The sequence below is a fragment of the Rhodococcus sp. NPDC003318 genome, from assembly GCF_042879035.1.
Lineage (GTDB): Bacteria > Actinomycetota > Actinomycetes > Mycobacteriales > Mycobacteriaceae > Rhodococcus_G.
Map to the genome: position 1 here is coordinate 1 of NZ_JBIAOU010000024.1, position 56,481 is coordinate 56,481.

Here is a 56,481-nt window from a genome sequence, read left to right on the forward strand (position 1 = left end):
GTCGCCGAATCCATCCCCCGCTCCTCCGCCAACACCGCCAACTCCACCAGCTCCCGCGGCCCGAACTGCTCCGCCGACGCCTTGTACCCGAGCTTCAGGACCACGGTGAACCTTTCTGTTGGCTCACGCCCACCATGTGTGCGCGTTTGTGTGCAGCTTCCGCACGAAATAGTGCAATCTAGTGTCGATCGCTGTCAACAGTTGCGCGTGCCGGGCGTATCTTGGTGACGCGGCTATCTTGGTGACGCTCCACCCGCCCATGACCACCGGCAGCCGAGAAGGGAAGATTCGTGTCCGCAGACGCTCGCCGCCGTGAGATCCTGCGCCGGCTCGCCTCGAGCGGGTACCTGGAGGCCAAGGCGCTGTCCGCGGAACTCGACGTGGACGCGTCGACCATCCGGCGCGACCTCGACGCCCTGGCCCGCGACGGCAGGGTGGAACGCACGCACGGTGGTGCACGCGTGGTGGACGGTGCGACGAAGGACGTGCCGTACGTGTTCAAGGTCGGGCTCAACGCTGCCGAGAAGTCCGCGATCGCGCGGGCCGCGGCCGGGTTGGTGCACGACGGCGCCAGCGTGATTCTCGACAGCGGATCGACGACCTACGAGGTGGCGGTGGCGCTGCAGCGCACGAGCGCGCTCACGGTGATCACGAACGACCTGCGGATCGCCAAGCTGGTGGCGGGTTTTCCCGAGGTGCGACTCCTGGTGGCCGGCGGCGAGCTGCTCAACTCGGTCTACACACTGACCGGAGACCACACGGTCGACTTCATCCGGAGCTTCTCGGCGGACTGGGCGTTCCTCGGCGCGGATGCGATCGACCCCGTCACCGGGGTCACCAACACGAACACGCTCGAGGTTCCCGTCAAGCGCGCGATGATGCGGTCGGCGGCACACGTGGCCGTCGTGGCGGATCACTCCAAGTTCGGACGCCGGGCCCTGGCGAAGGTCGCGGAGATCGAGGATGCGGACCGGATCATCACGGACGCGGGACTGAGCGCCGAGCTCGCCGAGCCGTACGGCGAAACCCTGACCATCGCCCCCGGCGCCTGTGCGTGAGTTCGGTGGTTCCAACTACCGAACTCACGCACAGGCGGAGCCTAGATCCGGGTGATGTCCAGTCCGCCCTCCTGGAACTGCGAGCGCAGACGCTTCTTGTCGAACTTGCCGACGCTGGTCTTGGGGACCTCGCCGATCACGGTCCAGTTCTCGGGCAGCTGCCACTTGGCGATCTTGTCGGACAGGAAGTCCCGCAGGGCGTCGACGGTGGTCCCGCTGCCCTCGCGGATCACCACGGCCACCAGCGGACGCTCGTCCCACTTCTCGTCGGGCACACCGATCACGGCGGCCTCGAGGACGTCCGGGTGACCCATGACCGCGTTCTCGAGGTCCACCGACGAGATCCACTCGCCGCCGGACTTGATGATGTCCTTGGTGCGGTCGGTGAGGGTGAGGTAGCCGTCCGGGGTGATCGATCCGACGTCACCGGTGCGGAGCCAGCCGTCGTCGAACTTCTCCGGCGCGTCGACGCCGTAGTAGGACCCGGTGATCCACGGCCCGCGGACCTCGAGCTCCCCGATGCTGGTGCCGTCGTGCGGGACGATCCGACCGGCGTCGTCGACGAGCCGTGCCTGCACCGACGCCGGGAACCGGCCCTGCGTGTACCGGTAGCGCCAGCGGTCGTCGCCCTGCGCGTCGGCAGGCGGACGCGCCACCGAACCGAGCGGGGAGGTCTCCGTCATTCCCCACGCGTGGAGGACCTGCACGCCGTGCTCGCTCTCGAAGGTGTGCATCAGCGCGGGCGGGACGGCCGAGCCACCGATCAGCACTTCCTTCATGAACGAGATGTCCTGCGGATGCTGATCGAGATGCAGGTGCAGGCCCTGCCAGATCGTCGGCACCGCCGCCGCGAACGTCGGGCGTTCCGCGGCGATCAGTTCCGCCAGCGGAGCGGGCTGGAGGAAACGGTCCGGCATGATCAGCGACGCACCGATCATGAACGCGGCGTACGGCAATCCCCACGACATGGCGTGGAACTGCGGCACCACCGCCAGCGCGCGGTCGCCCTGCTTCAGCGCGGGCCCCTCGGTGGAGCACACCTGCATCGAGTGGAGGTAGATCGAACGGTGCGAGTACGCAACACCTTTCGGGTCACCTGTCGTGCCCGACGTGTAGCACATCGCGGCGGCCGAACGCTCGTCGACCTCGGGCCAGTCGAACTCGGTGGGCTGGTCGGCGATCAGGGTCTCGTAGGCGTGGACCTCGACGCCCTCCGGCGCCTCGAGCCCTGCGGTCGAGTCGCCGGTGACGACGATGTGCTTGACGGTGGTCAGCTGCGGAAACTGCGGCGCGAGCAGCGGGATCAGCGTCGGGTCGACGATGATCACCCGGTCCTCCGCGTGGTTCGCCACGTGGACAAGCTGCTCCGGGAAGAGGCGGATGTTCAGGGTGTGCAGCACCGCGCCCATCGACGGCACGGCCAGGTACGCCTCGAGGTGTTCGGCGTTGTTCCACATGAACGTCGCCACTCGCTCGTCGCCGGTCACCCCGAGACCGCGCAGCGCGTGCGCCAGCGCCGCGCACCGTCGGCCGACCTCCGCGTAACTGCGGCGACGTGCCCCGGACTCGGTCCAGGTCACGACCTCCGCGCCACCGTGAACGGTGCTGCCGTGCCGCAGCAGTTGCGCGATGGACAGGGGGGCGTCTTGCATCGTGCTGAACATGAATCGCTCCTCGATTGATCGGTTCGCGCCCATTGTGACCTACTCCACACCGTTGTGGCGCACCGCTGTCGTTCGTGCCGGCCGATCCGTCTCCCACCTGCAGCGATTGCCGCTGCCGCGCGAACTCGGGACACCGTCTCGGCCCGTCCGGTTCGGATTCCGCATCGAAGACTCCACAATGGACACGGAAGGGGCGTGACGGCATGACCGGAGAACTCGAGCAGAACCGCGGTCGGCGGTGGTCCACGGTTCCGGCGCGAGCGCTGTCGGGGGTGCTCGCCGCGGCGGTGATCCTGGCCGTCGGCGAACTGGTGTCGGTGCCGATCGGATCGGCCGCATCCCCGTTCTTCGCGGTCGGGTCCACGACCGTCGATCGAAGCCCCACGTGGGCACGGGAATTCGCGATCACCACGTTCGGAACCAACGACAAGACCGCGTTGTTCATCGGCATGAGCATCCTGATCGTGGCGCTGGCCGCGATCGCAGGCGTCGTCGAGCGCACCCGGCGCCCCTACGGCAGCGCGATCCTGGTGACGCTCGGCGCGGTCGGGGTGTACGCGGCGGCCACCCGCCCCGGAGCGAGCGCCGTCAGCGTTCTCCCGACGATCGTCGGTGTCGGAGCCGGGGTGCTCGTCCTGCGGTTGCTGACCTGCCGGTCGCGCGGCCTCGACGAGGGGCGCGACGATCGTGACACCATGTCTCGCAGGCACTTTCTCGTTCTGGCCGGGTCCGCGGCCGGAGTGGCGGTGGCCGCGGGGGCGGTGGGACGTCACCTGACGGACACGGTCGCCGGGGCGGTGCGCAACCGCATGGCCTTCGTCGCGCCCGCCGGCGCACCGGGCAACGGTGCGCCCGCCGTCGGGCTCGGCACCGACGTCGCCGTGCCCGGCGCCACCCCGTTCATCACCGCCAACGACGACTTCTACCGCATCGACACCGCGCTGCAGGTACCGAAGCTCACCACCGACGGGTGGAGCCTGCGGATCCACGGGATGGTCGAGCGTGAGATGACCCTGACGTGGGCCGATCTGACGTCCCGCATCCCGATCGAACGCACCGTCACCCTCACCTGCGTCTCCAACCCGGTCGGCGGCAACCTCGCCGGCAACGCGACGTGGCTGGGCTACCCGATGAAGGACCTGCTCGACGAGGTTGGGGTGCACCCCGACGCCGACATGCTGCTCTCGTCCAGTTCTGACGGGTTCACCTCGGGCACACCGATCGCCGTCCTGCGTGACGGCCGGGACGCGATGCTCGCGGTCCTGATGAACGGGGAGCCGCTGCCGTTCGAGCACGGGTACCCCGTCCGCCAGGTGGTGCCGGGACTCTACGGATACGTCTCCGCCACCAAGTGGGTCGTCGACTGGGAGATCACCCGCTTCGACCGGGCCCAGGCCTACTGGACTCAGCGCGGCTGGGCCGAGCAGGGTCCGATCAAGACGGCCTCCCGGATCGACGTGCCGGCGTCGTTCGACAAGGTGGCCGCCGGGGCGGTGCTGGTCGCCGGGACCGCGTGGGCGCAGCATCGCGGCATCTCGCAGGTGGAGATCCGGGTCGACGACGGCCCCTGGGAGAAGGCCACTCTCGCCGAGGAGTACTCGATCGACACGTGGCGGCAGTGGACCTGGCGGTGGCAGGCCGAACCGGGCAGTCACACCCTGCGGGTGCGCGCCACCGACCACGACGGGAACGTCCAGACCGGCCAGTTCACGTCCGCGACGCCCGACGGCGCGACCGGCTGGCACGCCCGCTCCGTGATCGTCGTCTGAGCGGAGGTCACGCCAGGGCGAGTGCGATCAGTGCGACGAGCGGCGGCCCGGACTGGCTGATCGCGCCGACCACCCCGGACCCGCGGGGACGGCTCAGCGCCATCCGGTCCGACGCGGCGAGCGCCAGGCCCGCCAGGAACGCGAACGCGCAGGTGTAGATCACGAGCGTGCGCCCGGCGGTGTGCTGTCCCGCCCACCACAGGACGACACCGGCCACCGCCCCCGATCCGAGGAAGAGGTTGTAGAACCCGACGTTGAACGCCCACAACCGGGCCGCCGGAAGATCCTCCTCGGGGATGCGGAACAGGTCCCGGTGGATCGCCGGGCGCGTGAACAGCACGGTCTCCCACACGAAGACCAGCAGGTGGACCGCCGCGGTGACGAGGGCGGCGACCTGCGCGACGGCGTTCACGGCGCACCCGCCTCGCCGGCGAGCACGATCCCGTACCGGGCCGCCACCGCGCCGACGTCCCGCTCGCCGGTCACGCCGGCGAGATCGCCGAAGAAGCGGCTCATGCGGTCACCTGCGCTGATCAGGAGAAACCGCGCGGTCGGGGTGCACACCGTGAAGCCGTTCATCGTCCCGCCGTCGAAGGTGATCGAGTCGCCCGGTCCCAGTTCGGTCTCCGCGTCGAGGAACCGTACCCGAATCCGGCCGGCCAGTATGCAGTACGTCTTCGCCCACGGTTCGCTGTGCAGCGGTTGCGATTCGCCCGGACCGGCGTCGACGAGGAACAGTTCGTGATCGGTCCCGCTGTGCAGAAGGGTGACGATGGCGTCGGGAAGGGTGAGGGACCGTGTTTCCCCGGCGCGCGCGATGGTGGTCATACCTCGACGGTAGGGCGGGCGCCGCGCCGCGCCCATCCTCGAAATCGGGGATGGGCCGCACCGTCGTACGGGCGCATACTGGGACGATGACGTCGGGCACGGTCGAAGTCCGAGCAGAGCGGGTGCGCCGCGAACTCACCGCTCTGGTCGTCGACGGCTCCGACGTTTCCGAGATTCACCGTCGAGCCATCGACCTGGTCGGCGCGTCGGTGCGCAGCGAGCTGACCTGCTGGGCACTGATCGATCCCGAGACCCTCGCGATCGGGTCGATGACCAGTGGCTGCGACCGGATCCCGAGCAGCTACGAGGCGATCCTGGCCGAATCCGAATACGGCGGCAACGATTTCGGTACGTTCGCGGGGATCGCCCGCAGCGGTGACATCGTGCTGCGAGTGTCGGACCTGCCCCGGCGGGCGATCGGGCGAAGCCTGCGGTACTCGTCGGTGTGGCAGCCACTGGGCCTGAACCGGGAGATGCGCGTAGTGTTCGTGGTGAACGGATTCTGTTGGGGTGGAGCTGGTTTCGTACGGTCGGGACCGGAATTCGGGGACGGTGACGCCGAACTGCTGCGTGTGCTGTCACCGATTCTCGCGTCGGTTACGCGCACCGCGATGCGCGGGTCGGCGGCCGCGCACCTCGACGACGAGGGTCCCGCGGTCGTGGTGACCGACGGCGACGGCAACCCACTCGCCCTGACGGACGCCGCGAGGGCCTGGCAGAACCGCTTGGGAGCGGACGCCCCGGGGCGCCTGGAGGTACTGCTGCGCGCAGCGGCCGCGGGTGCCCGGTCGAGCCCCACCGGCGCGTTCCGCACGCTTGTCCGCGACGCCGGCGGCGGGTGGACCCTGGTGAGGTCGACCGGACTGTTCGGGGAGGACCCACCCCGCACGGCGGTCACGCTCGAAGCCGCCCGGGGTGAGGAGATCACGCGACTCCTGTTCGCCGCCTACGCATTCACTCCGCGCGAGCGGCAGGTGTGCCGGGACGTCCTCGCGGGCCACTCGACCACCGACATCGCGCACCGGCTGCAGATCACCGCGAACACCGTGCAGGACCACATCAGGTCCATCTACGCGAAGTCCGGGGTCCGCAGCCGCGCCGAGCTCGCCGCGCGGCTGCGCAGCGAGTGACGGTCAACGGTCACACCCCCTCACGCACCGGCACCCCCGTCCCGACCCGGGACGGGGGTGCCGTCACGGGTTCTGCCGTCTGCCGTGCGCTCACCCGCCGAGGCGGTACGCCCGCCGGGCGTTGTCTGCGCCGATCAGGTGGCCGATGCGTTCCGCATCACCGAAAGACCATGACCCGTCGTCGATTCCGGTGGCCAACACCGCCCCGAGAGCGCGACGGAAGAAGGTCGTGCTGATGGGGAACAGCTCGGGCAGACCGTATCCGTCGGTGGAGAACAACACCGAGCCGAAGGGGGCGAGTTCGAGCAGTTCGGACAGCACCTGCCCGCCGCGTCCGCCGACGTTCTGCATCGCGAGCCCGACGTCGACGAAGACGTGGTCGAACACCTGCGCCAGATACCCGGCGTTGCGGTGGAACGGGTAGGTGTGCAGCAGCATGATCGGGACTCCGCGACCCGCCGTGGCCCGCAGCAGCGGGGTCAGCAGCAGTGGATCGCAGTTCGCCAGGTCCGCGTCGGCGTCGCCGTAGCCGGTGTGGAACTGGATCGGCACACCGAGGTCGACGGCTGTCCAGATCAGGAACCGGGTCACGGTCTCGTCCGCCGACCGGACCGGGACACCGGGGTCGAGTGTCGCCGTCCACCGGGCCGCGGACGCCGCGATCTCGACTTCCGTCGGGCACTGCGGTGCGAGGTCGAGACCGACGCGGTACGCGGCGATCGACTTGAACGCGACCGCATCTCCGGCGGCGGCGAGGCGATCCCGGCAGGCATCGGCGAACCCGGACGGCGCGGTCGTGCCGATCACCTCCTCGGCGACCGACTCGAGCCGGACCACCTCACGTGCCGAGCCGCCGGCCAACCGTGCCAGCTCGGACGGTGTGGTCAACTCGTCCGCCGCGTGTCCCGTGTCGACGAGGAACGCGGCAATCCCGGTGGAGCGCAGCAGCCGTCGCGCGACCTCGTCGGCGCCGAGCGCGCGGCGGCGGGCGAGATACTTCTCGGGCTCGACGCCGACGGGCAGGTCGAGCAGCGGTGCGCACAGGCGGCGCACCGCGAATCCGACGCGGGTGTCGAACAGCGTCCCGTGCCACGGTCCGGGACCGTCCGCCTCGCAGAGCAGCGCCTCGAAGCCCTGCCGGTCCAGGGCCGTGGGCACGATTCCGTGACAGTGGTGGTCGACCAGACCGATCTCCGCCACCATCTCCGTCAGCGCGTCACCGGGCCGCGTCATGCCAGCATTGTGCGCCGCCGCGGCGCGTCAGGCGTACTGCTTGGCGAGCGGTGACGGAAACCGCAGCATCACCCGGACGCCGCCGAGCCACTCGGTGACGGCGTCCGCCTCCGCCTCGAGGGCCCGCCGCGCCTGCGACCCGACGTCCTCGAGCAGGTGCAGCACCACCCGGCCGGCCTCGTCCTGCCACCAGCCGCCGACGATGCGTCCGTCCCACCAGGCCGTCGGACCGGCGTTGCCGTTCGAGTCGAACAGCAGATCCCGGTGCGGGCCGAGGTACCAGTCGCGGTCACGCCACCCCATCGTCGTGGGGTCGAGTCCGGGCAGCAGCGCCGCCCACGGCGCGACCGGCGTGGCCGGTTCCTGGTCGTCGGCGAGGAGATAGCCGATGTCGCGGCCGAGATCGACCTCCACCAGGTCCAGTCCGGCCAGCGCCGTGCGCACGAGGGTGAGGGTGGAGCCGAGCCACCACTTGATGTCGGCCTCGGTGCCGGGCCCGAACGCGCGCAGCCACTCCCGCACCAGCCACGTCGCGCCGTCCACCTCGCCGATCGGGTCGATCGGTGACCCGAGCCACGATTGGGTTGTCGCCCAGCGGTTCCGCGACACCCGCCACGATCCGTCGTTGGTGGCGCGCACGATCCGGCCCTGCGCGGACAGCACCGTCAGCACCCGCGGGCCGACGGACACCTGCCCGCCCCAGCTCTTGCCCTCGCCGTAGGACATGGACCCGCTCAGCAGCGGGATCGCGTCCCGCAGCTCGGTGTACGACCTCGGTGCGGCGCCGTCGAGCGCCTCGAGGACGGCGTCGGCGGCACTGTCCAACCAGCGCGAACCGTCGTCGAACAAACCGGCCTTCTCCACGTCCCGGACGAGCCGGCGCCGCTCCTGGTCCGCGACCCGGCCGCTGGCACCCGCCTGCGCGTACGGCAGCGCCTCCCGGGGGAACACGAACAGCGTCCGCCGCATCGCGAGATGCTTGACCAGCGAACGCTCCTCGTACAGCGCCTTTTCCAGGTCGGCCACCGTCATGCCCGGAACCCGCGCCCGCGCCGAGAGGTAGATCGTGGACGGATCGGTGCCGTGCAGGCAGACGAGGCTGCGCGTCGCGTCGGCCGGGTCGGCGGCCGGGTTGTCCGGTGCCAGCCGATGGCGCAGTGCCAGACGGGTGCGGCGCTCGGCGACGTCGACGGTACGCACGGTGGCCACGACGTCAGACGCCCCGGCCGAGGACAACCCGGGCGCATCCGAATCCGGTCACCGCCACCTCCTCGTTCGTGGACGCGCCTCGGCCCGACGCTCCGGTCCCACCACCCTAGCGCCGGCTCAGCACGGCCGGGCCCGGCGCAGACGGCCGCGCTGTGTCATGGTGAGCCGTGTCCGATTCTCTGCTCGCCGCGCTCCTCGCGATCGGGGCTGCGCTCTGCATCGCCGTCGGAACCGTTGTCCGGCAACGCACGGCAGCGGTCGTGCCCGACGAGACCACCGGCGTCCTCGGACCGATCACGACCCTCGTGCTCAGCCCGGTCTGGTGGCTCGGCACCGTCGTGGGTGCCGCGGGTTACGCACTGCAGGCGGCCGCGCTGGGACTGGGTTCACTGTTGCTGGTGCAACCGCTGCTCGTGCTCTCCCTGCTGTTCGCGCTGCCGCTGGGTGCCCGGTTCGGCGGGCGGCGGATCGCCACCCGCGAATGGCTGTGGGCCGCGGCGTTGACGACGTCGGTGGCCGTCCTGGTGATCGTCGGCGATCCACGACCGGGTGAGCCGCGGGCCGTGACACAGCACTGGATCCTGATCGCGCTCGTCGGCCTGCCGCTCGTCGCGCTCTGCCTGTTCGAGGCGAACCGGCGTACCGGCACGGCGCGTGCCCTGCTGCTCGGCGTGGCGGCCGGGTCGCTCTTCGGGCTCGCCGCCGTGCTGACGAAGGGCGTCGTCCACCTGCTCGGCCGCGGGCCGCTCGCACTCGTGACGTCGCTGGAGCTCTACACACTGATCGTCGTCGCCGTGGTCGCGACGTCGCTGCAGCAGTCGGCTTTCCAGGCGGGTTCGCTACAGGCGTCGCTGCCGGCCAGCACCATCATGGAACCGGTCGTCGCGACGCTCCTCGGGTTCGTGGTGCTCGGGGAGTACCTCGACGCGGACCGCAAGGCCGCCGCGGTGCTCGTCGTCGCGGTCGGCACGATGATCACGGCGACGATCGCCCTGGCCCGCTCGTCCGTCACCGGACCCGACGTCACCGGGCCCGACGGCCCGCAGGCCACCGTGCCCGGTGGTGGGATGTCGCCCTCCCGGGCGGTGGACAGTCGCGACCCGACGGGGTGAACCGCCCCGCTGTGGTCGAGGGGCCGGACGGCGTCAGACGGTGACCGGCTCGCGGTCCCGATCGGCGGCCTCGAGTTCCCGCACCAGCGGCAGCACCTTGGCGCCGAAGTACTCGATCTCCTCCTGGAAGTGCAGGAACCCGGCGAGGATCAGGTCGACGCCGCGGCGGCGGTACTCGACGATGCGGTGCGCGATCTGCTCCGGCGTGCCGATCAGCTGCGTGCGGAAACCGTCGTTGTACTGGACGAGGTCCTCGAACGTCGAGTCCGACCACATGCCCTTCTTGTCGCCGGTCGACGACCCGGCCTGCTGCACGGCGCTGCGGAAGCCCTCGACCGCGGGCCGGTTCGCCTTCTCGACGATCTCCCGCAGGGTGTCGCGGGCTTCCTTCTCGGTGTCGCGGGCGATGATGAAGCCGTTGAGCCCGACCTTGACGTCGCGGTTGTTGGCCTGCGCGACGGTGCGCAACTCGTCGATCTGTGCGGTGATGCCGTCGTAGTCCTTGCCGTTGCTGAAGTACCAGTCGGCGTAGCGTCCGCCGTTGGCGATCGCGGCGGTCGAGTTGCCACCCTGGAACAGCTCGGGGTTGGGCCGCGCGGGGGTGTTGAGGGGCTTCGGCTTCAGGGTGAAGTCGTGGATCCGGTAGAAGTCGCCGCGGAAGTCGACGTCGTCCTCGGTCCAGATCTTGCGGAGCACCTGCAGGAACTCGGCGCTGCGCCGGTATCGCTCGTCGTGCTCGAGCCACGGCTCCCCGAGGTGGGTGAACTCGTCCTTGAACCAGCCGCTGACGACGTTGACGGCGAACCGGCCATTGGACAGGTGGTCGGCGGTGGCTCCGAGCTTGGCCAGCACAGCCGGCTGCCACAGCCCCGGATGCACGGCGGCGATCACCTTGAGCCGCTCGGTGGCGAGGAGCAGGGCGAGCGAGAAGCTGGTGGACTCGTGCTGGAACTCGGCGCCGTAGCTGGCCTCGTAGCGCACCTGGCTCAGGGCGTACTCGAAGCCGTTGTTCTCGGCGGTCCGGGCGAGCTTGACGTTGTACTCGTAATCCCAGCTGGTCCGCTGCTCGATGTCCGAGGTGACCAGCCCACCGCTGACGTTGGGCACCCAGTAGGCGAAGGTGGTCTGGTCGGCGATGCGTTCGGTTGACATGCCGACCGATTCAAGCTGCGACGGCACCCGAGCCCAAGGGTTGCGATCACGTGGATCGAAACCATTAACCGCCCGACGACGGTCCCTCTCGAACACACCGTGACGCGCCTTCCGGGGCGTTCCGCGCTACGGAACGGTCCATTGGTGTGACTCAGACCACCCAGCAGGCTCTAGGCGAAATCCCGGATCTCGCGACGCCGTCGCGACCACAGAAGGAGTACCCATGGAGGATCGTTCCGCGGCCGCGCGGCCGGCGAGTGATTCCGTCTCGCCGAAGGATTCACGCCGCGCGCTCGTGTCCAGCTTCCTCGGCTCGACCGTCGAGTACTACGACTTCCTGCTCTACGGCGCGGCCGCCGGCCTGGTGTTTCCGAAGCTGTTCTTCCCCGAGTCGATGGATCCCGGTCTCGGCGCCACGCTGTCGTTCGTGATCCTGCTCGCCGGGTACATCGCCCGCCCGGTCGGCGGCATTCTCTTCGGTCACTTCGGCGACCGGGTCGGCCGGAAGAACATGCTCTTCATCACCCTGATGATGATGGGGCTGGTCTCGGTGTGCATCGGTTTCATGCCGACCTACGAGACGATCGGGGTCGCGGCTCCGCTGATCCTGGTGGGGCTGCGCATCGTTCAGGGCCTCGCCGTCGGCGGCGAGTGGGCCGGTGCGACGTTGATGGCAGCCGAGCACGTCAAGGACGAGAACCGGGGCATCGCCGCGTCGATCGCCGTGACCGGCGGACCGACCGGGTCCGTGATCGCGACACTGGTGCTCGGCCTGTTCGCGGGCCTGCCGGACGACGCCTTCCTCAGCTGGGGCTGGCGGGTGCCGTTCCTGCTGTCGACGGCTCTGGTCGTCATCGGCCTGTACCTGCGTTACCGGGTCACCGAGTCCCCCGACTTCGCGAAGGCCCGCGCCGCGGGCGAGGTGCACACCGGTGTCCCGATCGTGCGTGTCGTCAAGCGGTACCCGCTGTCGACTCTCTACGGCATCCTCGCCGCCGCCGGTCCGCTGTTCATGCAGGCCCTCCTCGCGGTGTGGGTGGTCCCGTACGTGGCCGCGCAGGGTGTCGTCCCCCGGCAGGACGCGCTGTACATGCTCACCTTCTCCAGCTTCCTGCACATCTTCGCCATTCCGTTCTTCGCGTGGCTGTCCGACCGCTACGGGCGGCGTCCGGTGATGCTGGCCGGCGCGGTGATCTCCGTGCTGCTCGTCTTCCCCATGTTCATGCTGTTCAACTCCGACAGCTACTGGCTGGTGGCGTTGGGCTTCGTGGTCGGCAATCCGGTCATCCAGGCGTCCATGTACGGACCGATCGGAGCGTTCCTCGCCGAGAAGTTCGACACCCAGGACCGCTACACCGGTGTCTCGCTGACCTTCCAGCTCGGCTCCGTGATCGGTGCGGGCACCGCGCCGCTGATGGCGAACTGGCTGTTCCGGCTCGACAACGGCGGCGGAACCAGCAACATCGCGTGGTACTTCATCGGCCTCATCGCCGTGTCCGCGCTCGCGGTCTACCTGTCCAAGGAGACGCTGGCCCGTGGTGTGCGACGGGCGGGACGCCGCAGCGAGAGCGTCGACGACCTCGTCGCCCACGGCTGACGGCCGAGCGGCACTCCCGGTCCGGGTGGGGCATGTCCCCATCCGGGCCGTTCGTGTCATCGGGACATGTTCGGCCCGAACTGACGCAGCTGCGGGAGCGTGGTCACGACGTGCGCGGTGGCACGGTCGCTCAGACACGTGTAGCCGTAGGGGACGTCGCCGGGAAACCGGACGAAGTCGCCCTCGTCGATGGTCACCGGGTCGGTCACCGGGCCGGCCTCGAGCCGGCCGCTGATGACGTAGACGTGGTGGAGGGTGCCCGGCGGCTCGGTCGCGTCGGGTCCCGAGACGCGCGCCCCCCGCTCCAGCCGCAGGATGTGGTTGCGTACGTAGCCCGATCCGTAGACCTCGTCCAGGATCCGCTCGGACCGTCCCTCCGCGGAGGTCCACACGTCCTCGTGGCTGCGTTGGACGAACACCGGGGTCCCCCACTCTGTGAGCAGTCGCCGCGCGGGCATGTCCAGGGCCGCACCGAGCAGTGCGAGCGTCTCGACCGTGGGGTTGCCGACACCCTGTTCGACCTTGGACAGCGTCTGCTTGGACAGGCCGGCGCGGCGCGCCAACTCGGCCAGCGACAGGCCCCGTTCCTGCCGGTAGCGACGAACGTTGCGGGCCACGAGTTGATTGGTGTCCGACACCTTCACCGTCACTTATAAGTTACCGTCGTCATTCTTGACGTACCCCGACGGTCGCCGGGATGATTGTCACGTAAAAGTACCATTTCGTCCACTAAAGTTGTCGCCTCGCGGGCGACGCCACCGGTGGGCCACAGCAATCCCCCGAGGTGGCCGACATGACCATGACTGCAGCAGGCACGCGTGACGACCGGGCAGCCATCGACAAGGCCGTCAGCCTGCTCGCGTGTTTCGGCGAGGACGGCCTCACCGGCGTCGGTGTCAGCGAACTGGCCCGCCGCGCCTCCCTGAGCAAGTCGACCACCCACCGGGTCCTGGCGATGCTCGAACGCAACGCGGTCATCGAACGGATCGGTACGAGCTACCGGCTCGGCACCCGGCTGCACGAACTCGGCCGCACGGTGTACGCCCCGGGACAGGAGGAGCTGCGGGATCTGCTGATCCCGTTCCTCACCGACCTGTACGCGACGACGCAGGAGACCGTCCACCTGGCCGCTCTCCACGGCACGGACGTGGTGTACCTGGCGAAGTTGTACGGGCACCGGCAGCTGCCGTCGCCGGCGCGGATCGGTCATCGCATCCCGGCGCACTGCACGGCGGTGGGCAAGGTGATGCTCGCGTACCACCCGGAGGCCACCGAGGCGTCCCTGAGCGGTGCGTTGCGCCGATACACCGACCAGACCATCGTCGAGCCGGTCGCACTGGCAGCCGAACTCGCCACGATCCGGCGACTCGGCATCGCCGTGGAGAACGGCGAGGTGCAGCGCGGGCTCAGTTGCGTTGCGGTGCCGGTCATCGGGGCGTCCGGACGCCCGGTCGCGGCCCTGTCGGTCTCCGGGCCCACCGGTCGCCTCGACGTGCGCACCCACGCCGCCACCCTGCGCCGCGTGGCCAGCGACGCGGCGCGGGTGTTGCCGACGGGACGCAGGCAGACCGCGTCCCGCTGCCACGCCCTCGCCGGCTGACGCCGTCGACTCAGGTGCCCGGCACGTGGTCGAGGTCGATGTCCACCGCGGTGACCCAATCCGGCTCCGCCACCATCAGACTCAACTCCGCGTCGGCGATGTCGACGTCGACCACGTAGCGGAATCCTGCCGCCTCGGCGGCCGCGATCGTGGCGAGTGCACCGAGCGGTTCCCGGGCCGATCCGTTGCTCACCACCGGGTACACCACCTTGCGGCAGCGCGGATCCGCTTCCCGCACCGCCGGAACCACCACCCGAAGGGCCGCGGTGAGCTCGTCCGCCGTGGCGATGTCGGCGACCCGCACCTCGACGTCGTGCGTGGAAACCGGGTACGCGAGACGCAGTCGCCCGCGCACACATCGAACGAATTCGACTGTCACCGTGCGTTCCCCGTCTCGGCGCAGGACGATCCGCCCCCCGGAATCCGACCACGAGACGACCTCGCCGGACCAGGGCTCGGCGAAGAGCGGCAGCGGGAACGGTGACGGCGCGGTCATCGACCGGCCCCGTCCTCGACCAGCCTGCGGATCGTCTGCTTCTCCAACTTGCCCGACGCGTTGCGGGGCACCCGATCGACGATCTCCAGTCGTTGCGGAAGCTTGTACCGGGCGAGCTCGTTGGCCGCGAAGTCCCGTACGTCGTCCAGGGTGATCGAACTGGTGCGGTCCAGCGACACCACCGCGACGACGGCCTCGCCCCACTTCGCGTCGGGCACACCGACGACCGCGACGTCCGAGACGCCGGGCATGTGCGCGAGCACACGTTCGACCTCGGCGGGGTAGACGTTCTCGCCGCCGCTGATGACCATGTCCTTGAGCCGGTCGACGATGAACAGGTAACCGTCCTCGTCCAGGTAGCCGATGTCCCCCGAGTGGAACCAGCCCTCCTCGTCGAACGCCGCCGCGGTCGCCTCCGGGTTCTCCCAGTACCCGGGGGTGACGTTGGGTCCGCGCACCACGATCTCGCCGCTGGCACCCGGTTCCACGGGCTTCTTCGAGACCGTGTCGACCACCCGGATCTGCGTGTGGGGCATCGGAATACCGGCCGAGCCGAGCTTGTCGAGCGTGCGTTCGGCGGGCAGGTGGGTGGCGAACGGCGCGGTCTCCGTCAACCCCCACGCCTGCTGCAGCCAGATCCCGTGCTCGGAGAACTCCCGGATCAGCGACGGTGGCACGGGAGCGCCCGCCACGACGACCGACCGCAGGTGCGACAGGTCCGCGTCGAACACTCCGGGCACCCGCCGCAGCGCGGTCAGCATGGCCGGCACCACGAACATCGAATTGACCTGGTGTTCCACGAGATCGGCGAGGAACTCGGCGGGGTCGAACGTGCGACGGAGCACGACCGTGCCACCACGCACGATCGTCCGGAGGACGAAACTGTTCAGGGCACCGACGTGGAACAGCGGCGCGGACGCGTAGGTGACGTCCCCGCGGCGCGCATCGAGCCGCGAGTCCACGTTGACCGAGTTCCACCACAGGTTCCCGTGGGTGAGGACGACACCCTTGGGGGTGCCGGTGGTCCCGGAGGTGAACATCAGGATGGCGGGATCGTCGAAACGTCCGGCGGCGACCTGGTCGGTCGGCTGCGCGGAGGCGAGGACGCCCGACCACGGCTCCCAGCCGTCGGTGGTGCCGGTGAGCGGCACCGCGGGGTCGTCGTCGACCAGGAGGAACCGCGTGACCGCGACCGCGTCACGGACCGCGTCGACGGTGGATCGGTGCCCGGCTTCGCCGACGAGTGCGACGGAACCGCTGCGGTCGAGCACGGTCCGCAGTTCGGGGCCCGCGAGCCGGAAGTTCACCGGCACGAACACCGCACCGATTCGCAGGGTCGCGAGGAGGGTGGTCAGGAAGGCGGGGCTGTTGAGTCCCACGTACGCCACGCGGTCGCCCGGCCGCACACCGCCGTCGGCGAGAACCGCGGCGAGCCGTGCGATCCGGTCCTCGAGGTCGGCGTAGGTGAGGTCGACGCCCGGATACCGCAGTGCCACCGCGTCACCGTTCCAGCCGGCGTTGCGCTGCACGGCCGCGGCCGGGTTCACGTCGACGGCGAACCCGGAATTGGCGGGATGCCCGAATGTCATGTCGGCCTTTCCGTCTCAGAGGTGATCGCCGCCGGCGTCGGACGCGAACCCGCGCACGCCCATGCCGCCGTCGATGGAGATCGCCTCACCGGTGATCGGTCCGGCCTGCTCACGGGAGGCGAGCAGCACGTAGGGACCGGTGAAGTCCTTCGGGTCGGTGCTCGAGTCGTGGAGCGGAATCGGCGGAGGCGGGCTGTCCGGGCCGCGCTTGGCGAACGACGCCGAGATGGACCGCTCGCCGAGCGACAGCGAGTCCGGGCCACGCAGATCGGTGTTCATGCCACCGCAGGCGACGCCGTTGACGCGGACCTTCGGCGCGAGTTCGTACGCGAGTTCGCGCATCAGGCCGAGGCACGCGTGCTTGCTGGCCGTGTACACGGGACCACCGCCGTTGACGTGGAAGGACGCGTTGGACAGCGTCATGACGATGCTGCCGCGGGTCTTGACGAGCTCGCGCCACGCCGCCTCGGCAGCGAGGAAGTATCCCTTGACGTTGACCGCGAACACCTCGTCGAAGGTGTCGGCGAGTTCGCGCCCGGACAGGCGCGTCAGCTGCCGCTGGTAGTCCCACACACCCGCATTCGCGACCAGGGTGTCGAGCTTCCCGAACCGGGCGACGGTGTCGGCGACCGCGGCGTGCAGTTGCTCCGAGTCGCGGACGTCGGCGGCGACCGCGTGCATGCGGGACGGGTCCGCGGAGTCGGCGACGACCTTCTCCAGCTGGTCCAGGTTGCGGCCGAGGATGGTGACCGACGCTCCCTCGGCGAGGTACCGTTCGGCGACCGCCCGGCCGATGCCGGTGCCGCCGCCGGTGATCAGCGCGGAGTAGCCGTCGAGCCAGCCGGTCATCGGAGGTCTCCGAGGAAGTCGGCGACGAGGCGCTCGAACTCGGTGGCGCGTTCGAGCTGGACCCAGTGCCCGCACCTGCCGAAGACGTGCATCTGGACGTCCGGGATCTGCTTGAGCATGATCTGCGCCCCCTCGAGGGTGATCGTGCGGTCGTCGCGGCCCCACAGCAGCAGGGTGGGCGCCTTGATCCTGTGCAGGTCCTTCCACAGCGGGTCCATGCCGTGGCGCTTGGCGAAGGCGGCGTTGTAGTGGTGGTAGAAGGCGATGTGGCTCTCGTCGAGGGACGCCTCGTACCGGGCGCGGACGACGTCCTCGCCGAACTGCTTGTGGTCGAAGACCATTGTGCGGATGAACGAGGCCATCTTCTTCTCGCTCGGCCCGCCGCCGTTGAAGTACTTGAACATCTCCTTCTGGCCCTCGGTCGGGGTGGGGCCGAACGGCAGCCACCCGCCGCCCGGCGCCATCAGCACCAGGCCGGTCACCCGGTCACGCTGCGACTGCGCCATGGCGATGGCCGCGGCGCCGCCGAGGCTGTTGCCGAGCAGGTGGAAGGAGTCGACCCCGAGCTGGTCGAGCGCCTGGAAGAGGGCGTCGACGGTGATCTGTGTGATCGACCGCTCGTCGAGGTCGGCTTCGGTGGGCCGGTAGCTGCCGCCGAACCCGGGCTGATCGGGCAGCAGGATCCGGAAACGCTTCGACAGCGCCGCGAGGTTCTGGTGGTAGTTGCTCACCCCGGAAGCGCCGGGCCCGCCGCCGTGCAGCATCACGAGGACGGGTCCGTCCCCGGGGACCTCCGCGACGGCGATCTCGCCGAGGGAGGTCTGCACCCGGTGCTGCCGGAGTTCGATGTCGGTGGTGGTCGTCACTGGAAGTCCCATCGGTGTCGTGGTCAGAAGAAGGTGGAGATGTTCTTCGACTGCAGGATGTTCTGGTCGAGCAGGATGGTCCGCCGCGCGACCTGCAGCCCGGAGTCGGTGCGGCGCAGCACATCGGTGCGGCCTCCCGCGAAGATGTTCTCCTCGCGTTCGAGACGGTTGCGGTAGACCAGGAACGCCGAACGTACCACCAGGTCGTCGTCGGTGAATCCCGCGTGCTCATCGGGATCAATGTGTCGGACAACGACATTGGTGACGAGGTGACGGGTGCGCGACGGCGGGTCCTCGGCCCACGCCATACCCGAGTCGAACCGGCGGATGCGCCAGGCGAGGCTGTCCTTCGTCTCCTCGTAGAACGCGGCCTCCCCGCGTGCGGCGATCGACAGGGCCTGCTGGCGGCGCAGACGGTTGGTGCGCGTCGGCATCCAGTAGTCGAGGTCGTCGGCGAGCAGGTCCAGCCAGTCGGTGAACCGGCCGTCGTCGAGGAGCTCGGCCTCCTCGTAGTAGAACTGTTCGACCTCGAAATGGGTGTCCCGGTCCGCGCGTCGCCCGGCCCGCGGCTCGGTCTGCGGTGCTGATTCGGTGGTGGTACTCACGGTGTTCGATCCCTTCTACGGACTGGCTGCCGGCGTCGGTCAGCTCAGCCGCGCAGCAACTTTCGGAGGTCGGTGGCGGTGTCGGCCAGCCGCTGCGGGTCGACGACGAGGGAGCGGTCGATCATCCTGCGTGCCGCTCGGACGGCGTTCGAGTCGTCGACCGCGACGGCCCCGACGACCGTCCCGTTCCGCAGACCGAACGCGGAGAACGAACCCGCGCCCAGTTCACCTCGGACGACCGTGGTGTCGGCATCGGCCATGCGGCCCACGCCCTCGACGTGGCGGTGATGGCGATCGGTCCAGAACCACGGCGCACTCGACTCCGGTGCGGGCGCACCGAGCATGGTGGCCGCGGCGCGGCGGCCGTCGTACTGGGCGGCGTCCCAGTGCTCGGCGCGGGGCCGGAGCACGTCCCCGACGCGGATCCGGGTCGGATCTCCCACGGCGAGGACCGCGGGATTGGAGGTGACCTGCCCGGGATCGACGACGATCCCCCTGTCGACGACGAGCCCAGCCGACTCGGCGAGTGTCGTCTCGGGAACCATGCCCACACCGAGGATCACCGCGTCGAACGTTCGGGGCTCGGCCTCGCCGCCGATGACGGCGTCGATCCCCGCACCGGTGTCGGTGAAGGACTCGACTCCGGCCGTGATCGTGGTGATGCCGCGGCCGGTGTGCAGACCGTGCAGCCAGGCCGCGACGTCGTGTCCGACAGCGGCAGCGATCGGCACCGCGACGGGATCGACCAGCACGACCTCGCATCCGAGATCGACTGCCGTGGAAGCGACCTCGGCACCGATCAGGCCCGCGCCGACGACGAGGACGCGGGCGCCCGGCACCAGTGCCTCACGGAGCCGGTCGGCGTCGACGCTCGAGCGCAGCACGTGCACCCGAGGGCTGTCGGCGCCGGGGATCGGCGGACGGGCGGCGTGCCCGCCGGTCGCGAGCACCACCCGGTCCGCGGGCAGCACCGTCCCGTCGGCCAGTTCGACCCCGCCCTCGCCGGCCCGCAACGCGGCCGCCCTGGTGAGGGTGCGCAGACGAATCGTGTTGTCGTCGTACCACTCCGCGGGCTGCAGCGCGATCTGCTTGAGGTCCTTCGCGCCGGCCAGGTAGTCCTTCGACAGCGGCGGCCGATCGTAGGGAAACTCCCCGGCGTCGACGAGGGTCAGGTCACCGGTGAAGCCGCCCGCGCGCAGGGCCCCGACCGTGCTCACGCCCGCGATGCCACCGCCGACGACGACGATCCGGTCGACCCCGGCGGCCATCAGGGCGCCTCATTCGGGAAGAGGAAGACCTCGCCGTCGCGGACCTCGACCCGGTGCGGGCAGGCGTCCTTGGTGGCGGGCAGTCCGTCGACGGCACCGGTTTTCAGGCAGAACTTGCTCGAATGCAGGGGGCACTCCACGTGCCCGTCCTCGACCCACCCGTCCGCGAGGGAGGCGTCGGCGTGGGTGCAGGTGTCGTCGAGGGCCCACACGCTGCCGTCGTCGTCGCGGAGCAGTGCGATGTTGTCGGCAGTTCCCGTCACCGCCTTGTCGATCGCGATGCCCTCCCCTTCCGGGATGTCGTCGAGGGCGGCGACGCGAATACCTGTGGTCATGGCTTCTCCTCGTGCCAGGCGGGGGTGTTCATCAGATCGCGCCAGCGGGCGTAGAAGGCGCGCCCCGCGGCGTCGCTGTAGAGCTCGCTGGTGGTGCCGGGATGCCGGCCGTCCTCACGCTCGGATCCCATCCCCATCTGGTAGTTCAGGGCCACACCGTTGGTGATGAACCCGTGCGAGATGGCCTGCACCTCACTCCAGTTCTCTCCGTCGTCCTGCTCGAAGATGCCGCTGGGCCCGAAGGTGCGCAGGTTGTACAGGCGCTGCGCCTCCCGCACCTCCTCCGGCATCGACTTGTCGACGATGGTCCAGGCCCAGACCTCCATCTTGTCCGGCCCCTTGGGATGCCAGATCCGGATGGAGCCGTTGACCGGCAGGTACGAGAAGTTCGGGAACACGGTCGCATGGCCGTTGGTGAGCGGGCCCTCCACCCGGGCGTCACCGAGACGCTCGCGCAGCGCGTCGTAGTCCGTCCAGTCGTGCACCGTGCGGGCGTCGAAGCGGTTCTTCGGGTGCACCGGGAACCCGGCGCCGTGGCCGTTGGGGTCGACGTACTGTCTGCCGGTGCGGTGCACGATCTCGTCCTTGGGGGCCTTGCCGGTCGGGGACAGCACCATCAGCGCCGACGCGTGGCTCATGTTGACGTGGTACCAGTCGGTGGCGAACTGCTCCGCCGAGAGCTTCCAGTTCCCTTCGAGCACCCACTTGTGCACCCCGCCGACGACAACCGTGCCCTCGTCGTCGTGGTCGAGCATGGCGTCCATGTACCAGGCCATGTCGCCGAGCGATTCCCGCAGGGACACCGGCTCCGGATTCCAGGTACCGAAAATCAGGCCGTGACAGGTCTCGACGTGCGGGACCTCGACCAGACCCCAGTGCTTCGCGTCGAACGACTCGGGGTACCCGTCCTTGTTGGGGACGCTGATCAGCTTGCCCTCGAGGTCGTACGCCCATCCGTGGTAGGTGCACGTGAAGTTGCGGGTGGCGCCGAAATCGGCGCGACACACCCGCGCCCCGCGGTGCCGGCAGGAGTTGAGGAACGCCCGGATCCTCCGGCTCTTGTCCATCGTCACGATGACCGGGTCCTCACCCATGTAGGTGGTGAAGAAGTCGCCCGGCTTGTGGAACTGGTCGGTGTGCGCGAGGAACAGCCAGCTGGGCGCGAAGATGCGTCGCATCTCCTGCTGGTACAGCTGCTCGTCGGTGAAGATGGCGCGGTCGAGCAGGCCGCCGTCGGCGTCGACGAGCCCGGACACGTCGATGTTCCGGGTCATCGCGGCCGGGCGCCGCAACGCGCCGCGCGGCGCCGATGTCGCGGCCCCGCGCGGGAGTTCGCAGGCACCGCCGCACGCCCCGGCGCCAGGTCGGATGGTGGAAGTCATGCCGATCAGACAAGCCGATCGATCCGGGCCGTTCCAGGAGCCGTTCCGTACTACGGCACATCCAGGCGCGGCGTTCCGTACTACGGCACACGCACTGGGTCGGTCACCGCGGCGGAGGAAACATCGTCGCCATGCTCGCCGCAACCGCAGTCTCCCAGAGCGCAACCGACCCGCTGTCCGGCCTCGTCCTCGGAGACGTCCCCGAACCCGAAGCCCGGCCCGGCTGGTCCGTCGTCCGAGTCGTCGCGTCGTCGCTGAACATGCACGACCTGTGGACGCTCCGCGGCGTGGGGCACCCGCCCGAACGGCTGCCGATCATCCTCGGCTGCGACGCCGCCGGCTACGACGAGCACGGCAACGCGGTGATCGTCTACCCGGTGATCGCCGACGCCGACGCCGGAATGGGCGACGAAACCCTCGACCCGAACCGGGCACTGCTGTCCGAACAGCACAACGGCGCCTTCGCCGAATACCTCACCGTGCCCACTCGCAACCTGATCCCGAAGCCGGACTGGTTGACCTTCGACGAGGCCGCCTGCCTTCCCGTCGCGTGGACCACCGCCTACCGAATGCTGTTCACCCAGGCCAGGATCACCGCGGGTGACCGCGTTCTCGTGCAGGGCGCGGGCGGTGGCGTCGCGTCCGCCGCGATCAAGCTCGCCGCCGCGGCCGGTGCCGTGGTCTACGCGACCAGCCGCAGTGAAGCCAAACGAGCCGAGGCCGTCTCCTGGGGTGCCCGCGCCGCCGTCGGTACCGGCGAACGGCTCCCCGAACGTGTCGACGTCGTCATCGAGACCGTCGGGGAAGCGACGTGGGCGCACTCGATGAAGTGCCTGCGGCCCGGTGGCACCATCGTCATCGCCGGCGCCACCAGCGGCGCCAACCCTCCCGCAGACCTCAACCGGATCTTCTACCTGCAGCAGCGAATCCTGGGATCGACCGGCTGCACCCGCAGCGAGCTGGTCGCGATGCTCAAGATGATGGACGCCACCGGCCTGCGCCCGGTCATCGACCGCACCCTGCCGCTCGCCGAGATCCACAAGGCCTTCCAGCTGATGATCGACGGCACGCTCACCGGCAAACTCGTCGTCCATCCGAATCCGGAGCAGCAGTGAGGAATCCGCCCATGCCCGCCGCCCTCGTGGGGCTCTCTCATTCACCCCTGATCGGCAAGAACGACCCGGCCCCGGAGGTTCTCGCCCGGATCGACGCCGCCGTCGCGGGGGCTCGCGCATTCGTCCGCGACTTCGATCCCGAACTCGTCGTCCTGTACGCACCGGACCACTACAACGGCTTCTTCTACAAGGAGATGCCTCCGTTCTGCCTCGCCACCGAGGCCCACGCCGTCGGCGACTTCGGCTCCCAGGCCGGACCGCTGTCCGTCGACGCCGCCGCCGCGAAGGCGCTCGCCCAGGGTGTCCTCGACCGCGGTGTGGACCTGACCGTCTCCGCGCGCATGGTCGTCGACCACGGATTCGTCCAGCCCCTCGAGGTGCTGTTCGGCGGCATCGACCGGGTGCCGGTGGTGCCGGTCTTCGTCAACGGTGTCGCCACCCCGCTCGGCCCGGTCAGCCGGATCCGCGCGCTCGGCACCGCCGTCGGCGAAGCCGCTGCCGCACTGGACAAGCGGGTGCTGTTCCTCGCCTCCGGCGGCCTCTCCCACGACCCGCCGGTCCCCACCCTCGACGGCGCACCGCCGCGGGTGGCCGACGCCCTCATCGAAGGCCACCCGCCCACCCCGGAACAGCGCGCGAAGGGTGAGGAGCGGGTGATCCAGGCGGGACGCGACTACGCCGCCGGTTCGACCACGATGATCCCGATCAACCCCAACTGGGACAACCTCGTCCTCGACACCTTCGAGCGCGGCACCCTCACCGACATCGACGCCTGGACCGTCGAGTGGATGGGCGCCGAGGGCGGCGGCTCCTCGCACGAGGTGCGGACCTGGATCGCCGCCTACGCCTCCCTCGCCGCGACCGGTGCGTACACCATGAGTTCCCGCTTCTACGAACCCGTTCCGGAGTGGATCGCCGGCTTCTCGGTGACGACCGCGATTCCTCGGTGAGCTCTACGGCGTGCTCGCCGTCGCGGTGAGAGACCTTTCGCCCGGTCGGACCGGGCGAAAGGCCCTCGTGAACTGCCCTGGCCGTCAGGCGGGGACGCGGGCCCGCGGGGAGGAGGCGAACCCCTCGCTCGGGGCGAAGCGCGCCAGCAGGTCCTCGGCCGGTTCGCCGGCCGCCTCCGCGATGTAGGCGAGGACGTCGTCCTTGCCCTGCAGGGCGACGAGGGCGTCGGGTTCGGACAGGAACCGGAACAGCGCCGCCGCCACCGGCTCGCTCACCGTCGCTGCGGGAAAGAACAGGTCGGCGGACTCGGCGTACTTCGCGTCGCCGAGGAACAGGCGAGTGACCTCGGCGGCCGCGTGTCCGCGGGTGTGCCAGTGCTTCTCGAACTGCTCGGTCAGCCACTCCTGCGTGAACTCGCCGTCGTGGTCCCGGGCCGCCGCGACGAGTGCGGCGATCTGGACGACGGTGTTCTGGGCGCCCTGGCCGGCGATCGGGTCGAACGAGATCGCGGTGTCCCCGATGGCGGCGACGACATGCCCGCCGGGGGTGCGACCGACCGCGCGGCGTACCGTCGGGGTGACCGCACCGCGCAGCCACGAATGGGGATCGGCCTCGATCACCTGGAGCTGCTCGACCTCGGCGGCGTCCTTCGGGAAGTAGTCGCGGTACAGGTCGACCACCACCTGCCGGGCGGTGTGCGCGTCGGTGACGGACGCGAACCGCTCCACCCACGGCGACCCCGGCTTCGCGAACCCGAGGAAGCTCCACGACTGACCGGCGTCCTTGTGCAGGTACGGACCGAACCACGCCTCACCGAAATCGGTGTGCAGGTTGAACTGGTTGTGAGTGCCGCCACCACGGTATCCCCAGGTTTCGGGACCCTGGTCGAGTCCCTGCAGCGTCACCATCAGCAGGTGTCGCTGCGGCTCGGTGTAGACGGTCCGCTCGTCGTCGACCGGGAACAGGCCCGACAACCCACCCTTGCCGGTGGCGACGAGGGTCAGGTCGTGTTCGGCGGCGATCGCGTCGAGCCCGTCGACGTCGATCGCGCGGACCTCGAAACGTCCGCCCCCGTCGAGGAAGCGTCCCAGTCGGTCGTCGGCGCGCAGCCGGACATCCACACCCTTTGCGATGTACCGGAAGTCGGGATCGAATTCGAGAACCTCACCGTAGGTGTCGCCGACGCCGGTGTGCAGCCGGGCACTCATTCCCGTCGAGTACGGACCGTCGGCGTAGAGGTCCTCGATGATCTGCGAGTCCGACTCCTGCGACTTTCCGAAGTACACGGCGGTCCCCGTCGCGGGGACGTCGTTGCGCAGCGAGTCGCGGTCGCGGTCGCTGTACAGGGTGACGTCGAATCCGATGTTCCGGAGGCCGAGGGCGGCGGTCGTACCCGCCAGCCCCGCCCCCACGATTGCTGCTGTGCGTGCCATGTGAGTTCTCCTGGTGCAGTGTGTGAGCCGGCTCAGCCGACGTATGCGTTGAATCGTCCGGTGACGGTGGACAGTTCGCCACCGAGCCGGTACTTCGCCGCTCGGTGGTCCTCCGGCAGCCTGTCGCCCTGGCCGAACAGCTTGTGGCGCAACGTTCCGTCCCGGTATCCGGTCGGGTAGGCACCGCGTGCCTGCAACGCGGGCACGACGTGGGTGACGACGTCCTCGAAGGATCCGGGCGTGACGGCGTACGCGAGGTTGAAACCGTCCACGTCGGTCTCGTCCACCCATTCCTGCAGGGCGCTCGCGACGGTCTCCCCGGAGCCGACGAACCGCGGGCCGAGGCCACCGATGCCCGCCCACTCGGCGATGTCGCGGACCTTCCACTCCCGGCCGTCGTCGTCGGCCTCCTGGAAGGCCGCGACCGCGGACTGGATGGCGTTGGACTCGACGTTGCCGATCGGCTCGTCCAGGTCGTAGCGGGACAGGTCGATGCCCATCCATCCCGACGTGAAGACCAGTGCCCCTTCGACACTCGCGTACCGCTTGTACTCCTCGTGCTTCGCGGCGGCGGCCTCGTCGGTGGCGTCGGTGATGATCGTCGACAGCGCGTAGATGCGCGCCGAGTACGGGTCGCGGCCCGCGTCGACGAGGGACTGCCGGATCCGCGCGACGGTGTCCTTCAGGACCCGCTTGGAGGGTCCGCCGATGAAGATCGCCTCCGCGTTCTCCGCTGCGAACCGCACGCCCCGCGGCGACGCCCCGGCCTGGTAGATCACCGGCGACCGCTGCGGAGACGGCTCCGACAGGTGGATCCCGGGAACGGTGAAATGTTTTCCGCGGTGCCCGATGTGGTGCACCTTCTCCGGGTCGACGTACACCCCGGCCTCGGCGTCGCGGACGACCGCGTCCTCCTCCCACGAGCCCTCCCACAGCTTGTAGAGCACCTCGAGGTACTCGTCGGCGTGGTCGTAGCGGTCGTCGTGGCCGAGCTGGTCGTCGGCACCGAAATTCCGTGCCGCCGAGGGCAGGTACCCGGTGACGACGTTCCAGCCGATGCGGCCGCGGGTGAGGTGGTCGAGCGTCGAGAGCCGGCGGGCAAACGGGTAGGGATGTTCGAATCCGGTGCCGGTGGTGATGCCGAATCCGAGGTGCTCGGTGGCAGCGGCCATCGCGGAGACCAGCAGCAGGGGGTCCGCGACCGGGATCTGGGCCCCCTGCCGCAGCGCGGCCTCGTCGGTGCCGCCGTACACGTCGTAGGTGCCGAGGACGTCGGCGATGAACAGACCGTCGAACAGGCCCCGCTCGAGCAGCTGGGCCAGCTCGGTCCAGTACCGCAGGTCGGTGTAGCGGTGCGACTGGTCCTGCGGGTGGCGCCACAGTCCCGGCGACTGGTGCGCAACGCAGTTCATGTCGAACGCGTTGAAGCGGATCTGCCGCACAACCTCGCTCACGCCTGCACTCCCGGCCGGCGTCCGGCGTTCCAGGCGTACGGCAGCGCGTCCCCGTTGAGCAGGTGCGCGCCAACCGCCTGCTGCTTGTAGATCAGCGGGTTGTGCGCGGAGATGACACGGGCGTTGCGCCAGTGCCGGTCCAGTCCCAGGCCCGATGCGCTGATGGAGGCGCCTCCGACCTCGAACAGTTCGGACGTGGAGTCGAGCACCAGCCCGATGACCACGGACTGCGCCTTCGCGGCCGCGGCCTCGGCGCGGTCGAGCAGTTCCGGATCCTGGCCACCCGCGTCGAGGAGGGTGTCGAGCTCGTCCGCGACGGCGAGGACCGCGGCGCGGGCGCCGTACGCGGCGGACGCGAGCCGGCCGATCACCTGCTGCACCAGCGGATCGTGACGCGGCAGGTCGGCCGCGGCGTGGGTGAAGGTACGGGTACGGCCGCGCACCCAGTCGATGGTGTCCGACTCGGCGCGCGCGGCGATGCCTGCCAGTACCGCGAGCTGCACCAGCTGGAGGTACGACGTCGCGTACGTGCGCCCGGGTTCGCCGTATCCGGGACCGAGGATCCGGTCCTCCGGAACGACGACGTCGGTGAACGTGGTGGTGCCGGACGCCGTCAGCCGCTGACCGAAGCCGTCCCAGTCGTCGGACTGCGTGACGCCGTCCTGGTTTCCGTCGACGAGGACGGAGATCCGCTCGCCGTCGCGGTCGGCGGCGACGAGGATGTGGTCCGCGTACAGGCTGCCGGTGCTGTAGTACTTGACTCCGTTGAGGATCCAGTCGTCCCCGCGCCGGGTCAGGGCGGTGCGGTACCGGTCGGCGGATCCGACGCCCGGCTCGGTGATCGCGTTGCCGACCAGGGTGCCGGTGGCGGCGGCCTCGAGCCAGCGACGGGCGCGGTCGTCGCCGGCCAGGCGCTGATCCTCGACGAAGCTCCAGTGCACCCGAAGCGCCTGCGGCAGATTCGATTCCGCGGCGGCCAGGTCGATCAGGAGGTCGAACAGCTGCCGGACGGTGGCGCCGAAGCCGCCGTTGCCGACCGGCACCCGCAGCGCACCGAAGCGCGCGTCCCGGAGCCACCCGGATTCGTCGAAGGGCAACCGGCGGTCCCGCTCCCGCTCCACCGCACCCTCCGCGATGCGCGCGAAGATGGGTTCGAACTGCTCGCGAAGTTCGCTGGTCGTCGTCCCTTCGCTCACTGCGCTGTCGATCGTTGCACTGCTCACGTACCTGCTCCTTCGTCACCGGGGATGGATTCCACGATGCCGGGCGGGGCGGAGGAAGGCACCAATTACGATCGCCGAGAACGGAACCGGTGACGAGAGCGCCGTACCGCGCTCTCGTCACGGAACCTCAGAGCACGCCGTGTCGGGGCGGGTGGGTGCCGCTGAGGGTCCATCGGCCGATGTGCTGCAGCTTCCAGCGCGTCGCGTCGTGCAGGGTGTGGGTGCGTGCATCGCGCCAGTACCGGGACAGGTTCGCGGCTCCCGACGCGCTGCGGGTGCCGCCGAGTTCGAACAGCACGTTCGCGGCCTCGACCGCCGCGCGTGCCGCGGCGACCTTCGCGGTCGCGACGTCGATCGACGCGGCCGCGGTCGATTCAGCGGTCGGGTCGGCGCGGGCGGCGTCGACGGACCGCGCCGCGACGGACAGCAGTGCCTGCGCGGCCCGAACCGTCACCGTCGCCTCGCCGGCGACCTGCACCAGGAGCGGGTCGTCCACCGTCCGTTCGACATTCGCCTCGAAGTGGGGGCGCGCCTTGCCGGCCTGCACGACGCCCTCGCGCAGCGCCCCGGTCGCGATGCCGACGTCGATCGCGGCGTGCACGAGCTGCGCCTGGGCACCGTAGGTGGTGGGCCCGGCAAAGATGGCCGAGTACGGCACCACCGACGACGCGGGCACGGCGACGTGTTCGAGGGTGACGGTGCCACTGGCGGTGGTGCGTTGCCCCATCCCGTCCCAGTCGTCGACGACGGTGACGCCGTCGGCGTCGCGGGGAACGAATGCGATCGCCTTCCCGGTGGTGGCGTCGGGTTCCCCGGGTCCTTCGAAGAGGCTGGCACGCACCAGGATCCAGTCGGCGAACAGGGCTCCGGTGCTGTAGAACTTGCGGCCGGTGAGCCGGTAGTCGGCGCCCTCGCGGGTCAGCACGGTGGTGTCGACGTTGATCGGGTGCGGGCCGCGTTCGCTCTGCGCGTTCGCCAGCAGCATCCCGTCGAGCACCTTGTCGTAGAAGAACCGCTGCTGGCCGGGATCGGCCTGCGTCCTCAGCGCCTCGAGAAAGGTGAAGTGGGACTGAGGGATCTGGCCGATGCTCGGGTCCGCCTCCGCGAGCAGCCGGAAGATCTCCGCGACCGTCTCGAACGGGACGTCGGCGCCGCCGTACTCGGCAGGCACCGTCACCGCCAGCAACCCGGACGCGGCGAGCTGCCGGACCTGCTCGTGCGGCAACCCGCGTTCGGCGTCCCGCCGGCCGGCGTCGACCGCGAACCCTGCCGCGAGTTCGGCGGCGACGCGCAGCGCGTCCTCGGCGGTCGCGATCCGGGTCGCGACCGGGACGGCGGTCACCGTGCGCCCGCGGCCAGGAACGGCACGTTGCCGGTTCCGGCCACGTCGACACCCCCGGCGAACAGGCCCCGCTTGCTCAGGATCGGCAGCACGCCCTCGCCGAACCAGTACAGCTCCTCGAGGTGCGGGTAGCCGGAGAGGACGAATTCGTCGATGCCGAGCGCCGCGTACTCGGCGATCCGGTCGGCGACCTCGGTGTGGCTGCCGACGAGGGCGGTGCCGGCTCCGCCGCGCACCAGCCCGACACCGGTCCACAGGTTGGGTGCGACCTCGAGGTTGCGGGCGTCGCGCCAGTCGCCGCTGTTCCGGTTGCCCTCGTGCAGGGCGAGCATGCGCTTCTGGCCCTCCGACTCGCTGCGGGCGAGTCCCGCCTGAGCGGACGCGACGGTCTCGGGACCGAGCGCGGCGACGAGCTTGTCGGCCTGCGCCCACGCCTCCTCGGAGGTGTCGCGGGTGATGACGTGCAGCCGGATACCGAACCGGACGGTGCGGCCGCGGGCGGCGGCGAGGTCGCGGATCCAGGCGATCTTCTCCGCGACGGCGGCCGGGGGCTCGCCCCAGGTGAGGTACACGTCGGAGTGCTCGGCCGCGACCGGGCCCGCCGCGGCGGACGACCCGCCGAAGTACAGCGGCGGCACCGGGTTGGGCAGCGTCGCCAGCGCCGCGTCCTCGACGTGGATGTGCGTCCCGTTGTGGGTGACGGTCTCGCCGGCCCACAGTCGGCGGACGATGGACAGGAACTCGTCGGCGCGCGCGTACCGGTCGTCCTTGCCGAGGTGGTCGCCGTAGGCCCGCTGCTCGTGCGCCTCGCCGCCGGTGACGACGTTGAGAAGGATCCGGCCGGGCGCGTGCAGGGAGAACGTCGCCGCCATCTGCGCGGCCAGGGTGGGACTGATCAGTCCCGGCCGGAATGCGACGAGGAACGCGAGCCGCTCGGACTCACGCGCGACCATGGCGGTGGTCAGGAACGCGTCCTCGCACCAGGCCCCGGTCGGGGTGAGCGCGCCGGTGAACCCGAACTCCTCCGCGGCTCGCGCGATCGACGACAGGTAACCGATGCCGGCTCTGCGGTCTCCACCCGCCGCGCCGGCGGGAGTGCCGTGGCCCCCGCCGACGATGAGGCGGCTGTCGCCGTAGGTGGGCAGGAACCAGTGGAACGCAAGTGACATGTCCCCGCACGTTAGGGCCCGAGGCGAGGCGACCCGAGGGTTGTGCTCACCGTGATCGAAACCCTGGCCTGCCTCCGCACCGTCTGTCCGACGCCGCGACCTGCGCTTCCCCACCCCCGGCTGAAGGTGGCATTCGTTCGCACCAACGAGCCGAAGGCCACCTTCAGCCGAAGCGGGTGGGGTCGGGTGGGGTGGGCGGGTGTCAGCGGGTGGGGCGGGTGTCACCAGCGACGTGCCCGCACCCGCAGGTCGCGGGCGAGGTGATCGCGCTGCTCGACGACGAGCCGGCGCAGGGCACCGGGTGCGTCGGTGTTCGCGTCGAGCCAGGCGTCGACCTTCTCGAGCGAGTTCGCGGCGGGGAAGAGTCCGACGACGATCCGCTTGGCGATCTCGATGCTCCGCTGCTCCCAGATGCCGTCGATGGCGGCGAAGTAGCGGGCGTCGTATTCGGCGATCAGGTCACGCCGGTCGCCGGCGCGGAAGCCGCCGATGGTGGCGTCGAGATGGTCGTTGGTCAGCGTCGCGTCGGTCAGTGCCGCGGTCCACGCGGCGGCCTTGACGTCGCCCTCCGGTCGAGCGGCCAGCGCACGCCGCAGCGCGGTGCGCCCGGACGCGGTGTCGTCGCGGGCCAGTTCGGTCTCCAGGTTCGTTTCGTCGGCGTGACCGGTGGCGGACAGCGCGGTCCAGAAGGCCCACCGCAGGTCCGGGTCGAGCCGGAGTCGCTCGGGTGCGGACGCGGCGCTGTCGAGCATGTCCCGTATCTCGGTGGCCCGGCGGTCGTCGACGGTCGCCGCGGCCGCCGTCGCGCGGGCGAACGCCAGCTGGGTCCCCGAACCCGGTTCCGCGTCCCACAGTGCCGCCCAGCAGGATTCGAGCCACTCCCCCCGCCACCGGTCCCGGTCCGCGGACTTCAGGTAGTGCCCGATCGCGAACGCGGCGTTCGTCAGGGCGGACGCGAGCAGAGCGGTGTTCGTCTCGGCCGGTGCGAAACGCCGGGCCATCCCGAGGTACCGGTTCGGGTCGAGTTCGCCGTCGCGCGTCGCGTTCCACAGGGCCGACCAGATCAGTCCCCGGGCCAACGGGTCGGTCACCCGATCCAGCGAGGCCTCGACCGTGCGGACGGAGAGTCCACCGAGCCGGACCTTCGCGTACGTCTGATCGCCGTCGTTGAGCAGCACCAGCGGCGTCTCGGTCAGCTCGACCGGCGTCCGGGGACCCGCGATGTCGACGGTCAGCCGCCGAGTGAGCACCAGCGAACCGGAGTCGTCGAAGTCGTAGAGCCCGACCCCGAGAGTGTGCGGCCGCGGATCGGTCTGCACGATCTCGTACCGCTTGCCGCGCCGCTCGAGCGTCAGTGTCGACATCCCGGTGGTCTGCAGCCACGCCCGCGCCCAGGCCTCGAGGTCGCGACCCGACGCCGCCGACAGTTCGGTCAGCAGGTCCGCGAGAGTGGTGTTGCCGTAGGCGTGTTCCCGGAAGTAGCGGCGGGACGCGGCGAAGAAGGCGTCCCGCCCGACGTGCGCGACGAGTTGCTTGAGCACGCTGGCGCCCTTGGCGTAGGTGATGCCGTCGAAGTTGAGTTTCGCGGCCTCGAGGTCGACGATGTCGGCGACGATGGGGTGTGTCGTCGGCAGCTGGTCCTGCGAGTACGCCCACGCCTTACGGCGATTCGCGAACGCCACCCACGCATCGGTCCAGCGGGTGGCCTCGGCGCTGGCGAGCGCTCCCATGTAGTCGGCGAAGGACTCCTTGAGCCACAGGTCGTCCCACCACTGCATGGTCACGAGGTCGCCGAACCACATGTGCGCCATCTCGTGCAGGATCGTGTTGGCGCGGCCCTCGTACTGGGCGTCGGTCGCGGCGCCGCGGAACACGTAGGCCTCGGTGAACGTGACGCAGCCCGGGTTCTCCATCGCACCGAGGTTGTACTCGGGTACGAACACCTGGTCGTACTTCCCCCACGGATACGGGAAGTCGAAGTGCTCGGCGAAGAAGTCCAGGCCCTGACGCGTCACCTCGAAGAGGGTGTCGGCGTCGAGGTACTGCGCCAGCGAGGCCCGGCACAGCACTCCGAGCGGAACGGCGAGATCGTCTCGGCTCCAGGATGATTCGACGCGATGGTAGGGGCCGGCGACGATCGCCGTGATGTAGGTGGAGATCGGCAGCGTCGGGGAGAACTCGATGCGCCGGCCGCCACCGGACTCCTCGCGGGTGACGGCAGGGCGGTTGGAGAGCACCTCCCAGTCGGCCGGTGCCGTCACCGCGAACGTGAACGGCGCCTTCATGTTCGGCTGCTCGAAGCACGCGAACACGCGGCGGGCGTCGGCCGGCTCGTACTGCGTGTACAGGTAGGTCTGCCCGTCCACGGGGTCGAGGAAGCGGTGCAGCCCCTCCCCCGAGCGGCTGTAGGCGCCGGTCGCGGTGACCACGACGGTGTTGGAGGCAACGAGCCCGCGCAGCACGATCCGGGCGCCGTCGTACTCGACGTCGACCGGCGCACCGTTGACGGTCACCGATTCCACTCGGGGGCCGAGGAAGTCCAGCCAGGTGACGTCGGCGGTGGCGTCGAACTCCACGGTCGTGGTGGTGCCGAACCCGGGCACGTCCGGGTCCGGGGCGGACGTCAGGTCGAGGTCGACCCGATAGGAGCGGACGGCGACCGCCGCGGCACGCGCGGCGGTCTCGGCACGGGTCAGGTTCGCGGTGCTCACCTCGTCGATCCTGCCAGGCACCCGCGCCCGATGCGCCGCTCGACGGCCCGAGGAAATGTCCTCTCGCGAGGACTACCCCCGGGTTGTGATCCAAGTTACATTGTGGGTTATCGAGTAACGAGCACTGTTATCTCCGCAGCGTGCGAGCCTGCGGCGGACAGACAGTGCCCAGGACGAAAGGCGCCGCGTGAGCAACACCGGTTCTCCGAGCATCCCGTTGACCTGGGTCGAGCAGGTCGCCAAGCACGCACGCAGCCGGCCGCATGAGGCCGCACTGCGGTTCCGTGGTGACACGACGACGTGGAGTGGGCTCGACGACCGCAGCCGCCGTCTGGCGACGGTGCTCGAGCGGGGCGGCATCGGCGCCGGCGACCGGGTGCTGATCCTCGTCACCAACCGGCCCGAATTCGTCGAGGCGCTCGTCGCCGTGAACCGCCTGGGTGCGATCGCCGTTCCGGTCAACTTCCGTCTCGCCGCAGGTGAGGTCGCTTTCCTCGCCGAGAACTCCGGATCGCGTGCGGTGATCGTGGAGGAGGTCCTGGCGCCGCTCGTCGCCGAACTGCGGGTGGACGGCACGACACTGCAGTCCTGCCTGGTCGTCGGCGACGACGCCACCCCCGCGGGCCCCGGAGCGGAGCTGTACGAGAACGTCCTCACCTCCACAGAGCCGCACGCGGCCACGGGCCCGACCGATCTGGCCGCCTGCGCGATGATCATGTACACCTCCGGGACGACCGGGCGCCCGAAGGGCGCGATGCTCTCGTACCAGAACCTGCTCGCCCAGACCATCACCCTGGTCCGCGCCTTCCGCCTGCTCGGCGACGACGAGGTCGGGGCGATCACCTCCCCGATGTTCCACATCGCGGCGGTCGGCGCGCTCGTGCCCAACCTCGTCCTCGGCTACACGTCCGTCATCACCCCGACGGGCGCGTTCGACCCGGAGGCGTTCCTCGACCTGATCGAATCCGAACGCGTCACCACCGCCTTCCTCGTCCCGGCGCAGTGGCAGATCGTCGCCGCCAGCCCGACCGTCGCCAACCGAAAGCTGAGCCTGCGCAGCATCTCCTGGGGCGCGGCGCCCGCGACACCCGCGGTCCTGCGCGCCATGGCCGAGGCCTTCCCGGGGGTGCCGAACGTGTGCACCTTCGGACAGACGGAGATGTCACCCGTGACCACGGTGCTGCCCGGTGAGGACGCGATCGACAAGATCGGCTCGATCGGCAAGCCCGTTCCACTGGTCGACGTGCGGGTGGTGGACGCGGAGATGAACGACGTCCCCCGAGGCGCCGTCGGCGAGATCGTGTACCGCGGTCCGCAGACGATGATCGGCTACTGGGACAACCCGGAGGCGACGCGAAACGCGTTCGACGGCGGCTGGTTCCACTCGGGTGACCTCGTCCGCGTCGACGAGGACGGCTTCTACTTCGTCGTCGACCGGCTCAAGGACATGATCATCTCCGGCGGGGAGAACATCTACTGCGCCGAGGTCGAGGCCGTCATCGCGGACCACCCGAAGGTGCGGGAGGTCGCCGTGGTCGGTGCGCCGCACCCGAAGTGGGGTGAAACCCCGATCGCGGTCGTCGTCCCGCACGACGACGGCGACGCACCGGAGCCGCAGGAGCTGATCGAGTTCACCAGCGCCCGGCTCGCGTCGTACAAGAAGCCCACCCAGGTCCTGGTGGTCGACGTGTTGCCGCGCAACGCATCCGGCAAGGTCCTCAAGGCGCCGCTGCGGGACCGGGTCCGGGAACTGCCGGTCGGGTGACCGTGCCCGCGCGGAGTTCCGGGTCGTCCACCGTCGAGATCCAGGCCCTCGCGGTGGCCGGTGAGATCCTGGACCACCTGGCCGATGCGGGCGGGCGACGGTCGGCCGCCGAGATCGCGCGCGCCCTCGGGATGACCCCACCACGGGTGTGGCGTCACCTCAACAGCCTCCAGGCGCTCGGTTTCGTGGACGGGGGGGCCGATCGCGGATTCGTCCTCGGTGGACGCCTGGCCCGGCTCGGTCAGCACGCAGCCGAGGGCCTCGACCTCACCGACGTCGCGCACTCGCGGATGGTGGATCTGCGCGACGAACTGGACGAGTCCGTCTACTTCGCGGTGCCCGGTGAGGGCGGCGGGACCGTGGTGATCTCCCTCGGCGCGGACGGACCGATCTCCCTGCGCCTGTCGCTCGGTGTGGTCTTCCCGTGGCATGCCTCGGCGAGCGGGCGGGTGCTCTCGGCCTTCTCGCCGCAGCGGCTCCTCGGGCGCATGCTGCCCGCCCGGTTGGAGGACGTCGGTCCCGACCCGATCACCGATCTCGCCACGCTGCGTGCACGGCTCGACACGATCCGTACGCGGTTCTACGACGTCTCGGAGCGGGCCGAGGTCCCCCGCATGACGGGCCGGATGCTCCTCAGCGGTATCGCGGCACCGGTCTTCGACCACCGCAGCGGCGTAGTCGGTGCCGTCGGGGTCCTCACCGGGGCCGCTGACGAGCAGGCGCTCAGCGCCCCGCCGATCCGAGACCCGCTGTTCCGGTGCGTCGCCGGGATCTCCTCTGCGCTGGGATCGACCCGATGGGAGGAGTCCGGGATTCTCCCGGACCACGGGCCGGGACCGTAGGCGGAACCGCGCGCTGTCAGCGCGCGCCCTCGGTGTCGTCGAAGAACGCCACCCCCGGAAGATGGCCCCCCGTTCGGGGGAGGTCGCGCCCGGGAAACCGTCATAGCATCGAACCGGAGACGACTGGAAGAGGTGCACCATGGACGATGCCGTCCGGACCGACGTCGACGCCCGGTCGGGCGTCGGCACCATCACCCTCAACCGACCGCAACAGCGGAACCCGTTGTCCAGCAGCACCATGCGGCTGGTGACGGCGGCGTTGCGGATGTTCGGCGGCGACAGCTCGGTGCGGGCGGTCGTGATCGCCGCGGACGGGCCGGTGTTCTCCGCGGGCCACGACCTGTCCGAGATGGTCGACCGCACCCTCGAGGAGGAGCAGGCGATCTTCGACGTGTGCGTCGAGATGATGGATGCCGTGCAGCAGATCCCGCAGCCGGTGATCGCCGCCGTCCAGGGTCCGGCGATCGCGGCGGGCTGCCAACTCGCGGCGTCGTGCGACCTCGTCGTGGCGGCCGATTCGGCGGTGTTCGGCACTCCCGGCGTCCGGATCGGTCTGTTCTGCTCGACGCCGATGGTCGCGCTGAGCCGGGCAGTGGGACGCAAGCGCGCCATGCAGATGCTGCTGACCGGCGACACCATCGACGCCCACACCGCCGCCGACTGGGGCCTGGTCAACGTGGTCGTCGCCCCCGCCGACCTCGATGCGCAGGTCCGGGCACTGGCCACCCGAATCACCAGCGCGAGCCCGCTGACCCTCCAGATCGGCAAGCAGGCGTTCTACCGTCAGATCGACCTGCCGCAGGACGAGGCCTACGCCGCGATGGCCGGGACGATGGCGACCAACGCCGTCACCTGCGATGCCCAGGAGGGCATGAGCGCGTTCCTCGAGAAGCGGACCCCGGTGTGGCTGGGAAAGTGACACGCGCGTCCAGGTGACGACACGCGGGGGCGCGGGTACCGCCGTTCCCGACTCGCACGGTTCTAGCCTGGGGTCCTGGCCCTGAAAACGGAGAGAGAGGCTCTCACCAATGGCACTGCCCACCCTGACCCCCGAACAGCGCGCGGCTGCCCTCGAGAAGGCCGCTGCGTCCCGCAAGGCCCGCTCGGAGCTGCGGGAGAACCTCAAGTCCGGCAAGGTCACCTTCGTCGAGGTCCTCGACAAGGCGGACACCGACGAGCTCGTCGGCAAGACAAAGGTGCTCTACCTGCTCGAGTCACTGCCGAAGGTCGGCAAGGTCAAGGCCCGTGAGCTCGCGGAGTCGGTCGGGATCGCCGAGACGCGCCGCGTCTCCGGTCTCGGCGCCCGCCAGCGCGCCGACCTGATCGCCAAGCTCGCCTGATCGACTCCGCGCCGTGAGCCCGGCATCGCCCGCCGATGCCGGGCTCACGCGTGTCCGTGGCACTCGGTCGACGCTGCGCACGCTCGATTCACGCTGATTGCAACCGGCGCGCTCCCGCGCGGACTACGGCAATCTCTACCGATGACCGAGGTCCGTCGACAGGAGGGTGCCGCATGAGTGCACGGGAAGAACTGAACACCGACGTTCTCGTCATCGGGGGTGGCCCGGCCGGGACGTGGGCGGCGCTGCGGGCCGCGCAGGCCGGCGCCGACGTCGTCCTCGTCGACAAGGGATACTGCGGCACGAGCGGCGCCACCGCACCGTCGGGGACCGGCGTCTGGTACGTCGCGCCCGACCGGGATGCGCGGGATCGGGCCAAGGCCGACCGCGAAGCGCTCGGCGGGTACCTCGCCGACCACCGGTGGATGGACCGGGTACTCGACCAGACGTACGAGAACATGAACCTCCTCGGCGACGAGGGCCGGTATCCGTTCCCCGTCGATCCCGACACGGGCGGCCAGATCCGCACCGGTCTCCAGGGCCCGGAGTACATGCGCCGGATGCGCACGTGGATCCGGCGGGCCGGCGTCCGCATCCTCGACCACTCGCCGGCGTTGGAGCTGCTCGTCGACGCCGACGGCCGGGTGCGCGGCGCGGACGGGCACCGGCGGCAGGAGAACCGCGACTACCGGGTGACCGCCGGGGCCGTCGTCCTCGCGAGCGGCGGCTGTGCACTGCTCGCCGGGGCCCTCGGCACCAACGTCGACACCGGTGACGGTGCACTGATGGCCGCCGAGGTCGGCGCCTCCTTCTCCGGTATGGAGTTCTCCAACGCCTACGCGATCGCGCCGGCCGGGTCGTCCGTCACGAAGACCGCCTACTACGGTTACGCGACCTTCTTCCACGCCGACGGCCGGACCCTCGAGGGAGCGGGTTCCGCTCGGGGCCGGTCGGTGATCGCGCAGACGCTGCTGTCCGAGCCGGTGTTCGCGCAGCTCGACCGGGCGGACCCGCAGACGCAGCGGCTGATGCGGCTCGGTCAGCCGAATTTCTTCCTGCAGTTCGACCGGCGCGGCATCAACCCGTTCACCGACCGGTTCGAGGTGACCCTGCTGGCCGAGGGCACGGTGCGCGGCACCGGCGGCATCGACATCGTCGACGACACGTGCGCGACCAGCGTGCCGGGCCTGTTCGCCGCGGGTGACGCCGCGACCCGCGAACGCATCTGCGGCGGCTTCACCGGCGGGGGCAGTCACAACGCGGCGTGGGCGATGTCGTCGGGCAGTTGGGCGGGGACGGGCGCGGCACGGTTCGCGCGGTCGGTCCGCCGGGCGCCGGCGGGCAACCTGCGTCCGGCCGGTCGGGCGGGCCTGCGGCCCACCGGTTCCCGGACGCTGGACGCGGCCGCCGTGGTGGCGGCCGCGCAGGACGAACTGATCCCGTACGAGAAGAACTTCCTCCGCGACGGACCACGGGTCCGTGCTGCGCTCGACGAACTCGAATCACTCTGGACCGCAGTGGGATCCGGACTCGGCGGACAGAGCGGCGAACAGAGGATCCGGTCCCGTCAGGCCGCCGCGATCACCGCCGTCGGACGGTGGATGTACCACTCGACGCTGGCCCGCACCGAGAGTCGCGGCATGAGCAAACGGGCCGACCACCCGGATCTCGATCCGGCACAGCACCACCACGTCCTCACCGGTGGACTCGACGAGGTGTGGACGCGACCGGCACCGCTGCGCTCGGCGCGATTGCAGGTCGCGTCGTGATCGAGAAGGTCCTCGCGGACGCCTGCATCGGCTGCGACAAGTGCGTCGACGCGTGCCCCACCAACGTGTTCGACCGCACCGAGACCGGTGTTCCGGTGATCGCCCGGCAGTCCGACTGCCAGACCTGCTTCATGTGCGAGGCGTACTGCCCGACCGACGCCCTCTACGTGCATCCGCTGTCCACGCCGCTGGACGCCGGCCACGCCATCGCGGTCGACCAGATCGGCCGCTACCGCGCGGACCTCGGGTGGGGCCGGGGACGCGCACCGGGCGCAGCCGTGGCGGTCGGCCCGCGAATCCCCCACGGCGACCTGCCGCCGCGCCTGTCCGACGAGGTGCTGCGCGCCTGATGCTGGGCTCCGCCCAGTGGTGCACTTACGGACGTCCCGGGGTCCGAAAGTGCACCACTGCGCGAAGCGCATCACACGGGGCCCGGCGTCCCCCTCGGACGCCGGACCCCGTGTCTCGCAGCCGGCTCCGCACCACCCCGGTGTTCGGGAGCCGGTCGATCAACCCTGCGGTCGGGCGACACGCGTGTCGATGCCGGACCTCCCGAAGGCTTCTGTCACAGACTGTCACAAGTGCGGCCGAAACGCTCCCATTGGATTCGCCGAGATTCGAACCCACGGGTCGCGCCGGGCCGCCGGGCACTGCCGCCAGCCCGGCACCCCGGCAGGCGGCGGGTCAGCGGTCGGCGTCGGTGTAGCGAATGATGCCCCGAATGTTGCGTCCCTCCAACATGTCCCGGTAGCCCTCGTTGACCTGCTCGAGCCGGTACTGCCGGGTGACCATGTCGTCGAGGTTGAGCTTGCCGAGCTTGTACAGCGACAGCAGCTGCGGGATGTCGTAGTGCGGGTTGGCGCCGCCGAAGATGGTCCCCTGCAGGTTCTTCTGCAGCAGCGTCAGCATGGACAGGTTGAGCGTCACCTTGTTGTCGAGGAGGCTGCCCATCGCGGTCAGCACCACCGTGCCCGCCTTGGACGTGATGCCCATCCACGCGTCTACCTCCTCGCCGTGCACCTCACCGACGGTGACGATAGTCTTCCGGGCCATGCCGCCCGCGGTGATCTCGGCTACCGCGGCGGTCGCCTCCTCGACCGAGGAGAAGGCGTGGGTGGCACCGAACTTCAATGCCTGCTCGCGTTTCCACTCGACCGGGTCGACGGCGAAGATGTAGCGGGCTCCGGAGTTGACCACGCCCTGCAGTGCCGAGAAGCCCACGCCGCCGAGACCGATGACCGCGACATCCTCGCCGGGCTTGACCTGTGCGGTGTGGGTGGCCGAGCCGTAGCCGGTGGTGACGCCGCAGCCCACCAGGCACGCGACCTCGAACGGGATCGACGGGTCGATCTTCACCACGGAACTCTTGTGGACGACCAGGTACGGCGAGAAGGTGCCGAGCAGTGTCATCGGGTAGACGTTCTGCCCCCTGGCCTGGACCCGGAACGAACCGTCGCTCACCGACGCGCCACCGAGCAGGTACGCGCCGAGGTCGCAGAGATTGCGCAGCCCGGCCTGACAGGACGGACACTTGCCGCACGAGGGGATGAACGACATCACGACGTGGTCGCCGGGGGCGATGTCCTCGACGCCCGGTCCGACCTCGGTGACGATGCCCGCTCCCTCGTGTCCTCCGAGCACGGGGAAGCCGGCCATCGGGATGCCGCCCGTGACCAGGTGGTGGTCGGAATGGCACATTCCCGACGCTTCCATCTGGACCTTGACCTCGTCCTTGTGCGGATCGCCGATCTCGATCTCCTCGATCGACCATGGCTGATTGAATTCCCAGATCAACGCGCCCTTGGTCTTCATCTGCACACCTGCTCTCGTCGTCCACAGTCGGCACAACCAGCCTAGACACCCCTTCGGACTGGTGTCCGAACATTGGGGATCAAGCCTGTGCAGTCGCGGCCGTGATGGCGGGCAGACGGTCAGCGGGGGTCGGTCCGCGTCACCAACCGGGGTTTGATCGGAGATGCCGTCGCATCCGGAATCGGGCGAGGCCCTCGTCGCCGTCGACCATGGCCTCGACGATGGCATCGAGTTCCGCGTGGTCCGCACGCGCCGGTTCCGTCTCGTGTGAGGGATCGACAGGTCGAGCCCCACTGCCGTACTCGTCCCAGAGGACGGCCAGGATGGATCGGAACATCGTCAACACCGGGTCGCCGCTCAGGGTGGCGACCCGGTCGCGGAGGTGAGTGCTGTAGCGGCTGGACTCCGATTCTTCCCTGTGCCGATCCGTCCGGAGTTCCGCCTCGTCGAGCGCACCGAACCGCATTGCAGCTGTGAGACAACTCAATTCGATCTCGTCGCGCACCGAGCGGAGGTGCTCGAGCGTCACTCCGCGGAAGTCCAGGCAGAGGGCGGCCGTCCGGATGCTGGACGTAGGGTCGGGCTCGAGAACGACGAGGCCACCTCCCGGGCCCGGGCGCATCCGAGCCACGCTGTAGTGCTCGAGGATGCGAACCGATTCGCGGAACACTGAGCGGCTCACCCCATAGCGCGACACGAAATACGATTCCGACCCGAGCACTTCGCCGACGCTTCTGCCTTCCCTGAAGATGTCGTCACGGATGCGGCCTGCGACGGGACCGGCCAGCTTCCTTTCCCGTGGCCATTCGTCCGGGCCCGGTTCCATCGGCCCGACCGCGGTGCTCTCACCGGGAACCGGGTGGACGAAGCGACTCAACCAGGTGGCACTTCTGTCGAGGTGGTCCCGGAGCTCGTTCTCTGCTCGACCGCCGACGCCTGCGATTATGGCTTCCGCAATTGCCAGGTGTTGCCGGGCGGCGGCGCTGCCTTCCTCCTCCGTGTTCGCAATTCCTCGTACGCGTTCTGTGTACGTTTTCGTCAAACTGACCAGAATGTTCGTGTACAGCTCGAGCACCGGGTTCCCGGAGAGACGACCCAGCGCGAGGTGGAAGTCCTCGGGGAGAACGCCGCCTTCACCGTCTGCAATCGACCTGAGCTCGCGGAGCCCGCTTTCGGTCAACGAGTCCGAAACGGCCTCCATCGCCATCCGTTCGATCACGAAACGGGCGTTGGCAACCTGCTCCACAGTCGCCCCGGCGTATTCCAGATAGATGACGAGCCCGCGAATGGCCGGTGTCGGATCCGGGGTACCGACGACAAGACCCCCGCCCGGGCCCTGCCGCATGTGGACCACACGGGAATGCTCCAGAACCCGGATCGCTTCGCGGAGGGTCGACCGGGACACCCCGAACTGCTCACGCAGCGCCGTTTCGGAGCCGAGGACCTCGCCGACCGGCCACCGTCGTTCGATGATCTCGCGTTCGATACGTCGGGCAACTTGGACGGCGAGCTTCTCGGTTGCAGGTGCAGCCGGTGCGCTCACCTCCTGAATATGCATCTGCCAGGAACTCCTGTTCTACTCGGTCCGAGCAAGAGCGCTCACGATATCGCGCGCAATGCGGGGCCGACAGCGGTCACTTCGGAGGGCCGAGAACCGACGGCCCCACCACGCGCCGTCGAGTGCGAGCCAGACGTCGTCGAGGCATGAACGCTCGGTCCAAGCGGTACTTCTCCGACACCTGCTCTGGAGGGACGTCGCCTTCGAATCAGACCGGCCCGCCGATTCCCCGGATCGTCGACTGCTGTCATGGCAGACCACCTCCCCGACGTGACACTCAACCGTGCACTGTCCACGTGAAACCTGGGCTCAACCATATCCGGTCGGCATATCCCCGCCGATTGCCTTGCGGCGGTTTCGGATTGTCCATGCCCGGTTCCATCAAACGGAACGGACAGTGCGGAAAGCCGGTCGACGTGTCTTACGCTGAGCCCGCAACGGTGTGATACAGATCTCGGCGACAGGTTGTCGATCGAGTTCGGTAGCGGTGTCACCGAATCGTCCTCACGTCGTGGCCGTAGCCCGAACCCCGGGCCATCGACCTTTCCTCGCAATACCGCCCGGCGCCTCGCCCGAGCGCGAACAACCGGCGAGCCGGCCACATGCACTCGCCCCCGTCCCCAGGAGGAAGACTGATGCCACTACCCACACCGAAGTCGGGCGAGGTACCGGGACTGACCCAGGGTTGGACCGCCCGAATGATTGTCGGAATGGTTCTCATGTCGGCAGTGCTCGAAGCGCTGTCGCTGGGCAACAGCATGGTCTCGATCGGTCTGCCCAACATTCTGAAGGAGTTTCCGACGACGCAGGGCGGTTGGTTGATGACCGTCTACTTCCTCGTCGGTGCGGTGTGCGCGCCGATCCTCGGTAAGGCCGCCGACCTCTACGGCAAGCGGCGGGTGCTGTTGGCCACCATGGCGGTGTCCGGAGTCGGTGCCCTCGTCTGTGCCGTGGCTCCGAGCTTCGCGGTCCTGCTGATCGGTCGCATCCTCCAGGGCCCCATCCTTGCCACTCTCTCGTTGATCCCGTCCTTCATCCGCGACATCTACCCACCGAAGCAGGCCGCCTTTGCGGCGAGTATCACCGTGACCGGCATGGGCGCCTTCACCATCGCCGCACCGACGGTCATCGGCTGGCTGCTCGAAAACTGGGGTTTCCGCGGGATGTTCCTGTTCGATGCGGTCTGGACCCTGGGCCTGTGCCTGGCAATCTTCGTGACCCTGCCCGAGTCGGACAATCGCCGCGAGGCAAAGCCGGACATCGTCGGTGGCCTGATTCTGGTCGCAGCCGTAGTCCCAGTGCTGCTCTACGTCAGCATGGGCCGGACCTGGGGCTGGGTCGCGGCCTCACCGCTGCTGCTCGTCGGCATAGTCCTGGGTTTCGTGTTCGTGCGGCGCGCACGCACAGCGGAGGAGCCCATCATCAAACTCTCGCTCTTCCGCCGTAAGTCCCTCGTCTTCGTGGCCTTCGCCGGCGCGGTGTGCTATTCGGTCTCGGCTGCGACCTACCAGCTGGTCCCCCTGCTTGCAATGACCTCGCGGGACAACGGAGTCACCTACGGTCTCGGGTTGAACACCCTGGAGTTTTCGAGCATCGCCACCCCGAAGCAGCTCGCGACCGTCCTCGGTGGCGTCGTGATCGGTGTCCTGCTGGCGCGGGGGCGTAACCCTCGGATCTTCCTGTCTCTGGGGCTGGCGCTGTTCGCGGCGTCGTTGGTGTCGTTTGCGTTGGCGCACGACACCTTCGCCACGGTGATGGTCGGTAGCCTCCTGCTCGGTCTCGCCGGTGGCGTGTCCACCGCCGCGGTCCCGAACCTGGTGATGCGTGCTACGCCCGCCGGCGATCAGGGGTCGACGGCCGGCACCGTGCAGCTGTGCACAACGGGTGCCTCGTCGATTCTCCCGGTCGTGATGTTCGCCGTGCTCGCTCCGTACATGGTCCCGGCCCCTGAGGGCGGCATCTTCTATCAGGACCAGGGCATCACCAAGTGGCTGTGGATCTCGGCTGCGCTGTGTGTCGTCGCCCTCGTCGTCGGTGTCACGGTTCTCCGTGAGCGGCGCGGAGAGACCATCGAGGAGTTCTCGGTCGATGCTCCGGAAACGAACGCGGGCGCAGTCGATGAGGTGTCGTCGAGTTCCGGCAGATCGGAATGAACCCGACAGTCGACCTTGATCCCATCTCGGACGGTCCGAGAATCATTCCCGAGGTGGATCAGCACGGAGTGCTGGTGCTCGCGCGTCGAGTCGAACTCGGGGTTCCAGACCAGGAGGAAGGCTGCTTGTCGCGCGGCTTCACTCGGGCAGCACTTCGGTTGAACGACAGCATCTTGTCCCGGGCGGGTGGCCACGTTGGAAATGGAGCAGGTGATGACAGTTCAGCAGTCCGAACGGAATTCCGGTGAGACGAGCACTATGGCTCGCGACGGTGATGCGAAGCTCGGTGTCAACATGCCCGCACTGGATGACGGTCCGGTCGCAGACACCTGGGCGAGGCCGGTGACGCCAGGCGACGAGCAGTACAGCGCCTACGGCGACATGGTTGCCAGACTGCGCGATTTCCTGGACTACGTCACTGCTGCCCGGCCGGACACCGAAACCCTGGCCGCGCTGCGTGCCGATCTGGAGCGTTGGGGTCACCAGCTCGCACCGATGGCCGTTCCGGAACGTGATCAGGTGTTCGGCCATCTGCGGGATCAGCACGGGCGAGGTCAGACGATGTCGCCGGCCTTCGTCGTCAAGAATGCCGACCGCGACAACGTATGGGGGACGGTCCGATTCGGCCGCTACTTCCTGGGCGGCAACGGAGCAGTGCACGGTGGCGCAATACCACTGTTCTTCGACGAGGTCCTGGGCCGGTTGGCGAACTCGGCGGACCGGACACAGTCCCGAACCGCCTACCTGCACACCGACTTCCGATCTGTCACCCCCGTCGGCACAGAACTCACTGTGCACGGATGGTTCGTCAGGGAGGAGGGGCGGAAGCGGATCGTTCGCGCCGAACTGCGCGACGGCGACGTGGTGTGCGCAGAGGCGGAAGGATTGTTCGTCATCCTCAATCCCGGTCAGCCCTGAGCCTTGAAAGGTTCGCCGGCACAGTGACTGCGGCCTGGTAGCGAGGGCGGATTACGACCCGCCCTCGCTACTTTGCGTTGGCACTCCGAGGGACAGTCGGGCTACACGGCGACACGACATCACATCCACGCATCAACCCGAGTGTTGCGGTAGTTCGCGTTGGCTATGGCGGAGGCCGTGCTCACCACTGCCTCCGCGGCGACACCCCAGCGGGTTCGACCCGATACACCGGTGAGCGAGATCGCGCCGAGTGTCTCGCCGGGCCTTCCGATCGGAGCCGCGACACAACAGAGTTCCTCGTGCAGCTCACCGCGGTCGTATGCAACACCGGTCTTGCGAATCTGACCGAGTTCGGAGCGAAGGGCGAATGGCTCGGTGATCGTGTTCGCAGTTCTGCGTGGCATCGGCGAGGCCAGGATCGTACGGAGGGCGTCGTCGTCGTAAGCCGCCATGGCCTTTCCGAGTGCAGTGCAGTAGGCCGGAAGACGACTTCCTCGATGCGCCGTGAGGCGACTCGACCCGGCAGTGACCTTACCGAGATGCACGACCTCACCCTGGTCGAGGACTCCGAGGTGTGCTGACATTCCAGTCTTGGCTGCGAGCGCCACCAGGTGCGGCAATGCCACTTCGTAGAGTCGGTTTTCCGCGATGGCCAGGCTTCCCAATTCGAACATGCGCATGCCGACTCGATATCCGCCGGCGTCGCGTGCCAGCCATCCGACCTGGCAGAGTTGGTCCGCCATCCGGTGCAGTGTGGACTTCGGGAGGCCGGTGCGCTCACTCAGGCCACCCAGGCCGAGGACCTGTTGGTTGCCGTCGAAAGCCCCCATGATCGACGCGATCCGTCCGAAAACGGTTCGTTCCGAGTTCTGCCGGCTGCTTCTCGTTGTGGTGTGGCTGCCGGTGATCGAGCCGGCGGGTCCGCTCCCCAGTGACTCGTCGGTCAGGCCGATCTCGGTTGCGGAGGTAACCAAGTTCAGTGTCGACGGCATCGCCCACCACCTTCCATTTAGTCCACTTGTTTCAGATACCTCAGGCATAAAGCGCAGGAACAGCGCTTCAGCCTGCTGCAGGCGTCTCATTAAGTGTACTTGAATCCGTGTAGGCAGGATCACACCCAGGGTGACGGCCTGTCAAGTGGCGCTCGCGGAGGGCGTGTGCGGCTCGGCCCGCCACCGCTACGCGGCATTGGAACTGCGCGATCTGCGCGGCCGCGCGATGAGCAAGCCCTCGAGACGCCCCGCTCCCCGGACGACGGGGAGCCGAGCCACGCGGTTCCAGTCGCTTCGCCCGACGAACGCCTCGTCGAGGGCACGCGCGTCTCCGTCAGCGGGTATTGCCCTCGGTCAGCGGTGGCGCTCGGCCCCGCTCATCCGGTGGTCGGTGACGTCAGGACGCGGTAGCCGCATTCGTGGAGACTGCGGTGCTCCTCCCAGCGGCGCGTCGTCCACTCGCGGTCGGTGTGGGCGGCGGTGACCGCCGCGGTCGTGGAGGCGTGCAGGTCGAACTCGAGGTCACGGCGGAGTTCCGCTCGACCCTCGTCACCGGCGTCGGGGGCGGTGATGCGCGCGATCGTGTCGGCGACCTGACGGTCCGCGTCGACGAGGATGCGGCGGTGGGCTCGAGGCAGCACCCCCCACATCACGACGAGTGCGACGGACACCCCGATGACGGTCTCGAGGAACCGGTCGCGCGAGACGACGGCGATGTCGCCCGGGTCACCGGCGCCACCGAGAATCATCGCGAGCGGGGTCAGTGCCGCTATCGCCAACCCGTAGTGCCGGACCAGGAAGGCCTCGATCCCGGCCATCAGCATCGCCAGCACGACGATCAGGAGCACGCCGTGCAGGTCCAGCAGCGACAGGGCCACGAGCAGCACGAGGCCGAGCAGCGTGCCGACGAACCGGTGCACGGCCCGATAGGTGCCGAGCACCCGGTCGGGGCCCTGGTGCAGGATCATCGCGGTGGTGATCACGGCCCAGTCCGGGCGGCCCACCCCGAACAGCACCGCGGTCGAGCCGGCCACGAGGCAGGCGACGACCAACCGCGCCACCACGGTCGCGGTTCGGCCCCGGGGATGCGCGGCCAGCGCGAGGCGGTGCCGGATCGACGGTCTGCGCAACGGGATCTGCGCCCGCAGGTCGTCCTCGGACGCAGCCGACTCGTGCGGGACGCCGTGCAGCACCGCGGCGCACCGCACATGCGCCGCCCGCAGTGTCCGGGTCAGCGGGTGGTCCGACTCGACCAGGCGGGCGTCGTGAAGGCACTGCCACGCGGAGTGCAACGACCGGACGGCTTCTCGGCGGTGGGCCGGCGAGTTCTGTTCCAGGACGGCGTCGACGGCTGCCAGCGCCGCGGCGACCTGCGCCCGTTCGGCGGTCCGCGGACGGAGCACCACACCGGACATCGCCACCACCAGCGCCCAGACCGCCCCGATCGCCGTCCACGCCACGACGCTGGGGACGGGAATCCCGGCCGTGGGCAACGTGGACGAGATCACCACCGACAGCAGCAGCAGGAACGACCCGGGCGCACCGAGCCGGAGGGCGTCGACGACGAACGCGGCCACCGCGACCACGACCGTCATCACGAGCACCAGCAGCATCGGCCACCACCCGGACCCGCCCGCGTCCAGCGCCCGGTGCACGGTCGATCCGACGGTGGCCCCGGTACCGGCCAGCGCGACGAGCGCGGCGCCGACGAACGCCACCGTCCACCAGCGCACCCGATACGGTTTGCCCTCCCCGTAAACCACAGCGAAGGCGCCGAGCGTGGCAACGGCGGCGGCCGATCCCGCCCCGCACGCGAGGCCGAGCAGTCCGGGCAGGGCGACCGTCACGGCGGCGCGTACGACACCCGGCCAGCGGCGCCCGCTGCGCGGTACCGACAGCAGAGCCGTCCACGGCGCCGCGGGGGCGGGGATCGGCAGGGTCTGTGCGTGAGTGCTCGTCCCGTTGCTCGACACAACCGTTCAGGCTACGAACGGGCCCGTCCCGGCACGGAACCCACGTGCGGCGATGAGGCACAGGTCACGGACGAATCGGTCAATTCGACCGGTACGACATGATCGAGGCCCACCCGCGCAGTGCGGATGGGCCTCGACTCGCCGGGACTCTATCCCGCGGCCTGGGCGGCGGGCGTCGTCGTGACCACCGGCGTCGTCGCGTCCTGGGTGGTCGCGGGCTGGGTGGTCGCGGGCTGGGTGGTCGCGGGCTGGGTGGTCGCGGGCTTCTCGACGCTCGTCTCGGCCGGCACGGTGGTGGCCGCGGCGGCGGGTGACGTGGTGGGGGCCGCCGATGCCGACACGCTCTGCTGGGCCGGGGCGACCGGAGCCGGGCTGGTCGTGCCGCTGGGCGCGACCGCGGCGACCTTCGCCGCAGGCGAGGAGGTCGTGGCCGTCGTGGTGGGCGCGGCGGCGGTGGTCGGGGCGACGGTCGCAGTCGGGGTCGGCGTGACGAGCGGCTTGCCGTCCCGTGCGTCCTCCGCGAGCTGAGTCAGCCACTGCGCCGCGTACTCGGCGGACGTGAGCGGTTGGCCGTCGGTCGCGTCGTTCCAGTAGTCGAAGTGGTGACCCGTGTCGGGGCCGAGCGTCAGCTGGTAGGGGTCGCTCAGCACGACCGGGATCGTGTTCTGGTTCGTCACGATCAGGTTGACGATCTCGTTGAACACCTTCTCCGGCAGGTACGCCAGCGGGGACATGTCCTCGGCGTCGATGGAGTCGGCGGCGTCCTCGGCGGGCAGCGGCGTGGTGGCCTTGCTCGGGTCGTACGCCGGATCGGACACCTGGAGCAGCACGTCGAGGAACGTCTGGTTGCTGCGCATCCAGTTCGGGTCGGACTGGATCACTGCGAACGCGTCGTAGGCGATGCGGCCGATGACCGTGGCGACGTCGATGCCCGTCGCCGGCGTCAACCCTTCCTTCTCGAGCGAGTCGATGTTCAGCTGCCTACCGACGTTGACGGCCAGTTGCAGCAGCGAGATGTTGTCGGGCGCCGCGCAGGTGAGGTCGCCGTCCGAGCAGAACGCCGCGACCTTGCCGGCCAGGGCGCCGAAGTCGTCGCCGCCGGTGCCGGTGACGGCGCCCGCACCGCCGGCCGCGTTCTCCCCGGTCTGGTACTGGGTGTCGAAGCCGTCGGGGTTGCTGTACGGATTCTGCGCGCCCGGGAACGGACCCTGGTCGACGGCGCGGCCGGCGTCGGCGAAGATCACCACACCGACGACGTTCGTGGGGTCGACGATCTCGTAGCCGTCGGATCCGTCCTGGTGACCGATGTTCATCGCCACGCGGCGGGCGACGTCGGCGCCTTCGCTGTAGCCGACGATCGAGAACCGGGTGTTGGGGCAGGAGACGCGGATCTCCTCCATCACCTGCTGGGTGTTCTCCACCCCGGCGGCGACGGCGTCCTCGTAGCTGTCCATGTTCGCGGGGTAGGCGATGTAGAGGTTCGCGTACGACCCGGGCTTGACCGTGTTGACGGCGGCGGGAGCGTTGGCCACCGGGTCCACCCAGTGGCTGCTGTAGTCGTCCGACAGAGCAGCGGGCAGCGCGTTGCCGTCGGCGTCGACGAGCCGGGGCACGGTGTCGGGCGGGGTGTCGGTGCGGCCGGCGATCGACACCGTCACCATGTCGTGGCATTCCGTCGTCGACGCGGTGAGCTCGGTCTCGACGGACGACTGTGGTGGGGCGAACGCCACCCAGGCCGTCGCGACGGCGGCGACGCCGAGCGCGGTCGGTGCCGCGACCGCCGAGATGAGCCGATGCCGTGTGATGAAGCCGCGAAGTGTCATGTCCGCTCCCAATCCGTCACTCTCAGGCGACGTGCGGACAACGCGTGCCGTGCGGTCGCGCCACGTCATGGGGGTTGTCGGGTCTGCGAGTCCCGGCGTTACAGACAATACCCACAACCCCGGCCTAATTCGTCCGTTGACCACTTGTCTGACAAGTAGTAGCGTGCGGACCACGGAATCGACACCCCGCCGACTGTCGGCCACCCTCGGTACCAGCCGTTCCGCCCTCTGCGAGGCCGTCAGGCAGCTCGCCCGCGCCCACCTGCTGGACATCGCCCGAAACCTGGAGAAGCTGCAGTGACCACAGCACACGCCGGTCCCGTGTTGTCCGTCGACGACGTCACCGTCGTCCGCCAGGGGCGCGCCCTCCTCGACGGCATCAGCCTCGACGTCCACGCCGGGCAGCAGTGGGCACTGCTCGGACCCAACGGCGCCGGGAAGTCGACGCTGCTCGCCCTCTGCGGTGCGCGTCTGCATCCGACCCGGGGAACCGTCCACGTACTCGGACATCGACTCGGCCGGGTCGACATGCGGTGGCTGCGCACCACGATCGGGCACGTCGACCCGCGCTCGCGGATCGAGCCGTACCTGACGATCCGCGAGGTGGTGCTGACCGGGCTGCACGCCGCGTCCGCCCTGCCGCGGCACTGGTCCCCCACCGACGCCGAATCGGACCGCGCCGACGAACTGCTCGACGCGTTGGGACTGACCTCGAAGGCGAACAGCGTGTGGGAGGTGCTGTCCCAGGGCGAACGAGGTCGGACGCTGATCGCTCGCGCACTGATCACCGAGCCGCACCTGCTGCTGCTCGACGAACCGACCACCGGCCTCGATCTGGCGGCCCGCGAGATCCTGCTCCACGTCGTCGCCGATCTGCGGGTGCTGCAGCCGGACCTGGCCACGGTGCTCGTCACCCACCACCTCGAGGAACTTCCGACCACCACGAGCCACGCGATGGTCCTCGCCGAGGGGAAGGTGCTCGCCGCCGGTCCGGCCGCGAGCACCCTGACGTCGGACGTGGTCTCGAAGGCATTCGACCATCCGATCCGGATCGACCGCCACCGGGGACGGTGGTCGGCGACCAGCGCGGCCCGGCCCGAGTAGGGCCCGGACCGGGCGGGTCATCAGCTGTCGCCGGTGGCCCTCCCCCGCCCGACCGACAGACCCACGCCCACGACGGCGAACGCTGCGCTCGCACCCAGCGCTGCCCACGCGAGTGCCCGGCGCGTGTCCAGTGCCTCCTCGCAGGCTCCCGAGCGGACGGAACCGGAGGCCTTCGCGGTCGACGCCACCGGACTGCCACAGTCGACACCGTCCGCCCGGATACCGGCGAGCAGCAGGATCACCCCGGACAGCAGGCAGACGAGCGCGACGGCGACGATCACCCGCACGGAGGTCGATCCGCGCCCGGCGACGAGGTCGGCACGGCATCCCGCCTGCGGATTGGTTGTCATGATTCGATCCAATCAGACAAACCACGCATTTGCTGAATCATTACCGCTGAGGCATTCTGCGAACTCGGCCGCCATCCGAAGGCCGGCCGGGGCAGAACGATTCCGGTGAGCCGCGGATCTCGTTGGCACGCGGGGCCCCCGAAAGCCGCTCTGCGCACCAGAAAGAAGTCCCGCCGGACACACGAAGTGCCCGGCGGAACGGCGTCGCACGCGTCGGGGGTGCGGACGACGCAAACGCGATACTAACCGATGATCGAAATTACTGTGCAGTAACTGACGTGAGCGGCGTGGCGCTGAAACCGGACGCACGTCCTCGTCATCGACCGGGATGCGCCGTGCCACAAGTCGAACGCGGCCAGCGATCGAGCGCGCCGACCGATTGAACGCGCCGCCGTTCGGGTACCGCATCCACATGAAACAACTCGACACGCTCCTGCGTCCACCGTTCGCGCTCGCGTCCGCGATTCGCCACGCCCGGGTGTTCCACGCCCACGGCGTGACGGCACAGGGCCACGCGGAGCTCGGTTCGCACTGGTGGCCGGTCCAGGGCCGGATACCGGTCACCGCCCGACTGTCCAAGGGGCTCGGACTGCCCGGGCCGTTGCCCGACTTTCTCGGACTCGCGGTGCGGCTGCACCTGGCCGGAGGCCCCTGGGACCTTCTGCTGGTGACGGCCCAGTCCCGCATCATCCTGTGGCCGGCGCTGAGCTGGTCTCGCGCCCGCTACAGCAGCGTGACCGCCTTCCGGACGCGCGACACCGAGGCCCTCACCTGGATGCTCGCCGAGCCGGAGGCCGGGCAGCCCGGAACCGGTTCCCTGGCGGCACTCGCCGACGGCGATGCGCCTCACTTCACGCTCTCGCTGGCCCGCGCCCGTGGTCCGGCGAAACCGGCCGGCCGTCTGTCGCTCGATCTCCCCACCGACGTACCGGACGACTTGCAGCCGTCGTTCGACCCGGTGCTCAACCGTCCCGACGGCGTGGACATGTGGCCCGAGTGGGTCGCCGACGCGCGTCGGGCGGCGTACGGAGCGGGCCGCGCCGGCCGTGACACCGAAGCGCCGACACCGCCGTGGGACACCCGGGCCTGACCGTCACCACACGATCACCGGGCAGCGAAAGGCATTACGAGACAGATGAACACATCGACCGACCCGGCGCCGACGGCACCGGAACCGCAGTCGACGTCAGCACCGCACCTCCCGGCCGCGGGAACCGGGATCAGTACCGCCGAGATCAAGGCACGCATCGAAGCGATGTTCGACGACGACCCCGACCCGACTCGGGAAGGAGCCACCTGAGCCGTCCGTAGCCCGAGCATCACCCACCGAATCAGCGGATCGCGATGCTCACTCGGCCGGGGCGAAGACTGGTACGCGGAAGTCCCCGCCCGGGTGATCGACGATCCGGACGCGCACGGGCATTCCGATCCACACCCGCTCCGGGTCGACGTCGACGAGTCGGGTGGACAAGCGTATCCCGTCGGTCCCGTCGAGCTCGGTGACGGCGATGACGTAGGGCACTTCGAAACCCTCGACGGCCGGATGCCGGACGATGATGAAGCTGTAGACGATGCCGGTTCCGGGCACCGGCTCGAAGGACACCTCATTCGCGCACTGCGGGCACACTTCCTGGGGCGGGTGCATCCACGTCCGACATTCCCGGCAACGACAGATGCGCAGCTCACCGGATGCGGTGGCGTCCCAGAACCCTTGCGAGTCGGGGTCGGGTGTGGGTTGCGGTCGCCGCGCCTCGCTCGCGGCCACCGACGTCGTCGCACTCATGGCTTGTCCTTCCCGTAGATCACGGCGCCGCCGAAGGGTCCCGCCCCGGCGGTGGCCAGCGCGGTCCGCGCATTCTCGACCTGGCGGACGCCGGCTTCACCCCGCAACTGCAGCGCCGCCTCGTAATGGTGATTCAGCCCGTGGATGTACCCCTCGGACAGCAACCCGCCGTGCGGATTGACGACAACGTCTCCCCCGTAGGTCGCGCGGCCGTCCCGGAAGAAGTCACCGACCTCTCCGGGCTTGCAGAAGCCGTAACCTTCGAGTGTTGCCAGGACCGTGTAGGTGAAGCAGTCGTACATGCAGGCGACGTCGATGTCTTCCGGACGCAGCCCGGTCTCGTTCCACAACCGGGGGCCGGCCTTCGCGCTGTACATCTCGGTCATGTCGGGCCACTGGTCCCAGCCCGTGGTGCCGTGCGCATCGATCGAGCCCCGGATCCACACGGGTGCCTTCGCCGTGTCCGCCGCGACCTCCTCTGAGGCGATGACGATGGCCACGGCGCCGTCGACCTCGAACGTGCAGTCGTAGAGCCGGAAGGGGTCGAACACCACCCTGCTGTCGAGGTACTGGTCGAGAGTGAGCGGGTCGCGGGCGATGGCATGGGTGTTCGGCACGGCGTGGGCGCGCTGGGTCACCGCGATGGCACCGAGGTCCTCGGCCCTGGTCCCGTAGGTGTGCATGTGGCGTCGGGTCCACATCGCCAGCCACTCCGGCGGCACGATGTAGCCGTGGGGAGCAGTGAACTGCGCCGGTCCCGTGTACCGGCGGTCGGAGCTCGCGGTGCCGAATCGGTAGCCGGAGCGCCCGTTGAGCGACCGGTACATGATCACGACGTCGGCGAGCCCGGACTCGACGGCCGCGGACGCCGTTCGCACCATCGTCGCGACGGCCTGACCACCCGCGGACATGTCCACGTACCAAGGGAGTTCGCTGATGCCGAGCGCACGAGCCACCTCGAGAGGTCCGGTGGAATCCGCGAACTGGAAGTCGATGATGCCCCGCACTCGGGAAGCGGGCAGCCCCGCGTCCGCGAGAGCCAGGCGGGAGGCCTCGGCCGCCATGGCGAGGGTGGTGCGGCCGGAGTTCCTGGTGTACTCGGTCCTACCGATTCCCACTATTGCTGTGCTCACGTCCTGCTCCTCGTCGTGCATCGTCCGGCGGCCACGACTTCGTTTCCACACCGACGAAGAGGCTGCACATGGTTCGAAATCGTGGGAGACAGACAGCGAAGTCTCCGACGTCGCCCACCACTGCCAAATTCACCAAACCGCCGTCTAGAATCAAGTTCGGTGAGTTGCCCACAGGTTATGTGATCAAATTAACGTAGTCAACTATGTAGTACAGAGGTGGCACAGTGGGAACGAAGGGAACCGTCAGCGTGCGGACCAGTCGCCAGGAGAAGACCAGGGCGACGCGACGCCAGTTGCTCGACGCGGCAGCGAAGATCTTCGCGGTGCACGGCTACGAGAAGACAGGTGTCGCCGACATCGTCGCCGCCGCCGAAGTCAGCGTCGGCACGTTCTACCACCACTTCGACAGCAAGAACGCACTGTTCGAGGAATTGTGGAGCGAGTTGCGTGGCACCCTCAACGATGCGGTCGCCGCGGCCCAGGAATCTGCTCGTAGCGCAGTGAGATCCGCTCGAAGCGGGGGCGTCACGGACGAGAGCGAACTCTTCGACCGGGGTGCCCGAGCCTACTTCACCTTCATGTGGAAGGAACGAGAGACCGCCCGGGCATTCTTCTTCGGGGGCCTTCCGGCCCAGTTCGCCGAAACTCGACGCAGAGACGAGTACTCCTGGATCGCGGAGAACTCCACGATGTTCCGCAGCCCCGACACCCCCACCGACAGAATCGTGAACAAGTTGATCGTGTCCGCGGTGTCGGAGTCCCTCGTGGAGATCATGCAGTGCTCCGACGATGCCGAGGCGGAGACCGCCATCACCGCAGCCATACACATCGTGGCGGCGGTCGACCGCCTCGGCTCACCGTCCTCTCCGATGGGCCTGCGGATCTGAGCTACACGTCCCAGACGAGCGGGACGGCACTCGGGCCCGAGCTACGGCCGAACTCGGTGATGGTTGCGTCGTCGGCGAGTCGGTAGGTCGGAATGCGCCTGTGCCATTCCTCCAGCGCAATTCGCAGTTCGAATCGCGCGAGATGCGAGCCGAGGCAGCGATGCGGACCGGCACCGAAACCGAGGTGGTTGTTCGGCTTCCGGTCGATCCTGAAGGTCTCGGCGCCCTCGAACGCTGCCTCGTCGCGAGTGGAGGCCTTGAGCGGCAACTGCACCATCGAACCGGCCGGGATGGGGCAGCCGGCCACCTCGACGTCCCTGGTCACCTTGCGTGACGGGATGATGAACGAATAGAACCGCAGGATCTCTTCGATCGCGGAGGGAATGACCGCAGTGTCGTCGACGACGCGTTGACGGTCGTCCTGGTGGGTGGCGAGGTGGTAGAAGGCGTACCCCAGCGCGGCGGCGACCGTGTCCAGTCCCGCTTGGAACATGAAGTAGTAGTACGACTTCAGTTCTTCGTCAGTGACCGGTCGTCCGTCGAACTCGTACTCGAGCGCCTTGGAGATGAGGTCGTCGGCAGGGTTCCCGCGCCGCTCCACGATCACGTTCTCGAAGTATTGGATCACCTCGGCCATCGCGGCCGACCGCCGACGAAGGATCTCCTCCGGGTTGTTCCCCGCACCGTGGAGGATGTCAGCCTCCCACGCCATGAACTTCTCGAGGTCTTCGACGGGAAGCCCCAACAACTCGAGGAAGATGGTGGTCGGATAGCGGTAGGAGAAGTCCTTGATCACATCGCACGAGCCCCGTTCTGCGAACGAGTCGATGATCTCGATTGCGCGTTGCCGAACCTTGTTTTCGAGCTTGTCCACCGTCTTCGGAGCGAAGGTCGGTCCGAGTTGCCGCCGCCACTGCAGGTGCTCGTTGCCGCTGAGCATGTGCGGGATCCACAGGTAGGACGGGTTCGGATCCAGCACGGTGACGGCCTCCGTGGAGAAGGTCTCCCAATCCTGGTATGCCGCAAGGATGTCCTCGTGTCGCGTGAAGACGAAGAAACCCGGCCCGAAGTCGCTCCGAACAACCGCGGCCTCCTCACGGAGCCCGTCGTAGAGGGCCGTCCACTCCCCCATCGGCTTG

General features: G+C 69.3%; 51 protein-coding genes and 1 pseudogene (1 of these 52 only partly in view). 21 read left to right on the forward strand and 31 right to left on the reverse strand.

Annotated elements, in window-relative coordinates; all coding sequences use genetic code 11:
• Positions 1 to 104, reverse strand: a pseudogene (locus ACFYVR_RS23895) (glucose-6-phosphate dehydrogenase (coenzyme-F420)); the annotation flags it as partial.
• A gap of 186 nt (positions 105 to 290) precedes the next feature.
• Between ACFYVR_RS23895 and ACFYVR_RS23900 the strand changes: the two are divergent.
• Positions 291 to 1,058: a DeoR/GlpR family DNA-binding transcription regulator gene (locus ACFYVR_RS23900; protein WP_387477898.1), complete on the forward strand. Its 768-nt coding sequence runs from the start codon at positions 291 to 293 to the stop codon at positions 1,056 to 1,058.
• 41 nt (positions 1,059 to 1,099) lie between these two features.
• Here the strand turns inward: ACFYVR_RS23900 and ACFYVR_RS23905 are convergent, their stop codons facing one another.
• Positions 1,100 to 2,722: a long-chain fatty acid--CoA ligase gene (locus ACFYVR_RS23905; RefSeq protein WP_387477901.1), complete on the reverse strand. Its 1,623-nt coding sequence runs from the start codon at positions 2,720 to 2,722 to the stop codon at positions 1,100 to 1,102.
• Positions 2,723 to 2,925: 203 nt separating this feature from the next.
• On the opposite strand from ACFYVR_RS23905, the gene ACFYVR_RS23910 reads away from it, so the two are divergent.
• Complete coding sequence (locus ACFYVR_RS23910; RefSeq protein ID WP_387477904.1) at positions 2,926 to 4,491, forward strand: molybdopterin-dependent oxidoreductase; 1,566 nt, start codon at positions 2,926 to 2,928, stop codon at positions 4,489 to 4,491.
• Positions 4,492 to 4,498: 7 nt separating this feature from the next.
• Here ACFYVR_RS23910 and ACFYVR_RS23915 read toward each other — a convergent pair whose 3' ends face one another.
• A complete protein-coding gene (locus tag ACFYVR_RS23915; RefSeq protein ID WP_387477907.1) occupies positions 4,499 to 4,903 on the reverse strand; it encodes a DUF1304 domain-containing protein in 405 nt (134 codons plus the stop codon).
• Entirely contained in the window at positions 4,900 to 5,319 is a 420-nt protein-coding gene (locus ACFYVR_RS23920; protein WP_387477910.1) for a cupin domain-containing protein, read from the reverse strand. The genes ACFYVR_RS23915 and ACFYVR_RS23920 overlap by 4 nt, the downstream gene beginning before the upstream one ends.
• 86 nt (positions 5,320 to 5,405) lie before the next feature.
• On the opposite strand from ACFYVR_RS23920, the gene ACFYVR_RS23925 reads away from it, so the two are divergent.
• The gene (locus tag ACFYVR_RS23925; protein ID WP_387477913.1) at positions 5,406 to 6,449 is read left to right on the forward strand and encodes a LuxR C-terminal-related transcriptional regulator; all 1,044 of its coding nucleotides are present in this window, start codon (positions 5,406 to 5,408) and stop codon (positions 6,447 to 6,449) included.
• Between the two features lie 90 nt (positions 6,450 to 6,539).
• On the opposite strand, the gene ACFYVR_RS23930 is transcribed toward ACFYVR_RS23925, so the two are convergent.
• The gene (locus ACFYVR_RS23930; protein ID WP_387477916.1) at positions 6,540 to 7,682 is read right to left on the reverse strand and encodes an amidohydrolase family protein; all 1,143 of its coding nucleotides are present in this window, start codon (positions 7,680 to 7,682) and stop codon (positions 6,540 to 6,542) included.
• Between the two features lie 27 nt (positions 7,683 to 7,709).
• A complete protein-coding gene (locus tag ACFYVR_RS23935) occupies positions 7,710 to 8,891 on the reverse strand; it encodes a winged helix DNA-binding domain-containing protein (RefSeq protein ID WP_387477919.1) in 1,182 nt (393 codons plus the stop codon).
• Between the two features lie 167 nt (positions 8,892 to 9,058).
• Here ACFYVR_RS23935 and ACFYVR_RS23940 point away from each other — a divergent pair, with 167 nt between their 5' ends.
• The gene (locus ACFYVR_RS23940) at positions 9,059 to 10,003 is read left to right on the forward strand and encodes a DMT family transporter (protein WP_387477922.1); all 945 of its coding nucleotides are present in this window, start codon (positions 9,059 to 9,061) and stop codon (positions 10,001 to 10,003) included.
• Between the two features lie 33 nt (positions 10,004 to 10,036).
• Here ACFYVR_RS23940 and sfnG read toward each other — a convergent pair whose 3' ends face one another.
• The gene (gene sfnG, locus ACFYVR_RS23945) at positions 10,037 to 11,155 is read right to left on the reverse strand and encodes a dimethylsulfone monooxygenase SfnG (RefSeq protein ID WP_387477925.1); all 1,119 of its coding nucleotides are present in this window, start codon (positions 11,153 to 11,155) and stop codon (positions 10,037 to 10,039) included.
• A 223-nt stretch (positions 11,156 to 11,378) separates the two neighbouring features.
• Here sfnG and ACFYVR_RS23950 point away from each other — a divergent pair, with 223 nt between their 5' ends.
• Positions 11,379 to 12,752: an MFS transporter gene (locus ACFYVR_RS23950; protein WP_387477927.1), complete on the forward strand. Its 1,374-nt coding sequence runs from the start codon at positions 11,379 to 11,381 to the stop codon at positions 12,750 to 12,752.
• Positions 12,753 to 12,808: 56 nt separating this feature from the next.
• On the opposite strand, the gene ACFYVR_RS23955 is transcribed toward ACFYVR_RS23950, so the two are convergent.
• Positions 12,809 to 13,390, reverse strand: a complete 582-nt coding sequence (locus tag ACFYVR_RS23955; protein WP_387478050.1) for a helix-turn-helix domain-containing protein — start codon at positions 13,388 to 13,390, stop codon at positions 12,809 to 12,811.
• Positions 13,391 to 13,545: 155 nt separating this feature from the next.
• Between ACFYVR_RS23955 and ACFYVR_RS23960 the strand changes: the two genes are divergently transcribed.
• Positions 13,546 to 14,352 (forward strand): IclR family transcriptional regulator, encoded by an 807-nt coding sequence (locus ACFYVR_RS23960; RefSeq protein WP_387477930.1) that lies wholly within the window; start codon positions 13,546 to 13,548, stop codon positions 14,350 to 14,352.
• Positions 14,353 to 14,362: 10 nt separating this feature from the next.
• Here the strand turns inward: ACFYVR_RS23960 and ACFYVR_RS23965 are convergent, their stop codons facing one another.
• From ACFYVR_RS23965 to ACFYVR_RS24000, 8 genes are read right to left on the reverse strand one after another with little or no spacing between them, the layout of a single operon-like run.
• Positions 14,363 to 14,848 (reverse strand): hypothetical protein, encoded by a 486-nt coding sequence (locus tag ACFYVR_RS23965; RefSeq protein WP_387477932.1) that lies wholly within the window; start codon positions 14,846 to 14,848, stop codon positions 14,363 to 14,365.
• Positions 14,845 to 16,437 carry a long-chain fatty acid--CoA ligase gene (locus ACFYVR_RS23970; RefSeq protein WP_387477934.1) on the reverse strand — a complete coding sequence of 531 codons (1,593 nt, stop codon included), beginning with the start codon at positions 16,435 to 16,437 and terminating at the stop codon, positions 14,845 to 14,847. Before ACFYVR_RS23970 ends, ACFYVR_RS23965 begins: the two co-directional genes overlap by 4 nt.
• Positions 16,438 to 16,452: 15 nt before the next feature.
• Complete coding sequence (locus tag ACFYVR_RS23975) at positions 16,453 to 17,286, reverse strand: SDR family NAD(P)-dependent oxidoreductase (protein WP_387477936.1); 834 nt, start codon at positions 17,284 to 17,286, stop codon at positions 16,453 to 16,455.
• Positions 17,283 to 18,164: an alpha/beta fold hydrolase gene (locus ACFYVR_RS23980; RefSeq protein ID WP_387477939.1), complete on the reverse strand. Its 882-nt coding sequence runs from the start codon at positions 18,162 to 18,164 to the stop codon at positions 17,283 to 17,285. The genes ACFYVR_RS23975 and ACFYVR_RS23980 overlap by 4 nt, the downstream gene beginning before the upstream one ends.
• 11 nt (positions 18,165 to 18,175) lie before the next feature.
• On the reverse strand, positions 18,176 to 18,757 hold the full coding sequence (locus tag ACFYVR_RS23985) for a 3-phenylpropionate/cinnamic acid dioxygenase subunit beta (protein ID WP_387477942.1): 582 nt from the start codon (positions 18,755 to 18,757) through the stop codon (positions 18,176 to 18,178).
• A 44-nt stretch (positions 18,758 to 18,801) separates the two neighbouring features.
• Positions 18,802 to 20,025, reverse strand: a complete 1,224-nt coding sequence (locus ACFYVR_RS23990) for an NAD(P)/FAD-dependent oxidoreductase (RefSeq protein ID WP_387477945.1) — start codon at positions 20,023 to 20,025, stop codon at positions 18,802 to 18,804.
• Positions 20,025 to 20,360 carry a non-heme iron oxygenase ferredoxin subunit gene (locus ACFYVR_RS23995; protein WP_387477947.1) on the reverse strand — a complete coding sequence of 112 codons (336 nt, stop codon included), beginning with the start codon at positions 20,358 to 20,360 and terminating at the stop codon, positions 20,025 to 20,027. Before ACFYVR_RS23995 ends, ACFYVR_RS23990 begins: the two co-directional genes overlap by 1 nt.
• Positions 20,357 to 21,529 carry an SRPBCC family protein gene (locus tag ACFYVR_RS24000; protein ID WP_387478053.1) on the reverse strand — a complete coding sequence of 391 codons (1,173 nt, stop codon included), beginning with the start codon at positions 21,527 to 21,529 and terminating at the stop codon, positions 20,357 to 20,359. Before ACFYVR_RS24000 ends, ACFYVR_RS23995 begins: the two co-directional genes overlap by 4 nt.
• Positions 21,530 to 21,873: 344 nt before the next feature.
• Between ACFYVR_RS24000 and ACFYVR_RS24005 the strand changes: the two genes are divergently transcribed.
• A complete protein-coding gene (locus ACFYVR_RS24005) occupies positions 21,874 to 22,857 on the forward strand; it encodes a zinc-binding dehydrogenase (RefSeq protein ID WP_387477950.1) in 984 nt (327 codons plus the stop codon).
• Between the two features lie 11 nt (positions 22,858 to 22,868).
• A complete protein-coding gene (locus ACFYVR_RS24010; protein WP_387477953.1) occupies positions 22,869 to 23,807 on the forward strand; it encodes a 3-carboxyethylcatechol 2,3-dioxygenase in 939 nt (312 codons plus the stop codon).
• An 84-nt stretch (positions 23,808 to 23,891) separates the two neighbouring features.
• On the opposite strand, the gene ACFYVR_RS24015 is transcribed toward ACFYVR_RS24010, so the two are convergent.
• The 6 genes from ACFYVR_RS24015 to pepN form a co-directional block, all read right to left on the reverse strand.
• Positions 23,892 to 25,241, reverse strand: a complete 1,350-nt coding sequence (locus tag ACFYVR_RS24015; protein ID WP_387477956.1) for a styrene monooxygenase/indole monooxygenase family protein — start codon at positions 25,239 to 25,241, stop codon at positions 23,892 to 23,894.
• 32 nt (positions 25,242 to 25,273) lie between these two features.
• Complete coding sequence (locus tag ACFYVR_RS24020) at positions 25,274 to 26,695, reverse strand: LLM class flavin-dependent oxidoreductase (protein ID WP_387477959.1); 1,422 nt, start codon at positions 26,693 to 26,695, stop codon at positions 25,274 to 25,276.
• Positions 26,692 to 27,918 (reverse strand): acyl-CoA dehydrogenase family protein, encoded by a 1,227-nt coding sequence (locus ACFYVR_RS24025; RefSeq protein ID WP_387477962.1) that lies wholly within the window; start codon positions 27,916 to 27,918, stop codon positions 26,692 to 26,694. Before ACFYVR_RS24025 ends, ACFYVR_RS24020 begins: the two co-directional genes overlap by 4 nt.
• Positions 27,919 to 28,045: 127 nt before the next feature.
• Positions 28,046 to 29,260 (reverse strand): SfnB family sulfur acquisition oxidoreductase, encoded by a 1,215-nt coding sequence (locus tag ACFYVR_RS24030; protein WP_387477964.1) that lies wholly within the window; start codon positions 29,258 to 29,260, stop codon positions 28,046 to 28,048.
• The gene (locus tag ACFYVR_RS24035; protein ID WP_387477966.1) at positions 29,257 to 30,429 is read right to left on the reverse strand and encodes an LLM class flavin-dependent oxidoreductase; all 1,173 of its coding nucleotides are present in this window, start codon (positions 30,427 to 30,429) and stop codon (positions 29,257 to 29,259) included. Before ACFYVR_RS24035 ends, ACFYVR_RS24030 begins: the two co-directional genes overlap by 4 nt.
• 221 nt (positions 30,430 to 30,650) lie before the next feature.
• Positions 30,651 to 33,140 carry an aminopeptidase N gene (pepN, locus tag ACFYVR_RS24040; RefSeq protein ID WP_387477968.1) on the reverse strand — a complete coding sequence of 830 codons (2,490 nt, stop codon included), beginning with the start codon at positions 33,138 to 33,140 and terminating at the stop codon, positions 30,651 to 30,653.
• 187 nt (positions 33,141 to 33,327) lie between these two features.
• Here pepN and ACFYVR_RS24045 point away from each other — a divergent pair, with 187 nt between their 5' ends.
• From ACFYVR_RS24045 to ACFYVR_RS24070, 6 genes are all read left to right on the forward strand, one after another.
• Positions 33,328 to 34,905 carry a long-chain-fatty-acid--CoA ligase gene (locus ACFYVR_RS24045; protein WP_387477970.1) on the forward strand — a complete coding sequence of 526 codons (1,578 nt, stop codon included), beginning with the start codon at positions 33,328 to 33,330 and terminating at the stop codon, positions 34,903 to 34,905.
• Positions 34,902 to 35,747 (forward strand): IclR family transcriptional regulator, encoded by an 846-nt coding sequence (locus tag ACFYVR_RS24050; protein ID WP_387477972.1) that lies wholly within the window; start codon positions 34,902 to 34,904, stop codon positions 35,745 to 35,747. The genes ACFYVR_RS24045 and ACFYVR_RS24050 overlap by 4 nt, the downstream gene beginning before the upstream one ends.
• Positions 35,748 to 35,886: 139 nt before the next feature.
• Positions 35,887 to 36,666 carry an enoyl-CoA hydratase gene (locus tag ACFYVR_RS24055; RefSeq protein ID WP_387477974.1) on the forward strand — a complete coding sequence of 260 codons (780 nt, stop codon included), beginning with the start codon at positions 35,887 to 35,889 and terminating at the stop codon, positions 36,664 to 36,666.
• Positions 36,667 to 36,775: 109 nt separating this feature from the next.
• Positions 36,776 to 37,087, forward strand: coding sequence for an integration host factor, actinobacterial type (mihF, locus tag ACFYVR_RS24060; RefSeq protein WP_387477977.1), 312 nt, complete (start codon positions 36,776 to 36,778; stop codon positions 37,085 to 37,087).
• Positions 37,088 to 37,260: 173 nt separating this feature from the next.
• On the forward strand, positions 37,261 to 38,856 hold the full coding sequence (locus ACFYVR_RS24065) for an FAD-dependent oxidoreductase (protein ID WP_387477979.1): 1,596 nt from the start codon (positions 37,261 to 37,263) through the stop codon (positions 38,854 to 38,856).
• Positions 38,853 to 39,206, forward strand: a complete 354-nt coding sequence (locus tag ACFYVR_RS24070) for a 4Fe-4S binding protein (protein WP_387477981.1) — start codon at positions 38,853 to 38,855, stop codon at positions 39,204 to 39,206. Before ACFYVR_RS24065 ends, ACFYVR_RS24070 begins: the two co-directional genes overlap by 4 nt.
• Positions 39,207 to 39,540: 334 nt before the next feature.
• On the opposite strand, the gene ACFYVR_RS24075 is transcribed toward ACFYVR_RS24070, so the two are convergent.
• The gene (locus ACFYVR_RS24075; protein ID WP_387477983.1) at positions 39,541 to 40,668 is read right to left on the reverse strand and encodes an NDMA-dependent alcohol dehydrogenase; all 1,128 of its coding nucleotides are present in this window, start codon (positions 40,666 to 40,668) and stop codon (positions 39,541 to 39,543) included.
• A gap of 139 nt (positions 40,669 to 40,807) precedes the next feature.
• The gene (locus ACFYVR_RS24080; RefSeq protein WP_387477985.1) at positions 40,808 to 42,226 is read right to left on the reverse strand and encodes a FadR/GntR family transcriptional regulator; all 1,419 of its coding nucleotides are present in this window, start codon (positions 42,224 to 42,226) and stop codon (positions 40,808 to 40,810) included.
• Between the two features lie 698 nt (positions 42,227 to 42,924).
• Here ACFYVR_RS24080 and ACFYVR_RS24085 point away from each other — a divergent pair.
• Entirely contained in the window at positions 42,925 to 44,379 is a 1,455-nt protein-coding gene (locus ACFYVR_RS24085) for an MFS transporter (RefSeq protein ID WP_387477987.1), read from the forward strand.
• A gap of 213 nt (positions 44,380 to 44,592) precedes the next feature.
• A complete protein-coding gene (locus tag ACFYVR_RS24090; protein WP_387477990.1) occupies positions 44,593 to 45,297 on the forward strand; it encodes a PaaI family thioesterase in 705 nt (234 codons plus the stop codon).
• A gap of 119 nt (positions 45,298 to 45,416) precedes the next feature.
• On the opposite strand, the gene ACFYVR_RS24095 is transcribed toward ACFYVR_RS24090, so the two are convergent.
• The 3 genes from ACFYVR_RS24095 to ACFYVR_RS24105 all read right to left on the reverse strand — a co-directional run bounded on the left by ACFYVR_RS24095 (position 45,417) and on the right by ACFYVR_RS24105 (position 50,085).
• A complete protein-coding gene (locus ACFYVR_RS24095; protein ID WP_387477993.1) occupies positions 45,417 to 46,379 on the reverse strand; it encodes an IclR family transcriptional regulator in 963 nt (320 codons plus the stop codon).
• A gap of 287 nt (positions 46,380 to 46,666) precedes the next feature.
• Positions 46,667 to 48,262, reverse strand: a complete 1,596-nt coding sequence (locus ACFYVR_RS24100; RefSeq protein ID WP_387477995.1) for an FUSC family protein — start codon at positions 48,260 to 48,262, stop codon at positions 46,667 to 46,669.
• A 149-nt stretch (positions 48,263 to 48,411) separates the two neighbouring features.
• Positions 48,412 to 50,085, reverse strand: a complete 1,674-nt coding sequence (locus ACFYVR_RS24105) for a cutinase family protein (RefSeq protein ID WP_387477998.1) — start codon at positions 50,083 to 50,085, stop codon at positions 48,412 to 48,414.
• Positions 50,086 to 50,248: 163 nt separating this feature from the next.
• On the opposite strand from ACFYVR_RS24105, the gene ACFYVR_RS24110 reads away from it, so the two are divergent.
• Positions 50,249 to 50,386, forward strand: a complete 138-nt coding sequence (locus ACFYVR_RS24110; RefSeq protein WP_387478001.1) for a hypothetical protein — start codon at positions 50,249 to 50,251, stop codon at positions 50,384 to 50,386.
• Complete coding sequence (locus tag ACFYVR_RS24115; RefSeq protein ID WP_387478004.1) at positions 50,383 to 51,189, forward strand: ABC transporter ATP-binding protein; 807 nt, start codon at positions 50,383 to 50,385, stop codon at positions 51,187 to 51,189. Before ACFYVR_RS24110 ends, ACFYVR_RS24115 begins: the two co-directional genes overlap by 4 nt.
• Positions 51,190 to 51,209: 20 nt before the next feature.
• On the opposite strand, the gene ACFYVR_RS24120 is transcribed toward ACFYVR_RS24115, so the two are convergent.
• A complete protein-coding gene (locus ACFYVR_RS24120) occupies positions 51,210 to 51,539 on the reverse strand; it encodes a hypothetical protein (protein WP_387478006.1) in 330 nt (109 codons plus the stop codon).
• A gap of 412 nt (positions 51,540 to 51,951) precedes the next feature.
• Here ACFYVR_RS24120 and ACFYVR_RS24125 point away from each other — a divergent pair, with 412 nt between their 5' ends.
• Positions 51,952 to 52,629: a phosphodiesterase gene (locus tag ACFYVR_RS24125; protein ID WP_387478009.1), complete on the forward strand. Its 678-nt coding sequence runs from the start codon at positions 51,952 to 51,954 to the stop codon at positions 52,627 to 52,629.
• A 45-nt stretch (positions 52,630 to 52,674) separates the two neighbouring features.
• Positions 52,675 to 52,839 carry a hypothetical protein gene (locus ACFYVR_RS24130; protein WP_387478012.1) on the forward strand — a complete coding sequence of 55 codons (165 nt, stop codon included), beginning with the start codon at positions 52,675 to 52,677 and terminating at the stop codon, positions 52,837 to 52,839.
• A gap of 48 nt (positions 52,840 to 52,887) precedes the next feature.
• Here the strand turns inward: ACFYVR_RS24130 and ACFYVR_RS24135 are convergent, their stop codons facing one another.
• Positions 52,888 to 53,322: a Zn-ribbon domain-containing OB-fold protein gene (locus tag ACFYVR_RS24135; RefSeq protein WP_387478015.1), complete on the reverse strand. Its 435-nt coding sequence runs from the start codon at positions 53,320 to 53,322 to the stop codon at positions 52,888 to 52,890.
• Positions 53,319 to 54,455, reverse strand: a complete 1,137-nt coding sequence (locus tag ACFYVR_RS24140) for a nonspecific lipid-transfer protein (protein ID WP_387478017.1) — start codon at positions 54,453 to 54,455, stop codon at positions 53,319 to 53,321. Before ACFYVR_RS24140 ends, ACFYVR_RS24135 begins: the two co-directional genes overlap by 4 nt.
• A gap of 224 nt (positions 54,456 to 54,679) precedes the next feature.
• Between ACFYVR_RS24140 and ACFYVR_RS24145 the strand changes: the two genes are divergently transcribed.
• Positions 54,680 to 55,342 (forward strand): TetR/AcrR family transcriptional regulator, encoded by a 663-nt coding sequence (locus ACFYVR_RS24145; protein WP_387478019.1) that lies wholly within the window; start codon positions 54,680 to 54,682, stop codon positions 55,340 to 55,342.
• Position 55,343: 1 nt separating this feature from the next.
• Here ACFYVR_RS24145 and ACFYVR_RS24150 read toward each other — a convergent pair whose 3' ends face one another.
• On the reverse strand, positions 55,344 to 56,481 hold the 3' portion of the coding sequence (locus ACFYVR_RS24150) for a cytochrome P450 (protein WP_387478021.1). The gene runs 62 nt beyond the window's last position; 1,138 of the gene's 1,200 nt are visible here — the last part of the coding sequence; its start codon lies off the right edge, out of view; its stop codon occupies positions 55,344 to 55,346.

Excerpts from the sequence above, each read along its gene's own strand:
- ACFYVR_RS23905 (WP_387477901.1), bottom strand. The coding sequence starts at position 2,722 with ATGTTCAGCACGATGCAAGACGCCCCCCTGTCCATCGCGCAACTGCTG.
- ACFYVR_RS23910 (WP_387477904.1), top strand. The coding sequence starts at position 2,926 with ATGACCGGAGAACTCGAGCAGAACCGCGGTCGGCGGTGGTCCACGGTT.
- ACFYVR_RS23920 (WP_387477910.1), bottom strand. The coding sequence starts at position 5,319 with ATGACCACCATCGCGCGCGCCGGGGAAACACGGTCCCTCACCCTTCCC.
- ACFYVR_RS23925 (WP_387477913.1), top strand. The coding sequence starts at position 5,406 with ATGACGTCGGGCACGGTCGAAGTCCGAGCAGAGCGGGTGCGCCGCGAA.
- ACFYVR_RS23930 (WP_387477916.1), bottom strand. The coding sequence starts at position 7,682 with ATGACGCGGCCCGGTGACGCGCTGACGGAGATGGTGGCGGAGATCGGT.
- sfnG (WP_387477925.1), bottom strand. The coding sequence starts at position 11,155 with ATGTCAACCGAACGCATCGCCGACCAGACCACCTTCGCCTACTGGGTG.
- ACFYVR_RS23950 (WP_387477927.1), top strand. The coding sequence starts at position 11,379 with ATGGAGGATCGTTCCGCGGCCGCGCGGCCGGCGAGTGATTCCGTCTCG.
- ACFYVR_RS23960 (WP_387477930.1), top strand. The coding sequence starts at position 13,546 with ATGACCATGACTGCAGCAGGCACGCGTGACGACCGGGCAGCCATCGAC.
- ACFYVR_RS23965 (WP_387477932.1), bottom strand. The coding sequence starts at position 14,848 with ATGACCGCGCCGTCACCGTTCCCGCTGCCGCTCTTCGCCGAGCCCTGG.
- ACFYVR_RS23970 (WP_387477934.1), bottom strand. The coding sequence starts at position 16,437 with ATGACATTCGGGCATCCCGCCAATTCCGGGTTCGCCGTCGACGTGAAC.
- ACFYVR_RS23975 (WP_387477936.1), bottom strand. The coding sequence starts at position 17,286 with ATGACCGGCTGGCTCGACGGCTACTCCGCGCTGATCACCGGCGGCGGC.
- ACFYVR_RS23980 (WP_387477939.1), bottom strand. The coding sequence starts at position 18,164 with ATGGGACTTCCAGTGACGACCACCACCGACATCGAACTCCGGCAGCAC.
- ACFYVR_RS23990 (WP_387477945.1), bottom strand. The coding sequence starts at position 20,025 with ATGGCCGCCGGGGTCGACCGGATCGTCGTCGTCGGCGGTGGCATCGCG.
- ACFYVR_RS23995 (WP_387477947.1), bottom strand. The coding sequence starts at position 20,360 with ATGACCACAGGTATTCGCGTCGCCGCCCTCGACGACATCCCGGAAGGG.
- ACFYVR_RS24005 (WP_387477950.1), top strand. The coding sequence starts at position 21,874 with ATGCTCGCCGCAACCGCAGTCTCCCAGAGCGCAACCGACCCGCTGTCC.
- ACFYVR_RS24010 (WP_387477953.1), top strand. The coding sequence starts at position 22,869 with ATGCCCGCCGCCCTCGTGGGGCTCTCTCATTCACCCCTGATCGGCAAG.
- ACFYVR_RS24015 (WP_387477956.1), bottom strand. The coding sequence starts at position 25,241 with ATGGCACGCACAGCAGCAATCGTGGGGGCGGGGCTGGCGGGTACGACC.
- ACFYVR_RS24035 (WP_387477966.1), bottom strand. The coding sequence starts at position 30,429 with ATGTCACTTGCGTTCCACTGGTTCCTGCCCACCTACGGCGACAGCCGC.
- ACFYVR_RS24055 (WP_387477974.1), top strand. The coding sequence starts at position 35,887 with ATGGACGATGCCGTCCGGACCGACGTCGACGCCCGGTCGGGCGTCGGC.
- mihF (WP_387477977.1), top strand. The coding sequence starts at position 36,776 with ATGGCACTGCCCACCCTGACCCCCGAACAGCGCGCGGCTGCCCTCGAG.
- ACFYVR_RS24065 (WP_387477979.1), top strand. The coding sequence starts at position 37,261 with ATGAGTGCACGGGAAGAACTGAACACCGACGTTCTCGTCATCGGGGGT.
- ACFYVR_RS24075 (WP_387477983.1), bottom strand. The coding sequence starts at position 40,668 with ATGAAGACCAAGGGCGCGTTGATCTGGGAATTCAATCAGCCATGGTCG.
- ACFYVR_RS24080 (WP_387477985.1), bottom strand. The coding sequence starts at position 42,226 with ATGCATATTCAGGAGGTGAGCGCACCGGCTGCACCTGCAACCGAGAAG.
- ACFYVR_RS24085 (WP_387477987.1), top strand. The coding sequence starts at position 42,925 with ATGATTGTCGGAATGGTTCTCATGTCGGCAGTGCTCGAAGCGCTGTCG.
- ACFYVR_RS24090 (WP_387477990.1), top strand. The coding sequence starts at position 44,593 with ATGACAGTTCAGCAGTCCGAACGGAATTCCGGTGAGACGAGCACTATG.
- ACFYVR_RS24095 (WP_387477993.1), bottom strand. The coding sequence starts at position 46,379 with ATGAGACGCCTGCAGCAGGCTGAAGCGCTGTTCCTGCGCTTTATGCCT.
- ACFYVR_RS24105 (WP_387477998.1), bottom strand. The coding sequence starts at position 50,085 with ATGACACTTCGCGGCTTCATCACACGGCATCGGCTCATCTCGGCGGTC.
- ACFYVR_RS24120 (WP_387478006.1), bottom strand. The coding sequence starts at position 51,539 with ATGACAACCAATCCGCAGGCGGGATGCCGTGCCGACCTCGTCGCCGGG.
- ACFYVR_RS24125 (WP_387478009.1), top strand. The coding sequence starts at position 51,952 with ATGAAACAACTCGACACGCTCCTGCGTCCACCGTTCGCGCTCGCGTCC.
- ACFYVR_RS24130 (WP_387478012.1), top strand. The coding sequence starts at position 52,675 with ATGAACACATCGACCGACCCGGCGCCGACGGCACCGGAACCGCAGTCG.
- ACFYVR_RS24135 (WP_387478015.1), bottom strand. The coding sequence starts at position 53,322 with ATGAGTGCGACGACGTCGGTGGCCGCGAGCGAGGCGCGGCGACCGCAA.